Source organism: Micromonospora sp. WMMD736, from assembly GCF_049179015.1.
In the GTDB taxonomy this organism is placed as follows: domain Bacteria; phylum Actinomycetota; class Actinomycetes; order Mycobacteriales; family Micromonosporaceae; genus Micromonospora.
This window is the reverse complement of sequence record NZ_JBMHMI010000001.1, coordinates 3,626,411-3,682,571: the sequence shown is the minus strand read 5'-3', so window position 1 is coordinate 3,682,571 and position 56,161 is coordinate 3,626,411. Positions and strand designations below refer to the sequence as shown.

Annotated in this window: 60 protein-coding genes and 1 riboswitch (2 of these 61 cut by a window edge); of the genes, 53 read left to right on the top strand and 7 right to left on the bottom strand. The window is 70.0% G+C overall.

Translation table 11 applies throughout. The features are described 5' to 3' along the window. From rplJ to truA, 43 genes are all read left to right on the top strand, one after another. Positions 1-23 carry the final stretch of a 50S ribosomal protein L10 gene (gene rplJ, locus ACN269_RS16270; protein WP_355050769.1) on the top strand. It extends 526 nt beyond the left edge of the window, so only the last 23 of its 549 coding nucleotides appear in the window; its start codon lies off the left edge, out of view; the stop codon is at positions 21-23. A gap of 54 nt (positions 24-77) precedes the next feature. After that, positions 78-467, top strand: coding sequence for a 50S ribosomal protein L7/L12 (rplL, locus tag ACN269_RS16265; protein ID WP_067359604.1), 390 nt, complete (start codon positions 78-80; stop codon positions 465-467). 570 nt (positions 468-1,037) lie between these two features. Next, complete coding sequence (locus ACN269_RS16260) at positions 1,038-4,469, top strand: DNA-directed RNA polymerase subunit beta (protein ID WP_421473223.1); 3,432 nt, start codon at positions 1,038-1,040, stop codon at positions 4,467-4,469. Positions 4,470-4,547: 78 nt separating this feature from the next. Further along, positions 4,548-8,435, top strand: a complete 3,888-nt coding sequence (locus tag ACN269_RS16255; protein ID WP_421473222.1) for a DNA-directed RNA polymerase subunit beta' — start codon at positions 4,548-4,550, stop codon at positions 8,433-8,435. A 93-nt stretch (positions 8,436-8,528) separates the two neighbouring features. Further along, a complete protein-coding gene (locus ACN269_RS16250; RefSeq protein ID WP_421473221.1) occupies positions 8,529-8,897 on the top strand; it encodes a hypothetical protein in 369 nt (122 codons plus the stop codon). Between the two features lie 804 nt (positions 8,898-9,701). Beyond that, on the top strand, positions 9,702-10,082 hold the full coding sequence (locus tag ACN269_RS16245) for a hypothetical protein (protein WP_421473220.1): 381 nt from the start codon (positions 9,702-9,704) through the stop codon (positions 10,080-10,082). 511 nt (positions 10,083-10,593) lie between these two features. Beyond that, entirely contained in the window at positions 10,594-10,968 is a 375-nt protein-coding gene (gene rpsL / locus ACN269_RS16240) for a 30S ribosomal protein S12 (protein WP_007465318.1), read from the top strand. A gap of 1 nt (position 10,969) precedes the next feature. Then, positions 10,970-11,440, top strand: a complete 471-nt coding sequence (gene rpsG / locus ACN269_RS16235) for a 30S ribosomal protein S7 (protein WP_007465317.1) — start codon at positions 10,970-10,972, stop codon at positions 11,438-11,440. A gap of 76 nt (positions 11,441-11,516) precedes the next feature. Beyond that, on the top strand, positions 11,517-13,613 hold the full coding sequence (fusA, locus tag ACN269_RS16230; protein ID WP_421473219.1) for an elongation factor G: 2,097 nt from the start codon (positions 11,517-11,519) through the stop codon (positions 13,611-13,613). A gap of 213 nt (positions 13,614-13,826) precedes the next feature. After that, on the top strand, positions 13,827-15,020 hold the full coding sequence (tuf, locus tag ACN269_RS16225; protein WP_421473218.1) for an elongation factor Tu: 1,194 nt from the start codon (positions 13,827-13,829) through the stop codon (positions 15,018-15,020). A gap of 350 nt (positions 15,021-15,370) precedes the next feature. Further along, a complete protein-coding gene (gene rpsJ / locus ACN269_RS16220) occupies positions 15,371-15,679 on the top strand; it encodes a 30S ribosomal protein S10 (protein ID WP_007073037.1) in 309 nt (102 codons plus the stop codon). An 11-nt stretch (positions 15,680-15,690) separates the two neighbouring features. Further along, positions 15,691-16,356 (top strand): 50S ribosomal protein L3, encoded by a 666-nt coding sequence (gene rplC, locus ACN269_RS16215; protein ID WP_355050762.1) that lies wholly within the window; start codon positions 15,691-15,693, stop codon positions 16,354-16,356. After that, positions 16,353-17,003, top strand: coding sequence for a 50S ribosomal protein L4 (gene rplD, locus ACN269_RS16210; protein WP_357126515.1), 651 nt, complete (start codon positions 16,353-16,355; stop codon positions 17,001-17,003). The genes rplC and rplD overlap by 4 nt, the downstream gene beginning before the upstream one ends. Continuing rightward, on the top strand, positions 17,000-17,302 hold the full coding sequence (gene rplW / locus ACN269_RS16205) for a 50S ribosomal protein L23 (RefSeq protein ID WP_088998352.1): 303 nt from the start codon (positions 17,000-17,002) through the stop codon (positions 17,300-17,302). Before rplD ends, rplW begins: the two co-directional genes overlap by 4 nt. A gap of 12 nt (positions 17,303-17,314) precedes the next feature. Then, positions 17,315-18,154 carry a 50S ribosomal protein L2 gene (gene rplB, locus ACN269_RS16200; protein WP_421473217.1) on the top strand — a complete coding sequence of 280 codons (840 nt, stop codon included), beginning with the start codon at positions 17,315-17,317 and terminating at the stop codon, positions 18,152-18,154. A 12-nt stretch (positions 18,155-18,166) separates the two neighbouring features. Continuing rightward, a complete protein-coding gene (rpsS, locus tag ACN269_RS16195) occupies positions 18,167-18,448 on the top strand; it encodes a 30S ribosomal protein S19 (RefSeq protein ID WP_007465299.1) in 282 nt (93 codons plus the stop codon). Between the two features lie 42 nt (positions 18,449-18,490). After that, positions 18,491-18,949 carry a 50S ribosomal protein L22 gene (gene rplV / locus ACN269_RS16190; RefSeq protein ID WP_089018943.1) on the top strand — a complete coding sequence of 153 codons (459 nt, stop codon included), beginning with the start codon at positions 18,491-18,493 and terminating at the stop codon, positions 18,947-18,949. Continuing rightward, complete coding sequence (rpsC, locus tag ACN269_RS16185; protein ID WP_091402401.1) at positions 18,949-19,818, top strand: 30S ribosomal protein S3; 870 nt, start codon at positions 18,949-18,951, stop codon at positions 19,816-19,818. The genes rplV and rpsC overlap by 1 nt, the downstream gene beginning before the upstream one ends. Positions 19,819-19,821: 3 nt before the next feature. Next, complete coding sequence (gene rplP / locus ACN269_RS16180) at positions 19,822-20,247, top strand: 50S ribosomal protein L16 (RefSeq protein ID WP_073834927.1); 426 nt, start codon at positions 19,822-19,824, stop codon at positions 20,245-20,247. Continuing rightward, on the top strand, positions 20,247-20,483 hold the full coding sequence (gene rpmC, locus ACN269_RS16175; protein WP_007465283.1) for a 50S ribosomal protein L29: 237 nt from the start codon (positions 20,247-20,249) through the stop codon (positions 20,481-20,483). The genes rplP and rpmC overlap by 1 nt, the downstream gene beginning before the upstream one ends. Further along, on the top strand, positions 20,480-20,758 hold the full coding sequence (gene rpsQ, locus ACN269_RS16170; protein WP_421473216.1) for a 30S ribosomal protein S17: 279 nt from the start codon (positions 20,480-20,482) through the stop codon (positions 20,756-20,758). The genes rpmC and rpsQ overlap by 4 nt, the downstream gene beginning before the upstream one ends. A 97-nt stretch (positions 20,759-20,855) precedes the next feature. Continuing rightward, the gene (gene rplN / locus ACN269_RS16165) at positions 20,856-21,224 is read left to right on the top strand and encodes a 50S ribosomal protein L14 (protein WP_007073026.1); all 369 of its coding nucleotides are present in this window, start codon (positions 20,856-20,858) and stop codon (positions 21,222-21,224) included. Continuing rightward, a complete protein-coding gene (gene rplX, locus ACN269_RS16160) occupies positions 21,221-21,541 on the top strand; it encodes a 50S ribosomal protein L24 (RefSeq protein WP_007465276.1) in 321 nt (106 codons plus the stop codon). Before rplN ends, rplX begins: the two co-directional genes overlap by 4 nt. Further along, the gene (rplE, locus tag ACN269_RS16155; RefSeq protein WP_088987580.1) at positions 21,541-22,107 is read left to right on the top strand and encodes a 50S ribosomal protein L5; all 567 of its coding nucleotides are present in this window, start codon (positions 21,541-21,543) and stop codon (positions 22,105-22,107) included. Before rplX ends, rplE begins: the two co-directional genes overlap by 1 nt. A 1-nt stretch (position 22,108) precedes the next feature. Then, the gene (locus ACN269_RS16150; RefSeq protein ID WP_007073023.1) at positions 22,109-22,294 is read left to right on the top strand and encodes a type Z 30S ribosomal protein S14; all 186 of its coding nucleotides are present in this window, start codon (positions 22,109-22,111) and stop codon (positions 22,292-22,294) included. A gap of 115 nt (positions 22,295-22,409) precedes the next feature. Continuing rightward, positions 22,410-22,817 carry a 30S ribosomal protein S8 gene (rpsH, locus tag ACN269_RS16145; protein WP_007465270.1) on the top strand — a complete coding sequence of 136 codons (408 nt, stop codon included), beginning with the start codon at positions 22,410-22,412 and terminating at the stop codon, positions 22,815-22,817. 16 nt (positions 22,818-22,833) lie between these two features. Continuing rightward, positions 22,834-23,376, top strand: a complete 543-nt coding sequence (gene rplF / locus ACN269_RS16140) for a 50S ribosomal protein L6 (RefSeq protein WP_421473215.1) — start codon at positions 22,834-22,836, stop codon at positions 23,374-23,376. Positions 23,377-23,384: 8 nt separating this feature from the next. Further along, a complete protein-coding gene (rplR, locus tag ACN269_RS16135; RefSeq protein WP_172896629.1) occupies positions 23,385-23,762 on the top strand; it encodes a 50S ribosomal protein L18 in 378 nt (125 codons plus the stop codon). Between the two features lie 33 nt (positions 23,763-23,795). Then, positions 23,796-24,410, top strand: a complete 615-nt coding sequence (rpsE, locus tag ACN269_RS16130) for a 30S ribosomal protein S5 (protein ID WP_013288621.1) — start codon at positions 23,796-23,798, stop codon at positions 24,408-24,410. Then, positions 24,410-24,592 (top strand): 50S ribosomal protein L30, encoded by a 183-nt coding sequence (rpmD, locus tag ACN269_RS16125; protein ID WP_030329904.1) that lies wholly within the window; start codon positions 24,410-24,412, stop codon positions 24,590-24,592. Before rpsE ends, rpmD begins: the two co-directional genes overlap by 1 nt. Next, positions 24,592-25,035 (top strand): 50S ribosomal protein L15, encoded by a 444-nt coding sequence (gene rplO / locus ACN269_RS16120; protein WP_421473214.1) that lies wholly within the window; start codon positions 24,592-24,594, stop codon positions 25,033-25,035. The genes rpmD and rplO overlap by 1 nt, the downstream gene beginning before the upstream one ends. A 232-nt stretch (positions 25,036-25,267) precedes the next feature. Then, positions 25,268-26,596, top strand: coding sequence for a preprotein translocase subunit SecY (gene secY, locus ACN269_RS16115; protein WP_421473213.1), 1,329 nt, complete (start codon positions 25,268-25,270; stop codon positions 26,594-26,596). Then, on the top strand, positions 26,597-27,250 hold the full coding sequence (locus ACN269_RS16110) for an adenylate kinase (RefSeq protein WP_088950228.1): 654 nt from the start codon (positions 26,597-26,599) through the stop codon (positions 27,248-27,250). Positions 27,251-27,338: 88 nt separating this feature from the next. Beyond that, complete coding sequence (gene map, locus ACN269_RS16105) at positions 27,339-28,190, top strand: type I methionyl aminopeptidase (protein WP_421473212.1); 852 nt, start codon at positions 27,339-27,341, stop codon at positions 28,188-28,190. Between the two features lie 174 nt (positions 28,191-28,364). After that, positions 28,365-28,949, top strand: a complete 585-nt coding sequence (locus ACN269_RS16100; protein WP_421473211.1) for a DUF1707 SHOCT-like domain-containing protein — start codon at positions 28,365-28,367, stop codon at positions 28,947-28,949. A 378-nt stretch (positions 28,950-29,327) separates the two neighbouring features. After that, a complete protein-coding gene (infA, locus tag ACN269_RS16095; RefSeq protein WP_007073013.1) occupies positions 29,328-29,549 on the top strand; it encodes a translation initiation factor IF-1 in 222 nt (73 codons plus the stop codon). A 92-nt stretch (positions 29,550-29,641) separates the two neighbouring features. Beyond that, positions 29,642-29,755 (top strand): 50S ribosomal protein L36, encoded by a 114-nt coding sequence (gene rpmJ, locus ACN269_RS16090; RefSeq protein WP_012184307.1) that lies wholly within the window; start codon positions 29,642-29,644, stop codon positions 29,753-29,755. Positions 29,756-30,022: 267 nt separating this feature from the next. Then, on the top strand, positions 30,023-30,403 hold the full coding sequence (gene rpsM / locus ACN269_RS16085; protein WP_007465236.1) for a 30S ribosomal protein S13: 381 nt from the start codon (positions 30,023-30,025) through the stop codon (positions 30,401-30,403). 17 nt (positions 30,404-30,420) lie between these two features. Continuing rightward, on the top strand, positions 30,421-30,828 hold the full coding sequence (rpsK, locus tag ACN269_RS16080; protein WP_007073011.1) for a 30S ribosomal protein S11: 408 nt from the start codon (positions 30,421-30,423) through the stop codon (positions 30,826-30,828). Positions 30,829-30,841: 13 nt separating this feature from the next. Then, entirely contained in the window at positions 30,842-31,468 is a 627-nt protein-coding gene (rpsD, locus tag ACN269_RS16075) for a 30S ribosomal protein S4 (protein ID WP_030329921.1), read from the top strand. Positions 31,469-31,567: 99 nt separating this feature from the next. Beyond that, on the top strand, positions 31,568-32,590 hold the full coding sequence (locus ACN269_RS16070) for a DNA-directed RNA polymerase subunit alpha (protein ID WP_007465227.1): 1,023 nt from the start codon (positions 31,568-31,570) through the stop codon (positions 32,588-32,590). 34 nt (positions 32,591-32,624) lie between these two features. Then, a complete protein-coding gene (rplQ, locus tag ACN269_RS16065) occupies positions 32,625-33,185 on the top strand; it encodes a 50S ribosomal protein L17 (RefSeq protein ID WP_421473210.1) in 561 nt (186 codons plus the stop codon). A gap of 71 nt (positions 33,186-33,256) precedes the next feature. Further along, entirely contained in the window at positions 33,257-34,087 is an 831-nt protein-coding gene (truA, locus tag ACN269_RS16060; protein WP_421473209.1) for a tRNA pseudouridine(38-40) synthase TruA, read from the top strand. Between the two features lie 70 nt (positions 34,088-34,157). Here the strand turns inward: truA and ACN269_RS16055 are convergent, their stop codons facing one another. Further along, a complete protein-coding gene (locus ACN269_RS16055; RefSeq protein ID WP_421473208.1) occupies positions 34,158-35,198 on the bottom strand; it encodes a hypothetical protein in 1,041 nt (346 codons plus the stop codon). 103 nt (positions 35,199-35,301) lie between these two features. On the opposite strand from ACN269_RS16055, the gene ACN269_RS16050 reads away from it, so the two are divergent. The 3 genes from ACN269_RS16050 to ACN269_RS16040 are packed head-to-tail and all read left to right on the top strand — an operon-like array spanning position 35,302 to position 38,628. After that, positions 35,302-35,907: a class I SAM-dependent methyltransferase gene (locus ACN269_RS16050; RefSeq protein WP_421473207.1), complete on the top strand. Its 606-nt coding sequence runs from the start codon at positions 35,302-35,304 to the stop codon at positions 35,905-35,907. A 41-nt stretch (positions 35,908-35,948) separates the two neighbouring features. Further along, the gene (locus ACN269_RS16045; RefSeq protein ID WP_421473206.1) at positions 35,949-37,628 is read left to right on the top strand and encodes an ABC-F family ATP-binding cassette domain-containing protein; all 1,680 of its coding nucleotides are present in this window, start codon (positions 35,949-35,951) and stop codon (positions 37,626-37,628) included. A gap of 55 nt (positions 37,629-37,683) precedes the next feature. Continuing rightward, the gene (locus ACN269_RS16040; protein ID WP_421476372.1) at positions 37,684-38,628 is read left to right on the top strand and encodes an aldo/keto reductase; all 945 of its coding nucleotides are present in this window, start codon (positions 37,684-37,686) and stop codon (positions 38,626-38,628) included. Positions 38,629-38,689: 61 nt separating this feature from the next. Here ACN269_RS16040 and ACN269_RS16035 read toward each other — a convergent pair whose 3' ends face one another. Beyond that, positions 38,690-39,211: a hypothetical protein gene (locus tag ACN269_RS16035; RefSeq protein ID WP_421473205.1), complete on the bottom strand. Its 522-nt coding sequence runs from the start codon at positions 39,209-39,211 to the stop codon at positions 38,690-38,692. 235 nt (positions 39,212-39,446) lie between these two features. Continuing rightward, positions 39,447-45,290: a ThuA domain-containing protein gene (locus tag ACN269_RS16030; protein ID WP_421473204.1), complete on the bottom strand. Its 5,844-nt coding sequence runs from the start codon at positions 45,288-45,290 to the stop codon at positions 39,447-39,449. Between the two features lie 290 nt (positions 45,291-45,580). Next, a riboswitch (TPP riboswitch) is annotated at positions 45,581-45,690 on the top strand. On the opposite strand from ACN269_RS16030, the gene thiE reads away from it, so the two are divergent. From thiE to thiC, 7 genes are all read left to right on the top strand, one after another. Next, positions 45,685-46,308: a thiamine phosphate synthase gene (thiE, locus tag ACN269_RS16025; RefSeq protein WP_421473203.1), complete on the top strand. Its 624-nt coding sequence runs from the start codon at positions 45,685-45,687 to the stop codon at positions 46,306-46,308. It overlaps the preceding riboswitch by 6 nt. Then, positions 46,305-47,399: a glycine oxidase ThiO gene (gene thiO, locus ACN269_RS16020; RefSeq protein ID WP_421473202.1), complete on the top strand. Its 1,095-nt coding sequence runs from the start codon at positions 46,305-46,307 to the stop codon at positions 47,397-47,399. The genes thiE and thiO overlap by 4 nt, the downstream gene beginning before the upstream one ends. Next, positions 47,399-47,599: a sulfur carrier protein ThiS gene (thiS, locus tag ACN269_RS16015; RefSeq protein ID WP_421473201.1), complete on the top strand. Its 201-nt coding sequence runs from the start codon at positions 47,399-47,401 to the stop codon at positions 47,597-47,599. Before thiO ends, thiS begins: the two co-directional genes overlap by 1 nt. Further along, positions 47,596-48,375: a thiazole synthase gene (locus ACN269_RS16010; RefSeq protein WP_421473200.1), complete on the top strand. Its 780-nt coding sequence runs from the start codon at positions 47,596-47,598 to the stop codon at positions 48,373-48,375. The genes thiS and ACN269_RS16010 overlap by 4 nt, the downstream gene beginning before the upstream one ends. Next, positions 48,372-49,118, top strand: a complete 747-nt coding sequence (locus ACN269_RS16005) for a thiamine phosphate synthase (RefSeq protein ID WP_421473199.1) — start codon at positions 48,372-48,374, stop codon at positions 49,116-49,118. The genes ACN269_RS16010 and ACN269_RS16005 overlap by 4 nt, the downstream gene beginning before the upstream one ends. Continuing rightward, on the top strand, positions 49,115-49,900 hold the full coding sequence (gene thiD / locus ACN269_RS16000) for a bifunctional hydroxymethylpyrimidine kinase/phosphomethylpyrimidine kinase (protein ID WP_421473198.1): 786 nt from the start codon (positions 49,115-49,117) through the stop codon (positions 49,898-49,900). Before ACN269_RS16005 ends, thiD begins: the two co-directional genes overlap by 4 nt. 17 nt (positions 49,901-49,917) lie before the next feature. Then, positions 49,918-51,510, top strand: coding sequence for a phosphomethylpyrimidine synthase ThiC (gene thiC, locus ACN269_RS15995; protein WP_421473197.1), 1,593 nt, complete (start codon positions 49,918-49,920; stop codon positions 51,508-51,510). Between the two features lie 35 nt (positions 51,511-51,545). On the opposite strand, the gene ACN269_RS15990 is transcribed toward thiC, so the two are convergent. The 4 genes from ACN269_RS15990 to ACN269_RS15975 form a co-directional block, all read right to left on the bottom strand. Then, entirely contained in the window at positions 51,546-54,704 is a 3,159-nt protein-coding gene (locus ACN269_RS15990) for a hypothetical protein (RefSeq protein ID WP_421473196.1), read from the bottom strand. Between the two features lie 76 nt (positions 54,705-54,780). Next, positions 54,781-55,089 (bottom strand): cupin, encoded by a 309-nt coding sequence (locus ACN269_RS15985; RefSeq protein ID WP_266246239.1) that lies wholly within the window; start codon positions 55,087-55,089, stop codon positions 54,781-54,783. Next, on the bottom strand, positions 55,086-56,036 hold the full coding sequence (locus tag ACN269_RS15980; RefSeq protein WP_421476371.1) for an LLM class F420-dependent oxidoreductase: 951 nt from the start codon (positions 56,034-56,036) through the stop codon (positions 55,086-55,088). The genes ACN269_RS15985 and ACN269_RS15980 overlap by 4 nt, the downstream gene beginning before the upstream one ends. Positions 56,037-56,038: 2 nt before the next feature. Continuing rightward, positions 56,039-56,161 carry the final stretch of an ABC transporter ATP-binding protein gene (locus ACN269_RS15975; RefSeq protein WP_421473195.1) on the bottom strand. It continues 663 nt past the right edge of the window, so 123 of the gene's 786 nt are visible here — the last part of the coding sequence; its start codon lies beyond the right edge, outside the window; the stop codon is at positions 56,039-56,041.

The following is a 56,161-nucleotide window of genomic DNA, read 5'->3' as shown; positions in this document are numbered from 1 at the left end:
AGGAGGGCGCCGAGGCGGCCTGAGGCCCTCCCGGCGCACCAGTTCTTACTTAACAGATTCAGGAAAGGACGCCAGACATGGCGAAGCTCAGCACCGACGAGCTGCTCGACGCGTTCAAGGAGATGACGCTGATCGAGCTCTCCGAGTTCGTGAAGCAGTTCGAGGAGACCTTCGAGGTCACCGCCGCCGCTCCGGTCGCGGTTGCCGCCGCCGGTGGTGCCGGTGGTGCCGCCGCCGCTCCGGCCGAGGAGGAGAAGGACGAGTTCGACGTCGTCCTCGAGGCTGACGGTGGCAAGAAGATCCAGGTCATCAAGGTCGTGCGTGAGCTGACCGGCCTGGGCCTCAAGGAGGCCAAGGACGCGGTCGAGTCCGCGCCGAAGGCCATCCTGGAGAAGGTCAACAAGGAGACCGCCGAGAAGGCGAAGGCCAAGCTCGAGGGTGAGGGCGCCAAGGTCACCCTCAAGTGACCTGAGCTCCACCTGCGCGTACCCGGCTCGGTGAGCTGGGACACGGTCGCGTCGCGGCGGGCGGTGATCCGACACGGATCACTGCCCGCCGTGTTTCGTGGACCGGACGACAACCGTTCTGAGCTGGGCGCCGATGGTTGTTGCCGGGTCATCCGCACGAACGACCGGATCCTCCTCGGGTGGGAAAGAACCGACGACCCGGATACCGGCCCTTGACGCGGCCCCGGCCTGCCAGGCACGCTGACACCAGCAAGACACCGCGCTTGCGACGGCCACGATGTGGGTAATGACAGCGACGGCACCATCGGTCGCGGTCACCCGAGCGGCCCAGTGGGGAGTTGCGTTCTGAGCGGCCCGGCAGACCCCGGTGAACGGGGGCCGAGGCGCGTTCCGCAAACGACCTGCGGGGTGGGCTGGACAGCGGTTAGCCTCTCGGCTACACTGCTAGTTTGCGCTGCCTTCCGACTTGACCCCTGCTCGGAAATGTCCGTTTACGGATAATTCTGGCGGGGTCATTGGAGTGCACGCGTACCAGCCGTTCTGCAGCACCGGTCCTCGGAAGGACGCATCTTGGCAGCTTCCCGCCCTGCGAAGACCAGTCGTACGTCGAGCGCATTCGCTCCCCGCCGAGTTTCATTCGGCAGGATCACCGAACACCTCGAGGTCCCCAACCTCCTTGCCATCCAGAACGAGTCCTTCGACTGGCTCGTCGGCAACGAGGCTTGGCAGGGCCGGTCGGCGGACGACCCGCACGCACGCTCGGGTCTCGCGGAGATCCTTGAAGAGATCAGTCCCATTGAGGACTTCTCCGGCACCATGTCGCTCTCCTTCTCGGCGCCGCGCTTCGACGAGGTCAAGGCCTCGATCGAGGAGTGCAAGGAGAAGGACCTGACCTACTGCGCTCCGCTCTTCGTGACCGCGGAGTTCACCAACAACACCACTGGCGAGATCAAGAGCCAGACGGTGTTCATGGGTGACTTCCCGATGATGACGCCCAAGGGCACCTTCGTCATCAACGGCACCGAGCGCGTCGTGGTCAGCCAGCTCGTCCGGTCCCCGGGCGTCTACTTCGACAAGCAGCCGGACAAGACCTCCGACCGCGACCTCTCCAGCGTCAAGGTCATCCCGAGCCGGGGTGCCTGGCTGGAGTTCGACATCGACAAGCGCGACACGGTCGGCGTACGCATCGACCGCAAGCGCCGGCAGGCCGTCACGGTCCTGCTCAAGGCCATCGGATGGTCGGCCGAGCGGATCCGTGAGCGGTTCGGCTGGTCCGAGCTGATGATGACCACGCTCGAGAAGGACCACATCGCCGGCCAGGATGAGGCCCTGCTAGACATCTACCGCAAGCTGCGCCCTGGCGAGCCGCCGACGCGCGAGAACGCCCAGACCCTGCTCGACAACCTCTTCTTCAACCCGAAGAGGTACGACGTCGCCAAGGTCGGGCGCTACAAGTTCAACAAGAAGCTCGAAGTGGACGTGCCGATCACCACCGGCACGCTGACCGAGGACGACATCGTCGCCACCGTGGAATACCTGTGCCGGCTGCACGCCGGTGAGGAGGGCTACGAGGCCGACGACATCGACCACTTCGGCAACCGGCGCCTGCGTACCGTGGGTGAGCTGATCCAGAACCAGGTTCGGGTCGGCCTCTCCCGCATGGAGCGGGTCGTCCGCGAGCGGATGACCACGCAGGACGTCGAGGCGATCACGCCGCAGACCCTGATCAACATCCGCCCGGTGGTGGCGGCGATCAAGGAGTTCTTCGGTACGTCGCAGCTGTCCCAGTTCATGGACCAGACCAACCCGCTGGCGGGCCTGACCCACCGGCGTCGGCTGAGCGCGCTCGGCCCGGGTGGTCTGTCCCGGGAGCGGGCCGGCTTCGAGGTCCGCGACGTGCACCCGTCCCACTACGGCCGGATGTGCCCGATCGAGACGCCGGAAGGCCCGAACATCGGCCTGATCGGCGCCCTGTCCACCTTCGCCCGGGTCAACCCGTTCGGCTTCATCGAGACGCCGTACCGGAAGGTCGTCGAGGGTCGGGTCACCGACCAGATCGACTACCTGACCGCGGACGAGGAGGACCGGTTCGTCAAGGCGCAGGCCAACGCGCCGCTGCGGGCCGACGGGACGTTCGCCGAGGACCGGGTCCTCGTCCGTCGTAAGGGCGGCGAGACCGAGGACGTGGCGCCAGGCGCCGTCGACTACATGGACGTCTCGCCGCGGCAGATGACCTCGGTCGCGACCGCCATGATCCCGTTCCTCGAGCACGACGACGCCAACCGGGCACTGATGGGCGCGAACATGCAGCGCCAGGCGGTGCCGCTGGTCAAGGCCGAGGCGCCGCTCGTGGGTACCGGCATGGAGTACCGGGCCGCGGTCGACGCGGGCGACGTGGTGGTCGCCGAGGTCGGCGGTGTGATCGAGGATCTCTGCGCCGACTACGTCACCATCCACCAGGACGACGGTCACCGCCGGACGTACCTGCTGCACAAGTTCCGCCGCTCGAACGCCGGCTCCTGCGTCAACCAGAAGCCGGTGGTCTTCGAGGGCGACCGCGTCGAGGCCGGTCAGGTCATCGCCGACGGTCCGTGCACCGACGAGGGCGAGATGGCACTCGGGCGCAACCTGCTCGTGGCCTTCATGACCTGGGAGGGGCACAACTACGAGGACGCGATCATCCTGTCGCAGCGCCTCGTGCAGCAGGACGTGCTCACCTCGATCCACATCGAGGAGCACGAGGTCGACGCCCGGGACACCAAGCTCGGCCCGGAGGAGATCACCCGCGACATCCCGAACGTCAGCGAGGAAATGCTCGCCGACCTCGACGAGCGCGGCATCATTCGGATCGGCGCCGAGGTCGTCCCCGGCGACATCCTGGTCGGCAAGGTCACGCCCAAGGGTGAGACCGAGCTGACCCCGGAGGAGCGGCTGCTCCGCGCGATCTTCGGTGAGAAGGCGCGTGAGGTTCGGGACACCTCGCTGAAGGTGCCGCACGGCGAGACCGGCACGGTCATCGGTGTGCGCACGTTCTCCCGCGAGGACGGCGACGAGCTGCCGCCGGGCGTCAACGAGCTGGTCCGGGTCTACGTCGCCCAGAAGCGCAAGATCCAGGACGGTGACAAGCTCGCCGGCCGGCACGGCAACAAGGGCGTCATCTCGAAGATCCTGCCGATCGAGGACATGCCGTTCCTGGAGGACGGCACCCCGGTCGACATCGTGCTCAACCCGCTGGGTGTGCCGTCCCGGATGAACATCGGCCAGGTCCTGGAGACCCACCTCGGGTGGGTGGCCAAGACCGGCTGGAGTGTGGACGGCGACGACGCCGAGTGGAAGCGCCAGCTCCGCTCGATCGACGCGCACGAGTCCGAGCCGGACACCAACGTGGCCACTCCGGTCTTCGACGGTGCCCGCGAGGAGGAGATCTCCGGTCTGCTCGAGTCGACCCTGCCCAACCGGGACGGCAAGCAGCTGATCGGCCGCACGGGTAAGGCGCAGCTGTTCGACGGTCGCTCCGGCGAGCCTCTGCCGGACCCGATCGCGGTCGGCTACGTCTACATCCTGAAGCTCAACCACCTGGTCGACGACAAGATCCACGCTCGGTCGACCGGTCCGTACTCGATGATCACGCAGCAGCCGCTGGGTGGTAAGGCGCAGTTCGGTGGTCAGCGCTTCGGTGAGATGGAGTGCTGGGCGATGCAGGCGTACGGCGCCGCGTACGCCCTGCAGGAGCTGCTCACGATCAAGTCCGACGACGTGCTCGGCCGGGTGAAGGTCTACGAGGCCATCGTCAAGGGCGAGAACATCCCGGAGCCGGGCATTCCGGAGTCGTTCAAGGTGCTGCTCAAGGAGCTGCAGTCGCTGTGCCTCAACGTCGAGGTGCTGTCCAGCGACGGTGTGGCCCTGGAGATGCGCGAGACCGACGACGAGGTGTTCCGGGCCGCGGAGGAGCTGGGCATCGACCTGTCCCGGCGCGAGCCGAGCTCGGTCGAAGAGGTGTAAGTGGCGCGGGTCGGGGGCCTCCGGGCCCCCGACCCCCGCCCGTGATCTAGCTGTAAAGACGACGACATAGGGGACATAGTGCTCGACGTCAACTTCTTCGACGAGCTGCGCATTGGTCTCGCCACGGCCGACGACATCCGTCAGTGGTCGCACGGCGAGGTCAAGAAGCCTGAGACCATCAACTACCGCACCCTGAAGCCGGAGAAGGACGGGCTCTTCTGCGAGAAGATCTTCGGTCCGCAGCGGGACTGGGAGTGCTACTGCGGTAAGTACAAGCGCGTCCGGTTCAAGGGCATCATCTGCGAGCGCTGCGGCGTCGAGGTGACCCGCTCCAAGGTCCGTCGTGAGCGGATGGGGCACATCGAGCTCGCCGCTCCGGTGACCCACATCTGGTACTTCAAGGGCGTTCCGAGCCGGCTGGGCTACCTGCTGGACCTCGCCCCCAAGGACCTCGAGAAGATCATCTACTTCGCCTCGTACGTCGTGACGAGCGTGGACGCGGAGTCGCGTCACCGTGACCTCTCGACGATCGAGAACGAGATCCTGGCCGAGAAGCGGCAGTCCGAGAACAGCCGCGACTCGGAGATCGAGAAGCGGGCCGCCAAGCTCGAGGCCGACCTGGCCGAGCTGGAGGCCGAGGGTGCCAAGGCGGACGTCCGGCGCAAGGTCAAGGAGGGCGGAGAGCGCGAGATGCGCCAGATCCGCGACCGGGCCCAGCGCGAGATCGACCGCCTGGACGAGGTGCTGGACACCTTCCGTAAGCTGGAGCCGAAGCAGCTGGTCACCGACGAGCTGCTCTACCGCGAGCTGCGCGACCGGTTCGGTGAGTACTTCACCGGCTCGATGGGCGCGGAGGCCATCAAGGCGCTGGTCCAGAACATGGACCTCGACGCCGAGGCCGAGAGCCTGCGCGAGACCATCCGGTCCGGCAAGGGCCAGCGGAAGATCCGGGCGCTCAAGCGGCTCAAGGTCGTCGCGGCGTTCCTGAACACCCGTAACTCGCCGCTCGGCATGGTGCTGGACTGCGTCCCGGTCATCCCGCCGGACCTGCGTCCGATGGTGCAGCTCGACGGTGGCCGGTTCGCGACCTCGGACCTCAACGACCTGTACCGCCGCGTGATCAACCGGAACAACCGCCTCAAGCGGCTGATCGACCTCGGCGCCCCCGAGATCATCGTCAACAACGAGAAGCGGATGCTCCAGGAGGCCGTCGACGCGCTGTTCGACAACGGCCGTCGTGGCCGGCCGGTGACCGGGCCGGGTAACCGCCCGCTCAAGTCGCTGTCCGACATGCTCAAGGGCAAGCAGGGCCGGTTCCGCCAGAACCTGCTGGGCAAGCGCGTCGACTACTCCGGCCGTTCGGTCATCGTCGTCGGCCCGAAGCTCAAGCTGCACCAGTGCGGTCTGCCCAAGCAGATGGCCCTGGAGCTGTTCAAGCCGTTCGTCATGAAGCGGCTGGTCGACCTCAACCACGCGCAGAACATCAAGTCCGCCAAGCGGATGGTCGAGCGTCAGCGCCCGGTCGTGTGGGACGTGCTGGAAGAGGTCATCGGCGAGCACCCGGTGCTGCTCAACCGGGCGCCGACCCTGCACCGTCTGGGCATCCAGGCGTTCGAGCCGCAGCTGGTCGAGGGCAAGGCCATCCAGATCCACCCGCTGGTCTGCACCGCGTTCAACGCCGACTTCGACGGTGACCAGATGGCGGTGCACGTGCCGCTGTCCGCCGAGGCCCAGGCCGAGGCGCGGATCCTGATGCTGTCGTCGAACAACATCCTCAAGCCGGCCGACGGCAAGCCGGTCACCATGCCCACCCAGGACATGGTCATCGGCCTGTACCACCTCACCCACCTCACCGCCGGTGAGAAGGGCGAGGGCCGGGCGTTCAGCTCGGACGCCGAGGCGCGGATGGCGTTCGACAACGGCGAGCTGCACCTGCAGGCTCCGGTGAAGATCCGCCTGCGGGACGTGATCGGTGTCGACAACGGCGCCGGCGCCGAGGCGTGGACCGCTCCGGAGGGCTGGGTCGAGGGCGAGCCGCTGACCGTGGAGACCACCCTCGGCCGGGTGCTGTTCAACGAGACGCTGCCGCAGGGCTACCGCTTCGTGAACTACGAGATCCGCAAGGGTCAGCTCTCCGCGATCGTCAACGACCTCGCCGAGCGCTTCCCCAAGGTGGCTCTCGCGGCCACCCTGGACGGGCTCAAGGAGGCCGGCTTCCACTGGGCCACCTGGTCCGGCGTGACGATCGGCATGGAGGACGTCATCGCCCCGCCGCGCAAGGCGGAGATCCTGGCGAAGTACGAGAAGGAAGCCGACCGGATCGACAAGCAGTACCAGCGTGGTCTGATGACCGCCGAGGAGCGTCGCGGCGAACTCATCGAGATCTGGACCAAGGCGACCAACGAGGTCGCCAAGGAGATGGACACCGCGCTGCCGCAGGAAAACCCACTGTGGAAGATGATCAACTCGGGTGCCCGCGGTAACCTGCTCCAGCTCCGGCAGATCGCGGCGATCCGTGGTCTGGTGGCCAACCCGAAGGGCGAGATCATCCCGCGGCCGATCAAGGCCAGCTACCGGGAGGGTCTGTCCGTGCTGGAGTACTTCATCTCCACGCACGGTGCCCGTAAGGGTCTCGCCGACACCGCGCTGCGGACCGCCGACTCGGGTTACCTGACCCGTCGTCTGGTGGACGTCTCCCAGGACGTCATCATCCGCGAGGAGGACTGCGGCACCGACCGGGCGATCCCGATGCAGATCGGCGAGCGTCTGGACGGCAAGCTCGTCGTCCACACCCACGCCGAGACCAGCGTGCACGCCCGGACCCTGGCCGACGACATCAAGGGGCCGGACGGCACCGTGGTGGCCGAGCGCGGCCAGGACATCAACTCCATCGGGGTCGACAAGATCGTCGCCGCTGGCGTGGAGACCGTCCGGGTGCGCAGCGTGCTCACCTGCGAGTCGAAGCTGGGCGTCTGCGCGGCCTGCTACGGCCGTTCGCTGCCGACCGGCAAGTCGGTCGACATCGGTGAGGCCGTCGGCATCATCGCCGCCCAGTCCATCGGTGAGCCGGGTACGCAGCTGACGATGCGTACCTTCCACACCGGTGGTGTCGCGGGTGAGGACATCACCCAGGGTCTGCCGCGTGTGCAGGAAATCTTCGAGGCCCGGGTCCCGAAGGGTAAGGCGCCCATCGCCGACACCCCCGGCCGGATCCGTATCGAGGACGGCGAGCGCTCGCGGAAGATCATCGTGGTGCCGGACGACGGCAGCGACGAGATCGTGTACGACAAGATCTCGAAGCGCGTCAAGCTCCGGACCCACGACGGCGGCCACGTCGCGGTCGGCGAGAAGCTGACCGAGGGCACCATCGACCCGCACGAGCTTCTGCGGATCATGGGTCCGCGGGCGGTCCAGGTCCACCTGACCAGTGAGGTCCAGGAGGTCTACCGCTCGCAGGGTGTGCTCATCCACGACAAGCACATCGAGATCATCATCCGCCAGATGCTCAAGCGGGTGACGGTCATCGACTCCGGCTCGACCGAGTTCCTGCCGGGCGTGCTGGTCGACCGGGCGCTGTTCGAGTCGGAGAACCGCCGACTCGTGTCGGAGGGTGGCGAGCCCGCCGCCGGCCGTCCGGTGCTGATGGGTATCACCAAGGCCTCGCTGGCCACCGACTCCTGGCTCTCCGCGGCCTCCTTCCAGGAGACCACGCGGGTGCTGACCGACGCTGCGATCAACTCGCGTAGCGACTCGCTGGTCGGCCTCAAGGAGAACGTGATCATCGGTAAGCTCATCCCGGCCGGTACGGGCATCAGCAAGTACCGCAACGTCCGGGTCGAGCCGACCGAGGAGGCCAAGGCCAAGGTCTACTCGATGACCGGTTACCCGGAGACCGACTACGGGTTCGGGCCGGCCAGTGGGCAGGCTGTGCCGCTGGACGACTTCGACTTCGGGTCGTACCGCTAAGCACCAGACAACGACGAGGCCCCCGGCATCCGCCGGGGGCCTCGTCGTTCCCGGACCGCCCTGTGAGCGGACCGGGTTGGGCATGATGGAGGCATGACGACCGCATCCGGGCCGGTGTCCATCGCCTCTTCGGGCCTGCGCCACCCGCTCGACCCGGATCCGGCCCGTGCCACCAAGGCGCGGGCGGTCTTCGCGCTGGGATTGCTCGGCATGCTGACCGGGCTGTTCATCGGCGGGGTGGTGCCGGCGACGGTGGCGCTCCAGTTGGCCCGGCAGGCCCGCCGGGAGGCGTACGCCTCGGGGGGTTTCCTGACCGGAAGCGTCTGGCTGCGGCGAGGGGAGCGGATGGCCTGGGCCGGCCTGACGCTGGTCGCAGTCAGTGTGGTCGTCGTCGTGGTGATCGGCGTGGTCCGGCTGGCGGGCACGCCGTTCGGCCACGACTACCCCTCGAACATGGACTGAAGCAAGCATCCGGCGACCGCGCCCGGCGCGGACGGCGCCGCCTCCGGCGGTAGCCTGACCGGTGTCCGCCGCGCGCGCTGGCGGCCCTGTCGACAGGAGGACTTCGTGACGGAACCGGCGCGGCCCCCGGCGGACGAACCAGCCGGGCATCCTGACGCGCCGGCTCCGGGCGCGACTCCACCCACGCCGCCTCCGGACGCGGCTCCCGGGTCGCCGGCTCCCGGGGTGGCCGCCGCAGCGCCCGCGGCTCCCGCGGAGCCAGCCACGGATGTTTCCTCCGGCCCGATGCCGGGTTTCGGGTCACCCGCCTCGACCCCGGACACCGATGCCACCGCGTCGAGCGCGCCGGTCTCGCACCTCGGGCCGACACCCGCGGCGCGGAGTGAGTGGGCGCAACCCCAGGCGGGGCAGCCGGCGCCAACGGCCGGCGCGTCCGATGCGGGTGCGCCGTCACCGGCGGGCTGGGGCCCGGCGCCCTCGCCCGCGTGGGGTCCGCCCACGGCCGAGTGGGGCGGGGTCTTTCCGCCCGGTTACCAGCAACCCCATCCGGCCTCCGGCACTCCGGTGCCGTACGGCTGGGCCCAGCCGCCGTCGGGGCCCGCCGCTCCTCCCGGGTGGGGGCAACCGCCGTCCGCGCCGCCCGGTTGGGGCCACCCGGCGTCGGGACCGCCCGGCTGGGGGCAGCCCTCGTCCGGACCGGGCGCGTGGGGACCGCCGTCGCCGGGGCACTTTCCCGCCTGGGGTACGGCCGTCGCCCGGCCGGTGCCGCCACCCACCGATGACCAACGGAGGCCGCCGAAGCGGGTGGAAGCCGTGCCCGGGACCCCGTTCGGGGTGGTGCACCTGGACGTGCCGCCGGTGACCGCTGGGCTCGCGACCGGGTCGCTGGTGGCCGGCATCGCGTCGATCCTGGTCTCGCTGCTGGTGATCTGCGTCGGCGTGGCCTTCGGGACCCGTGGGGGAGTGTGGGTCTCGGGCGCCTTCACGGTGCTGGGGGTGCTGGCGGGGTCCGCGGCGGTCGTCACCGGCCTACTGGGCCAGCGACAGATCCGTCGGCCGGCCGCGCCGTCGGCGGTGCGGTTCACCGGTCGAGGGCTCGCGGTGGCCGGCGTCAGCTGCGGCGCGGCGGGTGCCCTGTTGAGCCTGTTGGGTCTGGGGCTGGGTTTGCTGATCAGTCTGACGTGACACGGTTGCCGGAACGGGCCCGGTGGCACACGGGTGGTACCCGGGGTTTCCGGGGCCTGCCCGGGGCCGACGGGTGCTTCGGCGGGGAAGCCGGTACACTTGTGTTCGTAGGTGCCCATCGCGGGTGCCGAGGCGGGACGCGATCCGGCCGGCGAGGGTGAGACGCCCGCCGACCCATTCCGTTTTGACCTGGGCGGCTGTGGTAGGTACTCTTTCCCCTTGTGCCCGGGCATGCCCGGGCAACTCGTGCGTGCGCTGGTTCCGGAGTCCCGGACGGCGAGCACGACAAGCCAAGATCCGGAGCGGGGCGATCCGCGTGCCGGGGACAGAAACCCGGTACGCCCGCGACAGCGTCCGCACCGGGACCGTGAGCTGGGCGACACGCCCGACCGCGGGTGCCGGGGCCTCCGCAAGGTGACCCTGGTCGGAATGTAGGAGAGCCGGTCACCAGGCTGGCTAACGAGCAGACGGCGCGGCCGCGAACAGCGGCCGAAGGGAGCGGAGAAACCCGGTGCCCACCATTCAGCAGCTGGTCCGAAAGGGCCGTCAGGCCAAGACGACCAAGACCAAGACCCCTGCGCTCAAGGGGTCTCCCCAGCGGCGCGGCGTGTGCACCCGCGTGTACACCACCACCCCGAAGAAGCCGAACTCGGCGCTGCGCAAGGTCGCTCGTGTCAAGCTCAGCAGCCAGATCGAGGTAACCGCGTACATCCCGGGTGTCGGCCACAACCTGCAGGAGCACTCGATCGTGCTCGTGCGTGGCGGTCGTGTGAAGGACCTCCCCGGCGTGCGTTACAAGATCGTCCGCGGCTCGCTGGACACCCAGGGTGTCCGCAACCGCAAGCAGGCGCGCAGCCGTTACGGCGCGAAGAAGGAGAAGAGCTGACATGCCGCGTAAGGGACCCGCTCCGCGGCGGCCGCTGGTCGCTGACCCGGTGTACAACTCGCCGCTGGTCACCCAGCTGGTGAACAAGATCCTGCTGCGCGGCAAGCGCCAGCTCGCCGAGTCGATCGTGTACGCGGCCCTCGAGGGCTGCCGCGAGAAGTCCGGCACCGACCCGGTCGTCACCCTCAAGCGGGCGATGGACAACGTCAAGCCGACCCTCGAGGTGCGCAGCCGCCGTGTCGGTGGCGCCACCTACCAGGTGCCGGTCGAGGTCCGCCCCACCCGGGCGACCACGCTGGGCCTGCGCTGGCTGGTCACGTACTCCCGCGCCCGGCGCGAGAAGACCATGGTCGAGCGGCTGATGAACGAGCTGCTGGACGCGAGCAACGGCCTCGGTGCCGCCGTCAAGCGGCGCGAGGACACGCACAAGATGGCCGAGTCCAACAAGGCCTTCGCGCACTACCGCTGGTAACACCTGAGGTTCCGGCGCCCACCGGGCGCCGGAACCGCCACCAGTTGAGTCGAGACGACGATAAGTAGGGATTGAAGTGGCCGCCGCAGACGCGCTCGCCAACGTACGCAACATCGGCATCATGGCGCACATCGATGCCGGTAAGACCACGACCACCGAGCGAATCCTGTTCTACACCGGCATCACGTACAAGATCGGTGAGGTCCACGAGGGCGCCGCCGTCATGGACTGGATGGAGCAGGAGCAGGAGCGTGGTATCACCATCACCTCCGCTGCCACCAAGTGTGAGTGGAAGGGCCACACGATCCAGATCATCGACACGCCTGGCCACGTCGACTTCACGGTCGAGGTCGAGCGGTCGCTGCGTGTGCTGGATGGTGCGGTCGCGGTTTACGACGGTGTCGCCGGCGTGGAGCCGCAGACGGAGAACGTCTGGCGGCAGGCCGACAAGTACAACGTCCCGCGCATGTGCTTCGTCAACAAGCTCGACCGGACCGGCGCCGACTTCTTCCGCTGCGTGCAGATGATGATCGACCGGCTGAACGCCACCCCGCTGGTGCTCCAGATCCCGATCGGCCTCGAGGGCGACCACATCGGTGTCGTCGACCTGATCGGCATGCGCGCCCTCACCTGGCGCGGGGAGACCCAGAAGGGTGAGGACTACGCGATCGAGGAGATCCCGGCCGAGCTGGCCGACTCCGCGGCCGAGTGGCGCGAGAAGCTGATGGAGACCCTCGCCGACGTCGACGACTCGGTGATGGAGAAGTACCTGGAGGGCGAGGAGGTCTCCGTCGAGGAGATCAAGGCCGCCATCCGGCGTGCCACCATCGCCGGCAAGGCCAACCCGGTGCTGTGCGGCTCGGCGTTCAAGAACAAGGGCGTCCAGCCCATGCTCGACGCCGTGGTCGACTTCCTGCCGTCGCCGCTGGACGTTCCGGCGATCGAGGGCACGGCCACCGACGGCGAGACGCCGATGCTGCGTAAGCCGTCGAAGTCCGAGCCCTTCTCCGGCCTGGCGTTCAAGATCCAGACCGACAAGCACCTTGGCAAGCTGACCTACGTCCGGGTCTACTCCGGCGTGGTCGAGACCGGTACCCAGGTGGTCAACTCCACCAAGGACCGCAAGGAGCGGATCGGCAAGATCTACCAGATGCACGCCAACAAGCGGGAAGAGCGCAGCTCGGCCCAGGCTGGCGACATCATCGCGGTGCAGGGTCTCAAGCAGACCACCACCGGTGACACGCTGTGCGACCCGGCGAACCCGGTCATCCTGGAGTCGATGACCTTCCCGGAGCCGGTCATCGAGGTCGCCATCGAGCCGAAGACCAAGGCCGACCAGGAGAAGCTCAGCACCGCCATCCAGCGGCTGGCCGAGGAGGACCCGACCTTCCGCGTCAAGCTGGACGAGGAGACCGGTCAGACGGTCATCGCCGGCATGGGCGAGCTGCACCTGGACATCCTGGTCGACCGGATGCGCCGCGAGTTCAACGTCGAGGCGAACATCGGTAAGCCGCAGGTGGCGTACCGCGAGACGATCCGCCGCAAGGTGGAGAAGATCGAGTACACCCACAAGAAGCAGACCGGTGGTTCCGGCCAGTACGCCCGCGTCATCGTGAGCGTCGAGCCGCTGCCGCTGGACAACGACTCGCCGACCTACGAGTTCGCCAACGCCGTCACCGGTGGTCGTATCCCGCGGGAGTTCATCCCGTCGGTCGACGCCGGTGCCCAGGACGCCATGCAGTACGGCATCCTGGCGGGCTTCCCGCTCGTCGGTGTGAAGCTGACGCTGCTGGACGGCCAGTACCACGAGGTCGACTCCTCGGAAATGGCATTCAAGATCGCCGGCTCGATGGTGATGAAGGAGGCGGCCCGCAAGGCCGACCCCGCGCTGCTCGAGCCGATGATGGCCGTTGAGGTCACCACTCCTGAGGAGAACATGGGTGACGTCATCGGCGACCTCAACTCCCGCCGCGGCATCATCCAGGCGATGGAGGAGCGCAGCGGCGCCCGCATCGTGAGGGCTCTGGTGCCGTTGTCGGAGATGTTCGGCTACGTCGGCGACCTGCGGTCGAAGACCCAGGGCCGGGCTAGCTACAGCATGCAGTTCGACTCCTACGCCGAGGTTCCGCAGAGCGTCGCGAAGGAGATCATCGCGAAGGCGACGGGCGAGTAACTGCCCCGAGCAGGTGATTCGTGGTCGGTCGCGGGTGGGTTCACCCGCCCGCGGCCACCACGATCGGATCGCGTGAGACCGGGCCTGTAGGCTTCATCGCCGCAGAACCCACAAAAGCTCTCCGGCCGCCAGGCCGGAAAGGCTGTCGACAGAGTCCTAAGCGCCGACCGGCGCGCCGGGCGTACGAACCAAGAAGTCCACAGGAGGACACCAGTGGCGAAGGCGAAGTTCGAGCGGACTAAGCCGCACGTCAACATCGGCACCATTGGTCACATCGACCACGGTAAGACGACGCTGACGGCGGCCATCACCAAGGTCCTGCACGACCAGTACCCGGACCTGAACCCGTACACGCCGTTCGACGAGATCGACAAGGCGCCGGAGGAGAAGGCCCGCGGCATCACGATCTCGATCGCGCACGTCGAGTACCAGACCGAGGCGCGGCACTACGCGCACGTGGACTGCCCCGGCCACGCGGACTACATCAAGAACATGATCACCGGTGCCGCGCAGATGGACGGCGCGATCCTGGTGGTCGCGGCGACCGACGGCCCGATGCCGCAGACCCGTGAGCACGTGCTGCTCGCGCGTCAGGTTGGCGTGCCGTACATCGTCGTGGCGCTCAACAAGAGCGACATGGTCGACGACGAGGAGCTCCTGGAGCTCGTCGAGCTCGAGGTCCGTGAGCTGCTCTCCTCGCAGGAGTACCCGGGTGACGACCTGCCGGTCGTCCGGGTCTCGGCGCTGAAGGCCCTCGAGGGTGACCCCGAGTGGACCGGCAAGCTGCTGGACCTGATGACCGCGGTCGACACCGCGATCCCGCAGCCGGAGCGCGAGACCGAGAAGCCGTTCCTCATGCCGATCGAGGACGTCTTCACGATCACCGGTCGTGGCACCGTCGTCACCGGTCGCGCCGAGCGCGGCATCCTCAAGCCGAACGAGGAGGTGGAGATCGTCGGTATCCGCGAGAAGTCGCAGAAGACGGTCTGCACCGGTATCGAGATGTTCCGCAAGCTGCTCGACGAGGCCCGCGCGGGCGAGAACGTCGGTCTGCTGCTGCGCGGCATCAAGCGCGAGGACGTCGAGCGCGGCATGGTGGTCGTCAAGCCGGGCACCACGACCCCGCACACGGAGTTCGAGGCGACGGTCTACATCCTCTCCAAGGAGGAGGGCGGCCGGCACACCCCGTTCTTCCAGAACTACCGTCCGCAGTTCTACTTCCGGACCACGGACGTCACCGGTGTCGTCACCCTCCCCGAGGGCACCGAGATGGTCATGCCGGGTGACAACACCACCATGTCGGTGAAGCTGATCCAGCCCATCGCCATGGAGGAGAACCTCAAGTTCGCGATCCGCGAGGGTGGCCGCACCGTCGGCGCCGGGTTCGTCACCAAGATCATCAAGTGAGCTAGGTAACCCCGATTAGACCCGCCGCCGGTCGTGCGGCATACTAGTCAGGTTGCGTAACGACAGTTCGTCGCCTGTGTTCGGCTTTCGCTGAACCTCCGGGTGGCGAGACAGTCGAGCGTAGGGTGGTTGGCGGCCCAGTCGCCAACCACCCTCGCACGGCGTCCAGGTCGCGGTAGTGCGATCGGCGCCTTGACCCACCGCGCGGTCAGCACCACTCCGGAACCACGGGGCGGAGCCTGGCCCGAGGGCGCGACACGCCCGACCGCGGGGGTCGGCGAAGTGGGCCTGTACCAGCCGGTACAGGCGCCCGCAACACAGCGGCATCGAGAGAAGGAACAGAAGCCACCATGGCGGGACAGAAGATCCGCATCCGGCTCAAGGCCTATGACCACGAGGTCGTCGACTCCTCGGCTCGGAAGATCGTCGAGACGGTGACGCGTACCGGGGCGCAGGTCGCGGGCCCGGTGCCGCTGCCCACGGAGATCAACCGTTTCTGCGTTATCCGCTCGCCGCACAAGTACAAGGACTCGCGCGAGCACTTCGAGATGCGCACGCACAAGCGGCTGATCGACATCATCGACCCGACCCCGAAGACGGTCGACTCGCTCATGCGCCTCGACCTGCCGGCTGGCGTCGACATCGAGATCAAGCTGTAGGGACCGGACAAATGGACAGGCAAGTCAAGGGGATCCTGGGCGCCAAGCTCGGCATGACCCAGGTCTGGGACAACAACAAGGTTGTTCCCGTGACCGTGGTCGAGGCCGGCCCGTGCGTCATCAGCCAGGTTCGTAGCGCCGAGAAGGACGGTTACTCCGCGGTCCAGCTGGCGTACGGCACGATCGACCCGCGCAAGGTGAAGAAGCCGGTCAGCGGGCACTACGCGAAGGCGGACGTGGCGCCGCGCCGGCACATCGTCGAGCTGCGCACCACGGACGCGTCGGAGTACTCGCTCGGCCAGGAGGTCACGGTCGAGGAGTTCCCGGCGGGCGTCACGATCGACGTCACCGGCAAGACCAAGGGCAAGGGCTACGCCGGCCCGATGAAGCGGCACGGCTTCCACGGTCTGCGCGCCAGCCACGGTGTCGAGCGCAAGCACCGCTCGCCCGGCTCCATCGGCGCCTGCGCCACCCCGGGTCGTGTCTTCAAGGGCACCCGGATGGCCGGCCGCATGGGTGGCGTGCGCTACACCGTGCAGAACCTCACCGTCCAGGCGGTCGACACCGAGAACAACCTGCTGCTCGTCCGGGGTGCCATTCCTGGTCCCAAGGGCGCGCTCGTTCTGGTCCGTACCGCGGCCAAGAGCAAGGTTAAGAAGGGCGGTGCGGCCAAGTGACCACCGTTGACGTGCGCACCGTCGAAGGCACCACCAGCGGCTCGGTAGAGCTGCCGGCGGACATCTTCGACGTGCAGGCCAACGTCGCGCTGATGCACCAGGTCGTGGTGGCCCAGCTCGCGGCGGCCCGACAGGGCACGCACAAGGCCAAGACCCGCGGCGAGGTCGCCGGTGGCGGCAAGAAGCCGTACAAGCAGAAGGGCACCGGTCGCGCCCGGCAGGGCTCGATCCGCGCGCCGCAGTTCGCCGGCGGTGGCGTGGTGCACGGTCCCGTGCCGCGCGACTACAGCCAGCGGACCCCGAAGAAGATGAAGGCCGCCGCGCTGCGGGGTGCCCTCTCCGACCGGGCCCGCGCCGGGCAGGTGCACGTCGTCGAGGCGTTCGTCTCGGGCGAGAAGCCGTCGACCAAGGCTGCTCTGGCCACGCTGGCCAAGCTCACCGAGGCCCGTCGGGTCCTCGTCGTGCTGAGCAGCACCGACGAGCTGAACTGGGTGTCGCTGCGCAACGAGCCGCGGGTGCACCTGATCGAGTCCGGCCAGCTGAACACGTACGACGTGCTGGTGGCCGACGACGTGGTCTTCACCAAGGACGCCCTGGACGAGTTCCTGGGCGTGCCCGCCGAGACCACCGAGGAGGGTGGCAAGTGAGCACGATCGCCGACCCGCGCGACATCATCGTGGCGCCGGTCGTCTCGGAGAAGAGCTACAGCGAGCTGAACCGGAACTGGTACACCTTCCTGGTGCACCCGGACGCGAACAAGACCGAGATCAAGATCGCTATCCAGCAGATCTTCGACGTCCGCGTCCTGACGGTCAACACGCTCAACCGCCAGGGCAAGCGCAAGCGCACCAAGACCGGCTTCGGTCAGCGCAAGGCGACCAAGCGGGCGATCGTGAAGCTGGCTGACGGTGACCGTATCGAGGCCTTCGGCGGCCCGGTCAGCTGAGGGGTGTAGACAATGGCTATCCGTAAGTACAAGCCGACGACGCCGGGCCGTCGTGGCTCCAGCGTCGCCGACTTCGCCGAGATCACCCGGTCCACGCCGGAGAAGTCCCTGCTGGCTCCGCTGCCGAAGAAGGGCGGGCGTAACGCCCACGGCCGGATCACCACGCGGCACCACGGCGGCGGTCACAAGCGCCAGTACCGTCTGATCGACTTCAAGCGGGTCGACAAGGACGGCGTGCCGGCGAAGGTCGCTCACATCGAGTACGACCCGAACCGCACCGCGCGCATCGCGCTGCTGCACTACGCCGACGGCGAGAAGCGGTACATCATCGCGCCGAAGGACCTGAAGCAGGGCGACCGCGTCGAGTCCGGTCCGGGCGCCGACATCAAGCCGGGTAACAACCTGCCGCTGCGCAACATCCCGGTCGGTACCACGATCCACAACGTGGAGCTGCGTCCGGGTGGCGGGGCCAAGCTCGCCCGCTCCGCCGGCGTCGGCATCCAGCTGCTCGGCCGCGAGGGCGTGTACGCGACCCTGCGTATGCCGTCCGGCGAAATCCGGCGGGTGGACGTGCGCTGCCGCGCCAGCATCGGCGAGATCGGCAACGCCGACCAGTCGAACATCAACTGGGGTAAGGCCGGCCGTATGCGGTGGAAGGGCAAGCGCCCGACCGTCCGTGGTGTCGCCATGAACCCGGTCGACCACCCGCATGGTGGTGGTGAGGGTAAGACCTCCGGTGGTCGCCACCCGGTCAACCCGCAGGGTAAGCCCGAGGGCCGCACCCGCCGTAAGGGCCAGGCGAGCGACAAGCTGATTGTCCGCCGCCGCTACGCCACGCGTAAGCGCGGCTGAGGGAGATAAGACATGCCTCGCAGCCTGAAGAAGGGCCCGTTCGTCGACGACCACCTGCTCAAGAAGGTGGAAGTTCAGAACGACAAGGGCTCCAAGAACGTGATCAAGACCTGGTCGCGGCGCTCGACGATCATCCCCGAGATGCTGGGGCACACGATCGCCGTGCACGACGGACGCAAGCACGTCCCGGTGTTCGTGACCGAGGCGATGGTCGGGCACAAGCTCGGCGAGTTCGCGCTGACCCGCACCTTCAAGGGTCACGAGAAGGACGACCGGAAGAGCCGTCGGCGCTGACGCCGCCAGGCATACGGATAGAGGGAACAAGGGGTTACAGCGATGCCAGGAAAGGGCGACGCTCCGGTGCTTCCGGGCGCGCGGGCGGTTGCGCGGCACGTGCGCATCTCGCCGATGAAGGCGCGCCGGGTGGTCAACCTCGTCCGCGGCCTGCCCGCGAAGGAGGCGCTCACGGTGCTGCAGTTCGCGCCGCAGGCTGCGAGCGAGCAGGTGTACAAGGTGCTCGCTAGCGCGATCGCCAACGCGGAGAACAACGAGCGGCTGGACCCCGACGCGCTGCTCGTCAGCGAGGCGTTCGTGGACGAGGGCCCGACGATGAAGCGGTTCCAGCCGCGGGCGCAGGGTCGGGCGTACCGGATCCGCAAGCGGACCTGCCACATCACCGTGGCGGTCGAGGCGGTCGCGCCGGCAGCGCCGAGGAAGGCCGCGGCGAAGAAGGCCGCCCCGGCCACGCAGGCCGCACCGGCCGAAGCGCAGAGCAAGACGGAGGACGCCGAGTAATGGGTCAGAAGGTTCACCCCACTGGGTTCCGGCTCGGCATCTCGACCGACTGGAAGTCCCGTTGGTTCGCGGACAAGCTCTACAAGGACTACATCGGCGAGGACGTCAAGATCCGCCGCATGATGTCCAAGGGCCTCGAGCGTGCCGGGATCTCCAAGGTCGACATCGAGCGCACCCGCGACCGCGTCCGCGTCGACATCCACACCGCCCGGCCGGGCATCGTCATCGGCCGTAAGGGTGCGGAGGCCGACCGGATCCGCGGCGAGCTGGAGAAGCTCACCGGCAAGCAGGTCCAGCTGAACATCATCGAGGTGAAGAACCCCGAGTCGGACGCTCAGCTCGTCGCGCAGGGCGTGGCCGAGCAGCTGTCCAGCCGGGTCAGCTTCCGTCGGGCGATGCGCAAGGCCATGCAGTCGGCCATGAAGAACCCGGTCTGCAAGGGCATCCGGGTTCAGGTTTCGGGCCGCCTCGGCGGCGCCGAGATGAGCCGGACCGAGTTCTACCGTGAGGGCCGGGTTCCGCTGCACACGCTGCGGGCCAACATCGAGTACGGCTTCTTCGAGGCCCGTACCACGTTCGGTCGGATCGGCGTGAAGGTCTGGATCTACAAGGGCGACGCCGTCCCGGGCCGGGAGGCTCCGGCCGAGGCCGGTCCGTCCCGCCCGCGTCGTGGTGAGCGTGGCGACCGTCCCGAGCGTCCGCGCCGTGGCCGGTCGGGTTCGTCCGGCACCACGGCTGGTGGCACCGAGGCCGGTCGGGCTGCTGCGACCACCATCGCGCAGCAGGCCGAGACGCCGAGCGGCGAGCCGGTCGACAGCGCTGCTGTCGCCGCCACTGCTGCTCCGGCAGAAACGCAGCAGGAGGGCTGACAGATGCTGATGCCGCGCAAGCCCCCGAAGGGCTTCCGCAAGCCGCACCACCCGGACCGCCACGGCGCGTCCAAGGGTGGTAACCGGGTGGTGTTCGGCGAGTTCGGGATCCAGGCTCTCGAGCCGGCGTACGTGACCAACCGCCAGATCGAGTCGGCGCGTATCGCGATGACCCGTCACATCAAGCGTGGCGGCAAGGTCTGGATCACGATCTTCCCGGACCAGGCCCTCACCAAGAAGCCTGCCGAGACCCGGATGGGTTCCGGTAAGGGTTCGCCGGAGTGGTGGGTCGCCAACGTCAAGCCGGGACGGGTTCTCTTCGAGATGTCCTTCCCCAACGAGCAGATCGCGCGTGAGGCCATGCGTCGCGCGATCCACAAGCTCCCGATGAAGTGCCGCATTGTTACGCGCGAAGTGGGTGAATCCTGATGGCAGCGGGCGTTAAGGCGACCGAGCTGCGTGAGCTCTCCGAGGAGGAGCTGGTCACGAAGCTGCGGGAGGCCAAGGCGGAGCTGTTCAACCTCCGCGTGCAGGCCGCAACCGGGCAGCTGGACAACAACCGGCGGCTGCAGGTCATCCGTCGGGAGATCGCCCGGATCTACACGATCATGCGCGAGCGCGAGCTGGGGCTCTCGGCCGCGCCGACTGAGGTGACTGCATCATGACCGAGAACACCACCGCTGACGCCACCCGCGCGCGCCGCAAGGTCCGCGAGGGCCTGGTGGTCAGTGACAAGATGGACAAGACCGTCGTGGTCGAGGTCGAGGACCGGGTTCGGCACGCGCTGTACGGCAAGATCATGCGTCGTACCAGCAAGCTGAAGGTGCACGACGAGCAGAACAGCGCCGGCACCGGCGACCGGGTCCTGATCATGGAGACCCGGCCGCTGAGCGCCACCAAGCGCTGGCGGCTCGTGGAGATCCTGGAAAAGGCCAAGTAGCGAAGGCTCGAGCTCGCCCGGCGTTGCGTCGGGCGTAGGTTCCGCCAGGCTCCGGCCGCTTCGGCGGCCGGAGAACCGGCAGACATAGGAGATAGACGTGATTCAGCAGGAGTCGCGACTGCGCGTCGCCGACAACACGGGTGCTCGGGAGATCCTGTGCATCCGGGTTCTCGGTGGCTCCGGTCGGCGCTACGCGAGCATCGGCGACGTCATCGTGGCCACGGTCAAGGACGCGATCCCGGGTGCCGGTGTGAAGAAGGGCGACGTCGTCAAGGCGGTCGTCGTTCGCACGGCCAAGGAGAAGCGGCGGCCGGACGGCTCGTACATCCGCTTCGACGAGAACGCCGCCGTCATCATCAAGGACGGTGGGGACCCGCGTGGTACCCGTATCTTCGGCCCGGTGGGCCGGGAGCTGCGGGACAAGCGGTTCATGAAGATCATTTCCCTCGCGCCGGAGGTGTTGTGACCGTGAAGGTCAAGAAGGGCGACACGGTCGTCGTCATCGCCGGCAAGGACAAGGGCGCCAAGGGCAAGGTCATCGCGGCCTACCCGCGGCAGGACAAGGTCCTGGTCGAGGGCGTGAACCGGGTCAAGAAGCACACCCGCATCAGCACCACCCAGCGTGGCGCCAAGACCGGCGGCATCGTCACCCAGGAGGCCCCGATCCACGTCTCGAACGTGCAGGTCCTGGACTCCGACGGCAAGCCGACCCGCGTCGGTTACCGGATCGACGACAACGGCCAGAAGGTCCGCATCGCGCGTAGCACCGGTAAGGACCTGTGATGACCACGGCTACCGAAAAGACCATGCCGCGCCTCAAGGAGCGGTACCGCAACGAGATCGTGGCCCAGTTGCGTGAGCAGCACAGCTACGGCAACCCCATGCAGGTGCCGCGGCTGGTCAAGATCGTCGTCAACATGGGTGTCGGCGAGGCCGCTCGCGACGCCAAGCTGATCGACGGCGCGGTCCGCGACCTCGCCACGATCACCGGCCAGAAGCCGCAGGTGCGACGGGCGACCAAGTCCATCGCGCAGTTCAAGCTCCGCGAGGGCATGCCGATCGGCGCGAAGGTGACCCTCCGCGGCGACCGCATGTGGGAGTTCCTGGACCGGCTGCTCTCCATCGCGCTGCCGCGTATCCGCGACTTCCGCGGTCTGGACGGGCGCAAGCTGGACGGGCACGGCAACTACACGTTCGGTCTGACCGAGCAGTCGGTGTTCCACGAGATCGACCAGGACAAGATCGATCGTCAGCGGGGCATGGACATCACGGTGGTCACCACCGCTACGACCGACGACGAGGGCCGGGCGCTGCTCAAGCTCCTGGGCTTCCCGTTCAAGGAGAACTGAGATGGCCAAGAAGGCGCTGATCCTCAAGGCGGCCGCGAAGCCGAAGTTCTCGGTTCGCGCGTACACCCGCTGCCAGCGGTGCGGGCGTCCGAAGGCGGTCTACCGCAAGTTCGGGCTCTGCCGGGTCTGCATCCGGGAGATGGCCCACCGCGGTGAGCTGCCGGGTGTGTCCAAGGCTTCCTGGTAAGGGCGACCGCGTCCCGGCTCCGGCCGGGAACTCCTGCACCGATTAGGTATTGCTCTTCGCCGTAGGCCCGGGGCTGGTGCCCCGGGAACCCCGGCGAGAAAGGCTGACGAAATCCATGACGATGACCGACCCGATCGCAGACATGCTCACGCGTCTGCGTAACGCCAACCAGGCGTACCACGATCAGGTGAAGATGCCCTACTCCAAGATCAAGGCGAACATCGCCGAGGTCCTGAAGGCCGAGGGTTACATCGCCACCTGGTCGGTCGAGGAGCCCGAGGAGGGCGCCGTCGGCAAGCGACTGGTCGTCGAGCTCAAGTACGGCCAGAACCGCGAGCGGAGCCTGGCCGGCATCAAGCGCGTGTCCAAGCCCGGTCTCCGGGTGTACGCCAAGTCGGACGGGCTCCCGCGGGTGCTCGGTGGGCTGGGCGTGGCGATCATTTCGACGTCCCAGGGGCTGCTGACCGACCGGCAGGCCCGCAAGCGGAGTGTTGGCGGGGAAGTCCTCGCCTTCGTCTGGTAACGGGAGACTGGTAGAAATGTCGCGAATTGGACGTAAGTCGATCCCGGTACCAGCCGGCGTCGACATCACGATCGACGGGCAGACCGTCAAGGTCAAGGGCCCGAAGGGCGAGCTCCAGCACACGATCGCCGAGCCGATCAAGATCGAGCGCGCGGAGGACGGGCAGCTGAACGTCAGCCGTCCGAACGACGAGCGCAAGGCCAAGGAGCTGCACGGCCTGAGCCGTACCCTGGTCGCCAACATGATCGTCGGTGTGACCGAGGGCTACCGTAAGAGCCTGGAGATCGCCGGCACGGGTTACCGGGTCACCGCCAAGGGTTCGGACCTTGAGTTCGCGCTCGGGTTCTCGCACCCGGTGGTCGTTCCCGCCCCGGCGGGCATCACCTTCACGGTGGAGCGGCCGACCCTGTTCCACGTGGCCGGCATCGACAAGCAGCAGGTCGGTGAGGTCGCCGCCAACATCCGGAAGATCCGTCCGCCGGAGCCCTACAAGGGCAAGGGCGTGAAGTACCAGGGCGAGGTCATCCGCCGCAAGGCCGGAAAGGCAGGTAAGAAGTGAGCGCCACGCTGCTCAAGCGCCGCCGCGGCGTCGCCGCCAAGCGCGCCGTTGGGCGTGCGCGTCGGCACTTCCGCGTCCGCAAGAACGTCAGCGGTACGGCCGAGCGTCCGCGCCTGGTCGTCACCCGTTCGCTGCGGCACATCGTCGCCCAGATCGTCGACGACACCAAGGGCCACACCCTGGCGTCGGCGTCGACCCTGGACGCCTCGCTGCGCGGTACGGAGGGCGACAAGAGCGCCCTCGCCGGCAAGGTGGGCGCGCTGCTCGCCGAGCGGGCCAAGGCCGCTGGCGTTTCCAAGGTCGTCTTCGACCGCGGTGGCAACCGGTACGCGGGGCGGGTCGCCGCGCTTGCCGACGCCGCCCGCGAAGCCGGGCTCGAGTTCTAACAACCCCGTCACGAGAGATAAGGAAGGCTGCTGATGCCAGGTCAACAGCGCCGTGGCGGCGGGTCCGGTGGCAACGAGGGTGGTCGCCGCGACAACCGCCGTGAGGGCGGCCGCGGAAACGCGCCCGTCGAGAAGACCCCGCACCTTGAGCGGGTCGTCGCGATCAACCGCGTCGCCAAGGTCGTGAAGGGTGGTCGTCGCTTCAGCTTCACCGCCCTGGTGATCGTGGGCGACGGCGACGGCACGGTCGGCGTGGGCTACGGAAAGGCCAAGGAGGTGCCCGCGGCTATCGCCAAGGGTGTCGAGGAGGCCAAGAAGCACTTCTTCAAGGTCCCGCGGATCGGTCAGTCGATTCCGCACCCGGTGACGGGTGAGGACGCGGCCGGAGTCGTGCTGCTCAAGCCGGCCTCGGCCGGTACGGGTGTCATCGCCGGTGGTCCGGTGCGTGCCGTGCTGGAGTGCGCCGGTATCCACGACGTGCTCTCCAAGAGCCTCGGCTCGTCGAACCCGATCAACATCGTGCACGCCACCGTGGCGGCCCTGAAGGGGCTCGAGTCCCCCGAGCAGGTCGCGGCGCGTCGTGGTCTGCCGGTGGAGGACGTCGCGCCGGCCGCCATGCTGGCGTCGCGGGCGGGGGTGGCGTCCTGATGGCACGCCTGAAGGTCACCCAGCTCCGGTCCGGTATCGGGACCAAGCAGAACCAGCGTGACTCGCTGCGTTCGCTCGGTCTCAAGCGGATCAACGACGTGGTGGTCAAGGAGGACCGGCCCGAGATCCGCGGCATGATCTTCACGGTCAACCACCTCGTGAAGGTCGAGGAGGTCGAGTAATGACGATCAAGGTGCACCACCTGCGCCCGGCGCCCGGTTCCAAGACCGCGAAGACCCGTGTGGGTCGCGGTGAGGGTTCCAAGGGCAAGACCGCCGGTCGCGGTACCAAGGGCTCCAAGGCCCGCAAGAACATCTCGGCGGCGTTCGAGGGTGGGCAGATGCCCATCCACATGCGCCTGCCGAAGATGAAGGGCTTCAAGAACAGGTTCAAGGTGGTCTTCCAGGTGGTCAACCTGGACCGGCTCGCCGAGCTGTTCCCGAACGGCGGCCAGATCGGCCCGCTCGAGCTGGTCGAGGCCGGCGCGGTCCGCAAGGGTCAGCCGGTCAAGATCCTCGGCACCGGGGATCTCGGCGGGGTGGCGCTCCAGGTGTCGGCGCACGCGTTCAGCGCGTCGGCCAAGGAGAAGATCGCCGCCGCCGGTGGCTCCGTCACCGAGCTGTAAGGCGTACGACCTCGGCGCCCGTCCAGTTGCGAGCAACTGGCGGGCGCCTAGGTCTGCCTGGGGCCTGAGCGCCCGGTAATATCGGAATCGGTTTATGTAGCCGGGCACACCTGCCCGGCACGGGACAGGGCTGTTAGAGTCCCATCCCAGCCATGGATTCCGGGCACTCGCCCGGGATGCACCCCGACCCGCCAGGGATCACCGGCGGCCCGCCTCGCGCAGGAGGAAGAAGTTGCTGTCCGCCTTTCTCAGTGCGTTCCGTACGCCTGACCTGCGCAAGAAGCTGCTGTTCACAGTAGGCATCATCGCGGTCTACCGGCTGGGTGCCACGCTGCCCAGCCCCGGCGTCTCGTACGGCAACGTGCAGAAGTGCCTCGACTCCATCTCGGGCGACACGACGGGCCCGCTGAATCTGCTCAACCTCTTCTCCGGCGGAGCGCTGCTCCAGCTCTCGGTCTTCGCGCTGGGCATCATGCCCTACATCACGGCGTCGATCATCCTGCAGCTGCTGACCGTCGTGATCCCGCGCCTTGAGCAGCTCCGCAAGGAGGGCCAGGCCGGCCAGGCGAAGATCACGCAGTACACCCGCTACCTGACCCTGGGTCTGGGTGTCCTGCAGGCATCGGCGTTCGTGGCCCTGGCCCGCTCCGGCCAGCTGTTCCAGAACCGCTGCGACCAGTTCCCGATCATCCCCGAGGGCACCGGCATCCCGGACTGGCTGACGCTGTCCATCCTGGTGATCACGATGACCGCCGGTACCGGCATGGTCATGTGGCTCGGCGAGCTGATCACTGACCGCGGCGTCGGCAACGGCATGTCCGTCCTGATCTTCACCTCGATCGCGGCCCGCCTGCCCAGCGAGGGCTGGCAGATCAAGACCAGCCAGGGCTGGGACAAGTTCGCCCTGGTCATCGCGCTGGTCCTGGTGGTCATCACCGCGGTCACCTTCATCGAGCAGGCGCAGCGCCGGATTCCGGTGCAGTACGCCAAGCGGATGATCGGCCGGCGGATGTACGGCGGCACCTCGACCTACATTCCGCTGAAGGTCAACCAGGCGGGTGTGATCCCGGTGATCTTCGGTTCGTCGCTGCTCTACCTGCCGCAGCTGGCTCTCCAGTTCTTCGACCAGAACGACCCGGGCAAGGTTCAGGCCTGGATCCAGAACAACCTGGTCAACCCGAGCAGCCCGATCTACATCACGGTCTACTTCCTGTTGATCATCTTCTTCACGTACTTCTACGTGTCGATCACGTTCAACCCGACCGAGGTCGCGGACAACATGAAGAAGTACGGCGGTTTCGTGCCGGGCATCCGCCCGGGCAAGCCGACCGCCGACTACCTGGACTTCATCCTCAGCCGGATCACCCTGCCGGGCGCGCTCTACCTGGGCATCATCTCGATCCTGCCGAACTTCTTCTTCATCTGGCTGGACGACCAGCAGTACCAGAACTTCCCGTTCGGTGGCACCGCTGTGCTCATCATGGTCGGCGTCGGTCTGGAGACCGTGAAGCAGATCGAGAGCCAACTCATGCAGCGGAACTACGAAGGGTTCCTGCGGTAGATGAGACTCGTTCTGGTTGGCCCGCCGGGCGCGGGCAAAGGCACGCAGGCCGAGTTCATCGCCGCCCACCTCTCGGTGCCCAAGATCTCGACCGGGGACATCTTCCGGTCGAACGTCACCCAGGGCACGCCTCTCGGTGTCGAGGCGAAGCGCTACATGGACGCGGGCGAGCTGGTTCCGGACGAGGTCACCATCAACATGGTCCGGGATCGGCTCGCCGAGCCCGACGCCAGCGAGGGCTTCCTCCTCGACGGCTTCCCGCGCACCACTCCGCAGGCAGCCGCCCTGGACAAGCTCCTCGCCGACCTGGGTACCGCTCTGGACCTGGTCCTGGAGCTGGTGGTCGACGACGACGAGGTGATCCGGCGGCTCTCCGGCCGGCGTACCTGCCGGGGCTGCGGCAAGATCTGGCACGTCGAGTTCGACGCCACCACCCGTCCGGGCATCTGTGACCGGTGCGGCGCCGAGCTGTTCCAGCGCGACGACGACAAGCCGGAGACCATCGCCACCCGCCTGCGGGAGTACAGCGAGAAGACCGCCCCCCTGGTCGACTACTACGGCGCCCAGGGCAAGCTCGTGGGGATCGACGCCACCGGGCCGGTGGAGGACGTCACGACCCGGGCCATCGACGCGCTGCGGTCGTACGGCGGCTGAGGCCTCGCCGCGCCGCGGCGGATAGAGTGCGAACAGCGGGGTACGCGAGACGTGCCCCGCTGTTTCGGCAACGAAAGGTAACCGCTCCATGCGTCGTCCCCAGCTGGACATCCAGCTGAAGACCCCTGACCAGATCGAGAAGATGCGCGCGGCCGGGCTCGTGGTCGCCGAGGCGCTCCGCCGGATGCGCGAGGCCGTGGCGCCCGGCGTCAGCACCGCCGATCTGGACGCCATCGCGGAGTCGACGATCCGTGAGGCGGGGGCGGTCCCGTCGTTCAAGGGGTACCACGGCTTCCCGGCGTCGATCTGCTCCTCGGTGAACGAGCAGATCGTGCACGCCATCCCGTCGCCGAACCAGGTGCTCGCCGAGGGCGATCTCATCTCGATCGACTGCGGTGCGGTGTTGAACGGCTGGCACGGCGACTCGGCGATCACCGTCGGGGTCGGCGAGGTCGATCCGGCGCTGCTGAAGATGGCCGAGGTGGCCGAGGACGCCATGTGGGCCGGTATCGCCGCCGCTGCCCGTGGTGCGGCCAGCGGCAAGGGCCGGCTCACCGACATCTCGCACGCCGTGGAGACCGCGGTCCGCAAAGGCGGCCGGTACGGCATCGTCGACGGGTACGGCGGGCACGGTATCGGTACCGAGATGCACCAGGACCCGCACGTGCTCAACCACGGCCGGCCGGGCAAGGGCCCGCGTCTGGTGCCGGGCATGGCGCTGGCGATCGAGCCGATGATCACCATGGCCTCACCGCGTACGGTCGAGCTGGCCGACGGCTGGACGGTCGTCACCCGGGACGGGTCGATCGCGGCGCACGTCGAGCACTCGATGGCGCTCCTGCCGGACGGCGTCTGGGTGCTCACCGCCTTCGACGGGGGCCGGGCCCGACTCGGTGACCTCGTGACGGCCCGCCAGCCGGCCGCCTCCACCACCCCCTGACGGTCCCGCCGAGCCGGTCGGTTGGGCGGGCCGGGTCGTGGCGGTTGATCGACTCGGGTTCCGGAAGGTCGCTTTGTCCCACGGTCTTGGACACCCGACTGCCCTGACGTCGAGTCGATCAAGGGCGGGGCGTCCGGGCGGACGGATTGGCGGGGCGGTGGCATGCTTGCCGGCATGGACGGGCGCGACGGGATGCGAGCGGCGGACGCGGACCGGGAAGCGGTGGCCGAACGGTTGCGGGTGGCGCTCAACGAGGGCCGTCTGGATCTGCACGAGTACGACGAGCGGTTGCAGCGGGCGTATGCCGCGCGCACGTACGGCGAGTTGGACCAGCTGCTGACCGATCTGCCTCCGGTGACGCCCGCGCAGCGCTCGGCCTTGGTGCCGGAGCCGGCCGCCGAGATGCCGGTCGCCTCCGCGGGCGGGCCGAGTGCCGTTGGGATGGACGGGTCGACCGCCCGGTGGATGGCTGGGGTCTGGCTGCCGTACCTGCGGGTGGTCGCCATCGTGGTGACCATCTGGGCGGTGACGTCCCTGCTCAGCGCGGAACTGCTCTACTTCTGGCCGATCTGGGTGGCCGGGCCGTGGGGTGCGGTGTTGGTGGTGCGTACCGTCGCGGGCCTCAGCGGGGGAGAGCCCCGACGCCAGGCACTCGAGCGGGAACGCCGCCGGCAACGCAAGCGGGCCAAGCGCGAACGCCGCCGCGAACTAGGCCCCACCGAACCGGACAACTCCCAACACCCCACCCCACCCACCTAGCCCACCCACCCCACCCACCCACCCCACCCCACCCCACCCACCCCACCCCCGACCACCACGTCGATCATGAAGTTGTTGTCGCGACACGCCGTGATCGAGGGCGATAACTTCATGATCAACGGGTTCGGAGGGGGTCCGGAGGGGGGGCGGAGGGGGGTTGGAGTTGGTGCGGCGGGTCGGGGTGGGTGGGTGGTTTGGCGGCGGGCGGCAGGCGGGCGTACACTTTCAGATCGGCGCACAGCGTCCACTCCGGCATGCCCACCCTGCGCTTCGGTGGGAGCTGGAGCCGCGGCTGGCGCGGTCTTCTGATTCTGGTCAGATTTCCGTGTAAGACGTTGTGGGTCGCCCGGAGCAATCGACGTCAGGACAGCGGAGGACATGCCGAAAAAAGACGGAGCCATTGAGATCGAGGGTCGGGTCATCGAGCCCCTGCCGAACGCCATGTTCCGGGTGGAGCTCGCGAACGGCCACAAGGTGTTGGCTCACATCAGCGGCAAGATGCGGCAGCACTACATCCGTATCCTGCCGGAGGACCGGGTCGTCGTCGAACTTTCGCCGTACGACCTGACCCGCGGGCGCATCGTCTACCGCTACAAGTAGTCCTGACGGCGGCCGGGAAGTCCCGTGTCCGTCTTCGACGTCCGGTCTCGCGCGATGGCGCGTTGCCGGGCCAGATGGGAAGTAAGGCAACCGTGAAGGTCAAGCCGAGCGTCAAGAGGATCTGCAACAAGTGCCGGGTTATCCGCCGGCACGGCCGGGTCATGGTGATCTGCACCGACCCGCGCCACAAGCAGCGCCAGGGCTGACTCAGCCCGTCCGGCCGAACACGGCCGGGTGGTGTTGGTCCAGGGCAGTTCCTCAGCGACACACACATCACACATGCTCGTCCCAGCCGCGAGCGGTACGCGAGGCGTACTCCTTTCGTGGCTGACCCCCGGTCGGAGGCCGGGGCCCGCTTGGGCAGCGACCGATCCCGGTCGCCGGCGCTGATGGCGTCGGAAGGACGGGACGGCCGGTAGCGGGGTGGGACGGGTCCACACCTCCGCCACACATCACGAGGAGTACGCCCGCACATGGCACGTCTAGTCGGCGTGGATCTCCCCCGCGAGAAGCGGATGGAGATCGCGCTCACCTACATCTTCGGGGTCGGCCGTACCCGCGCCCTGGAGACGCTCGCCGCTACCGGCATCTCGCCGGACAAGCGCGCTCGGGACCTCACGGACGAGGAGCTCGTGCAGCTCCGCGACCACATCGAGGGCAACTACAAGGTTGAAGGTGACCTGCGCCGCGAGGTCGCCGCTGACATCCGCCGCAAGGTTGAGATCGGCTGCTACGCCGGCATCCGGCACCGCCGGGGCCTGCCCGTGCGTGGCCAGCGGACCAAGACCAACGCGCGGACCCGCAAGGGCCCGAAGCGGACCGTCGCCGGCAAGAAGAAGCCCGGCAAGAAGTAATAGGAGCGCACAGACTTATGCCACCGAAGGCTCGTGCCGGAGCCGCTGTCAAGAAGGTCCGGCGCAAGGAACGGAAGAACGTCGCCCACGGGCAGGCGCACATCAAGAGCACGTTCAACAACACCATCGTGTCCATCACGGACCCGACCGGTGCGGTCATCTCCTGGGCCTCCGCCGGCCAGGTGGGCTTCAAGGGCTCCCGCAAGTCGACTCCGTTCGCCGCGCAGCTGGCCGCCGAGGCTGCCGCGCGTCGCGCCATGGAGCACGGCATGCGCAAGGTCGACGTGTTCGTCAAGGGCCCCGGCTCCGGCCGGGAGACCGCCATCCGTTCGCTGCAGGCCGTGGGCCTCGAGGTCGGGCAGATCTCCGACGTCACCCCGCAGCCGCACAACGGATGCCGTCCGCCGAAGCGTCGCCGGGTCTGAGAGGTAGAGAGAGATGGCTCGTTACACCGGTGCTGACTGCCGCCGTTGCCGGCGGGAGAAGATGAAGCTGTTCCTCAAGGGCAGCAAGTGCGATGGTCCGAAGTGCCCGTTCGAGTCCCGGCCGTTCCCGCCCGGGCAGCACGGCCGCGGCCGCACCAAGGAGACGGAGTACCTGCTCCAGCTCCGCGAGAAGCAGAAGGCCCGCCGCGTGTACGGCGTGCTGGAGAAGCAGTTCCGTGGCTACTACGAGGAAGCCGTCGGCAAGCAGGCCAAGACCGGTGAGGTCCTCCTGCAGATCCTCGAGTCGCGGCTCGACAACGTCGTCTACCGGGCCGGCTTCGCCCACTCGCGGGACATGGCCCGCCAGCTGGTCAAGCACGGTCACTTCACGGTGAACGGCAAGAAGGTCGACATCCCGTCGTACCGCGTCAAGGAGCACGACATCATCGAGGTTCGGGGCAAGAGCAAGGAGCTCACCCCGTTCATCGTCGCGCAGGCCCAGGCCGGCTCGAAGACGGTTCCGGCGTGGCTCGAGGCCATCCCGAGCCAGATGAAGGTGCTCGTGCACTCCCTCCCGGCCCGGCAGGTCATCGACACGCAGGTCCAGGAGCAGCTGATCGTCGAGCTCTACTCCAAGTAGTCGGGCTCGTTGCGGTGGCCCGCCCGGCACGGGCGGGCCACCGGAACAGTTTGTGTCGTGGACGTCAAATAGCGGGCGTCCCGGAAGAGAAGAGACAAGATGCTCATCAGCCAGCGACCCTCCCTCTCCGAGGAGTCGATCAACGAGACCCGGTCGCGGTTCGCCATCGAGCCGCTCGAGCCGGGCTTCGGCTACACCCTGGGTAACTCGCTGCGGCGCACGCTGCTGTCGTCGATCCCGGGTGCGGCGGTCACCTCGATCAAGATCGACGGCGTGCTGCACGAGTTCACCACGATCCCCGGTGTCAAGGAGGACGTGGTCGAGCTCGTCATGAACATCAAGGAGCTGTGCGTCAGCTCCGAGCACGACGAGCCGGTCAGCATGTACCTGCGCAAGCAGGGCCCGGGCGACGTGACGGCGGGCGACATCCAGCCCCCGGCCGGCGTCTCGGTGCACAACCCGGACCTGAAGCTCGCCACCCTGAACGGCAAGGGCCGGCTCGACATGGAGCTGACCGTCGAGCGGGGCCGGGGCTACGTGACGGCGGCGCAGAACAAGCAGTCCGGCGCCGAGATCGGCCGCATCCCGGTCGACTCGATCTACTCGCCGGTGCTGAAGGTGACCTACCGCGTCGAGGCGACCCGTGTCGAGCAGCGCACCGACTTCGACCGGCTGATCATCGACGTCGAGACCAAGCCGTCGATGGGCCCGCGTACCGCGCTGGCCTCCGCCGGCTCGACGCTGGTGGAGCTGTTCGGTCTGGCCCGTGAGCTGGACGAGACGGCTGAGGGCATCGACATCGGGCCGTCCCCGCAGGACGCCCAGCTGGCGGCGGACCTCGCTCTGCCGATCGAGGAGCTGGACCTCACCGTCCGCTCCTACAACTGCCTCAAGCGCGAGGGCATCAACTCCGTTGGTGAGCTCATCGGGCGTACCGAGGCCGACCTCCTCGACATCCGCAACTTCGGTCAGAAGTCGATCGACGAGGTCAAGATGAAGCTCGCCGGGATGGGTCTCGGGCTGAAGGACTCGGCTCCGAACTTCGACCCGGCGCACGTCGTGGACACCTTCGGCGAGGCCGACTACGACACCGACGACTACCGCGAGACCGAGCAGCTCTAGTCCGCGCTGCCGCCACAACTGAGGAGCACCAAAAATGCCCACGCCCACCAAGGGCCCCCGCCTCGGCGGCAGCCCCTCGCACGAGCGGCTGATGCTGGCCAACCTGGCCACCGCGCTGTTCCAGCACGGCAAGATCCAGACCACCGAGACGAAGGCCCGGCGGCTGCGTCCGCTGGCCGAGCAGCTCATCACCAAGGCCAAGCGCGGCGACCTCGCCTCGCGGCGTCGGGTGCTGGGCGTCGTCAAGGACAAGGACGTGGTCTACGCCCTGTTCGACCAGATCGCGCCCCGGTACGCGAACCGCCCCGGCGGTTACACCCGGATCGTGAAGACCGGTCCGCGCAAGGGTGACGCCGCTCCGATGGCGATCATCGAGCTGGTGGAGGAGCTTCAGGTCGCCGAGCCGAAGGCGAACAAGAAGACCGCCGCCCGCAAGGCCGCGCAGCAGGACAAGGTCGAGGCGCTCGCCCCGGCCGAGGACGCTCCGAAGTCGACCGACGCCGACCAGGACTCCGAGGCGCCGGTGTCGGCCTCCGGCGACACCGCCGAGGCGCGCGAGGACAGCGACCTCGCCACCGAGGAGAACAAGGCCTGACCTTCGGGCATCAGTGCGGGCCCGGCACCCCTTTCGGGGTGTCGGGCCCGACCCGTAACAGGAGGTACGAGGTGGACGAGCGGATCCGGCTGCGGCTGGACGTCTCGTACGACGGCGCGGGTTTCTCCGGGTGGGCGCCGCAGCCGACGCGGCGGACCGTCGCCGGGGTGCTCGTCGAGACCCTGGACCTGGTCCTGGGCGCGGGTACGGCGACCGGCCTGACCGTCGCGGGCCGGACCGACGCGGGGGTGCACGCCTCCGGGCAGGTCTGTCACCTGGACCTACCCGTCGAGGTGTGGCGGGAGCACGAGGGGCGGCTGCTGCGCCGGCTGGCCCGGCTGCTCCCCACCGACGTGCGGGTACGGGCGATGACCGAGGTACCCGCCGACTTCGACGCCCGTTTCTCGGCCACCTTCCGGCGCTACGAGTACCGGGTGACCGACGCCCCGTACGGCGCGGAGCCGCTGCGCCGGCACGAGGTGCTGGCCTGGCCGCGGGCGCTGGACCTGGCGGCCCTGAACGCCGCGGCCGAGGGCCTGGTGGGGGAGCACGACTTCGCCGCGTACTGCCGACGCAAGGAGAACGCGACGACGCTGCGCGAGGTGACCCGGCTGGACTGGCGGCGGGACCCGGACGGCATCCTGGTGGCGACCGTGCAGGCGGACGCGTTCTGTCAGGCGATGGTGCGCAGCCTGGTGGGGGCGATGCTCGCCGCCGGGGACGGCCGTCGGCCGGTGCGGTGGCCGGGCAGCCTGCTGACCCACAAGGACCGGTCCAGCGAGGTGACGGTGGCGCCGGCGCACGGGCTGACCCTCGTCGCGGTCGGCTACCCGGACGATCCGGCGGACTACGCGCGCCGTGCCGATCTGACGCGCCGGTTGCGCGTGCCGGTCGAGGGCTGACGGACCCCGGCACGGACGACGACGGGTGTGCCACCTGTTCGGCGGCACACCCGTCGGACGCGGGCGCGGGTCAGTTGCCGTCCTCGCTGCCGCTCTGGCTGCCGCTGCCCTCGGTGGACGCCCCCGTGGGCTGCCCGGCCGTGCCGAGGTCGGCCCGCCGTTGCAGGACGCCCCGGCTGAGGTGCGCCTCGATCATGTCGAACAGGACGTCCCGGACCTTGGTGTCGCCGGACTTGACCGCGGCGCCGTCGGAGCGGACCACCAGGGCGTACGCCAGGTAGTGGCCGCGGACCTGCCAACCCACCCGGGCCGGGGCGCTGGTCAGCGCATCGGTGTCGTCGCCGGCGGTGAGCCCCCGGAACCGGCCCTGCCGTTCGTCGAGGATCTGCCGGATCCGGTCCCGGGCCCGCTCGGCGTTGGCCCGGTCGGTCAGGTTGAACAGGCCGGTGGTGACCAGGTGCTCGCCGCCAGGGCTCCGCAGGGTCGCCCGGACGACCTGGTTGCAGCCGAGCCGGACCAGCAGGTCCGCGACCTCGTCCGTGGCGGCGACGGCGCAACTGCCGCTGGACTGGGTCTTGAGCACCTGGTAGGCGGGCTGGCCGTCGGCGAGCTTCAGCTCCTTGTTGGGGAAGAGTTCCTTCGCGGTCAGTGGCGCCTGGTCGGTGTCCCGCGAGTCGAGATCCTGCTGTTGGGCGGTGGCGGACGGCGCGGCGTTCGGCTGGTACGTCGGGGTGGGCTGTGGCGTCGCGTCGCGATCCAGCAGCAGTGCGGCGGCGCCGAGGCCGCAGAGCGCGAGCAGGACGAGGACGGCCGCGCCGCCGATCACCACCTGCCAGAGCCGCCCACCGCCGCGTCGTGCGGACGGCTCCACCGGCTGAGCCGAGGTGTAGACCCGGCTGCGGGGAGCCGCCATCGGCGGGGTCACGCGGGGTGCCGACGGCGGCTGGTTCGACGGCAGCACCAGCTGGTTGGGTCGGGGCAGCGACGGCGCGGGGAAGCGCGACGGCGAGGGGCCGGCCGGTGGAGGGGGACCGGCGCCGAGCACGTCCAGGTCGGACCCGGGCTCGGGGTCCTCGAATGCGTCCTCTTCGGACTCGTACCGATACACCATGTCGCCCAGAGTAGGAGTTATTGTCCCTTTAGGGGGTAATATCGGGGAAATGTGGGTGTGGGCAGTGTCGTGAGTCGGCCGGGCCGGTGCGAGAATTGCCGACGTGACCGGCGACCACTACTTCACCGCGCAGCCCGCCAGCGACGCACCGGCGCGCGAGGTCGAGTTCTCCGTCGCCGACCGCGACTACCGACTCGCCTCGGCCGGCGGGGTCTTCTCCGCCAGCCGCCTCGATCCCGGCACCGCCGTGCTCCTGCGCAAGGCCGACCTGCCCGCCGCCGACACCACAGGTGACCTGCTCGACCTCGGCTGCGGGTTCGGGCCCATCGCGTGCGTCCTGGCCGACCTCGCGCCGACGAGCACCGTCTGGGCCGTCGACGTCAACGCCCGCGCCCGCGACCTCACCGCCGCCAACGCGGCGCGCATCGGCGCCGGTGACCGGGTCCGGGTGAGCGCGCCGGACGACGTACCGGCGGAGGTGACGTTCGCCCAGCTCTGGTCCAACCCGCCCATCCGGATCGGCAAGGACGAGCTGCACGAGCTGCTGCGGCGCTGGCTGCCCCGGCTCGCCCCGGACGGCGTCGGCTGGCTGGTCGTCGCCCGGCACCTGGGCGGCGACTCGCTGCAACGCTGGCTCGTCGAACAGGGCTGGCAGGTGCAGCGGCACGCCAGCCAGAAGGGCTTCCGGGTGCTGCGGGTCACCCGGTAATTGGATGTCCCTACCGGCCCCGGTTGGGGCAGGATCCCGGCGTGGGATACGTGGACGTGGCAGCGGTCGGGCACACCCTGCCCGACGGTCGGGAACTCTTCGCCGACGTGTCGTTCCGGGTCGGTGAGGGTGCCAAGGTCGCCCTGGTCGGGCCGAACGGCGCGGGCAAGACGACGCTGCTGAGGATGGTCGCCGGTGACCTTCCGGTACGCGCGGGCGGCATCGCGCGGGCCGGTGGGCTGGGCGTGATGCGGCAGTTCATCGGCATGATCGGCGACGAGACGACGCTCGGCGACCTGGCCCTGTCGCTGGCCCCTCCGGCGCTGCGCGACGCCGGCCGCCGGCTCGGCGAGACCGAAGCGGCCATGCGGGCGGCCGAGGCCCACGGCAAGTTCAGCACCGCCGCGGGCAAGGCGCAGCTGGCGTACGCGGACGCGCTCGGCGCCTGGGGCGAAGCCGGCGGGTACGACGCCGAGGTGCTCTTCGACACTGTCGCCACCATCGTGCTCGACCAGCCGTGGGACGCCGTACGGGACCGACCGGTGCGTACGCTCTCCGGCGGGCAGCAGAAGCGGTTCGCCCTGGAGCTGCTGCTGCGCGGCCCGGACGAGGTGCTGCTGCTCGACGAGCCGGACAACTTCCTCGACGTGCCCGGCAAGCGCTGGCTGGAGGCGCGACTGCGCGAGTCGACGAAGTCGGTGCTCTACGTCTCGCACGACCGTGAGCTGCTGGCGCAGAGCGCCGACCGGGTGGTCGCCGTCGAGGGCGGCAGCGCCTGGGTGCACCCGGGTGGGTTCGCGAGCTGGCACGAGGCCCGGGTGGCCCGGCACGCGCGCCTCGACGAACTGCGCCGACGCTGGGACGAGGAGCACCAGAAGCTGCGCGAGCTGATGCTGATGTACAAGCAGAAGGCCGCGTACAACGACGGGTTGGCCTCGCGGTACCAGGCCGCGCAGACCCGGCTGCGCAAGTTCGAGGAGGCCGGGCCTCCGCCCGTACCCCCCAAGGACCAGGACATCCGGATGCGGCTGACCGGCGGGCGGACCGGCAAGCGCGCGGTCGTCTGCGACCAGCTCGAGCTGGACGGCCTGACCTTCCCCTTCGACCTGGAGATCTGGTACGGCGACCGGGTGGCGGTCCTCGGCGCCAACGGCACCGGCAAGTCGCACTTCCTGCGGCTGCTGGCGCGCGGTGGCACCGACCCCGACCCGGCCAACGGGCCGGTCGACGGCGCGGGCGCGCTCGCACCGGTTTCGCACGACGGCGTGGCCCGGCTCGGCGCGCGGGTCCGCCCCGGGCACTTCTCCCAGACGCACGACCGGCCGGAGCTGATGGGTAAGACGCTCGTCGAGATCCTGTGGCGGGGCGACGAGCACCGCCAGGGGATGGACCGGCACGCGGCGATGGGGGTGCTCAGTCGGTACGAGCTGGCCGGGCAGGGTGACCAGCGCTTCGGCACCCTCTCCGGCGGGCAGCAGGCCCGGTTCCTGGTGCTGCTGCTGGAGCTGTCCGGGGCGACCCTGCTGCTGCTCGACGAGCCCACCGACAACCTCGACCTGGCCAGCGCCGAGGCCCTGGAAGCGGGTCTGAACGCGTTCGAGGGGACGGTGGTGGCCGTCACGCACGACCGGTGGTTCACCCGCTCCTTCGACCGGTTCGTGCTGTTCCAGGGCGACAACGAGGTGGTGGAGACCCCGGAGCCGGTCTGGGACGTGGGCTGATCGGTCACCGGGCGGGCGTGCGTCCGGCCGGCATAGGGTGGATCTCGTGACTGAGATGACCTATCGCCGGCTGGGCGACTCCGGGCTCGTGGTGTCCGTCGTCGGAATCGGCTGCAACAACTTCGGCCGCAAGCTGGACCTCGACGGCACCCGGGCGGTCGTCGACGCCGCCCTGGACGCCGGGATCAACCTGTTCGACACCGCCGACATCTACGGCGAGCCGCAGGGTGGCTCGGAGGAGCTGCTCGGGCAGGCGCTCAAGGGCCGCCGCGACGACGTGGTGGTGGCCACCAAGTTCGGCATGGACATGCACGGCCTCAACGGGCCGGACTTCGGGGCCCGTGGCGCGCGCCGCTACATCGCCCGCGCGGTCGAGGCGTCGCTGCGCCGGCTCGGCACCGACCACATCGACCTCTACCAGATGCACGAGCCCGACCCGGGTACGCCGATCGACGAGACCCTCGCCGCCCTGGACGACCTGGTCCGCGACGGCAAGGTGCGCTACCTGGGCAACTCCAACTTTGCCGGCTGGCAGATCGCCGACGCGGACTGGGTCGCCTCGTCCAACGGCCGGGCCCGCTTCATCAGCGCGCAGAACCACTACAGCCTGCTGGAGCGCTCCGTCGAGACCGAGGTGATCCCGGCGTGTGAGCGCTTCGGCCTCGGCATGCTGCCGTTCTTCCCGCTCGCCAACGGCTTGCTCACCGGCAAGTACAAGCGCAGCGAGCAGCCCCCGGCCGGCAGCCGGCTCTCCGGCGGCGGCCGGTACGCCGACCGGCTCGCGGCGGCCGACTGGGACACCATCGAGGCCATCGAGGCGTACGCGAACGAGCGGGGTCTGAGCATGCTCCAGGTGGCGATCGGTGGCCTGGCCGCCCAGCCCGCAGTGACCTCGGTGATCGCCGGCGCCACCAGCGCCGAGCAGGTACACGCAAACGCCGCCGCCGGCACCTGGGAGCCCACCGACGAGGACCTGACCGCCCTGCGCGAACTCCTCTGAGCCGGAACACGAAGGGCCGGGTCGCAACGCTTGCGACCCGGCCCTTCGTCGTCGGTGCCGGTCAGTCGGAGCGGCGGCGGCCGAAGAGCATGGCCACCCCCATCGCGGCGGCGACGAGCACCAGCCCGGCCGCCGCGAACGGCCACCACCGGGCCGCACCCGATCCACCTGTCGGCTTGTTGAGCGCGACCGGGGTGGGCGGCGGCTGGCTCTGGGCCACCTGCGCCTGCACGGTCGCGGTGGTCTTGGTGCCGTACGGCGCCGGGGCGTTCACCGTCACCTGCCAGGTGCCGGGGGAGAGCACCGGACCACTGCTGTAGAAGCCCTGCCCCTCCGGTGCCGGCTCCAGTTGCACCGGACCCACCTGCTGCTTGTCCGGGCCGATGGCGGTGAGGGTCAACCGCACCACCTGGTCGAGCCGGCGGCCGTCGGCGTAGGTGGCCTGGATCGTCACCCCGACGGCACCGTCACCGGCCACCACCAGCTTCAACTTGTCGGCCCGTGCGGCGGCCGGGGCGGCGGCGACAAGCGTCAGGGCCAGCCCGACGAGGACGGCGGCGACCGCCGTGCGGATACGCGTCACGGACGTCTCCTTCCTAGGCCGTGTGTCAAAGTCCTCGGTCGAGCCGAGGCGGAGTCCAGGCGGCGGTCCGGCAAGGCGGAGATTCGTCCGGATACCGGTGTTGTATCCGGACGAAGCTCCAACGCGGCCGGCCGTCGTCTGGGCCCGCCGCAGGCCGGCCAGGGGCTTTGACACACGGCCTGATGAGGGAGGCCCCTCCCCGACGCCGGAGCGTCGGGAAGGGGCCTCGGTCGGATCAGAGCTGGCGACCGGGTGCCAGCCGGGTGGCGTCGCCACCGAGCCGTCCCGTGCCCTTGATGGGCTCGCCGTCATTGGCCTTGACGCCGGCCTTGCTGGCCGTCCCGCCGAGCCGCACGATCATCGCGTCGGCGTCCCGGGTGAGGGTGTCCCGGATCTCGGCCTCGGCCACCAGGGTGGCGTCGGTGGCGAGGTCCCGGAACTGGGTCAGCTGCTTGACCGCCTTGTTGTCGTTGCCGGCCGCCTCGGCCTGGCGGGCCGCGTCGAGCTTGGCGGTCAACTGCTTGTGCGCCTTGGCCGACAACCGCCCCGTCGCCTTGAACCGGTCCAGCAGGAACTGCATGTCGCGGAACGAGGTGGTGACGAAGAACCGGACGTTCGAGGTCGTCTTGTTGCCGGCCTTGTCGGTCGCGGTGACGGTCAGCTCGTGCAGGCCGAGCGACAGCTCGTACATGGCCTGCAGGGTGCCGCTGGCGTACGTCTTGCCGTCGAGCTGGCCGACCACGGACGCGATGCCCGAGGTCGGGTCCACAGCCTGCCAGGACACCCGGACGTCCTGGCTGTCGCCGTAGAGCTGGCCGTCGGCGATACCGGAGACCAGCAGCGTCGGCTTGCTGCCGTCGATCTTCAGGATCGCCGACTTGAGCGTCTCGACGTTGCCCGCCTTGTCGGTGGCCCGGTACAGCAACTCGTGCTGCCCGTCACCGGTCACCTCGACCGGCTCCGTGTACGGCGTCCACGCGCCACCGTCCAGCGACCACTCGACCGTCTTGACCCCGGAACCCGCGTCGGTCGAGGCGAGCACCACCGGGATGGTCCCGTTGTGCCAGCCCTCGTCGTTCGCCGGAGCGAACGTCGCCGTGGTCACCGGTGCGGTGGCGTCGATCTTGACTGCGACGGTCTTCGTCGACTCCACGTTGCCGGCCTTGTCGGTCGAGCGGAACCGCAGCTCGTGCTCGCCGTCACCGCTGATCGCCACCGGCGCGGTGTACGCCGTCCAGGCGGTGGCCCCGTCCAGCTGGTACTCGGTGCTGGCGAGCCCGCTGCCACCGGCCTCGTCGGCGGCGGCCAGGGTGACCGTCACCGGCCCGGTGTACCACCCGTCGGTGGGGGTGCCGGACACCGTCGCCGTGGTGACCGGCGCCTTCTCGTCGGCCACCTTCGTGCTCAACCGGAAGTAGTCGAACGCGGCCGTCTTCGACGCCGTCTGGTTGGCGCCGAGGGTGAACAGACCCACCTTCGGGGTCGCGCCCACCGCGCTGTTGGTCAGCGCCTCCAACGCGGTCCACGTCGTCCCGTCGGCCGAGTACGACGCGGTGAAGGTGTCGCCCACCCGGGCCAGACGCAGGTGCCACACCGCCGAGGTGAGGCTGGTCGCCTCCGGCTGCGGGTTCTGCACCGTTCCGCCGACCTCGCTGCGGAACTCGATCCGCCGGGTGACCGCCTGGCCGGCCTGGTTGTCCGCGATGAAGTCGAACTTCAGGTAGTTGTCGTCGTCGGCCATGACGATCAGGCCGGCCTGCTGGTACTGCTCGTTCAGCAGGCTGCCGTCGACCTTCGTCTCCAGGGTCCAGTCGCCCGAGGGCGCGGTCTGGAGGATGAAGTTCTTCGGCCCGGTGTTGTCGGTGCCGTAGATGTCACCGTTCGGCACGTCGATCCGCAGCGCGCCGTCGGTCACCCGGTAGCCGTTCGGGTCCTCCCGCAGGATGGCGTCCCACCGGCACTTGTCCAGCGTGGTGCCGGTGAACTCGTCCGACGGCTCGACCGGGCCGGCCGGAGCGTCCGGCGTGACCACGAACGAGTCGAACGCGGCGTCCACCACGGGCGCCTCGGTGCCTCCGTTGAGCGCGAAGACCCCGATCCGCGGGTTGGTGATGCCGGCGAGCGCGGCCGAACGACCGACCGGGGTGAACGTCTGCCCGTCGCCCGAGAAGGAGGCGGTCAGGTTCGTCCCGTCGCTGGTGACCCGCAGGTACACGGTGTCACCCGCCGGTGCGTTGGCGGCGTCCGCGGACTCGTTGCGCGGAGTCCCGGCCGTCTCCCGGATGAACTCCACGCGACGGCTGCCGTTGTAGAGCAGGTCCACCTTGGCGTAGTTGTCGTCGTCGCCGTACACCAGCAGACCAGCCTGCTGGTAGTTGGCCGTCACTCCAAGCGTGACCTTGGTGGTCATCGCCCAGGCGCCGGTCGGCGCCGGCTGGAGCACCAGGTTGGTGGCGTCGTTGCGGGCGCCGTAGAGGTCACCCACCGCGGTGGGCAGCTTCAGCGCGCCACCGCTGAGCGAGTAGAGCTGGTTCTCCCGGACCACCGTGGTCCACCGGCTCTTGTCCAGCGTGTTGCCGTTGAAGTCGTCCGAACGCGCCCCGAGGCAGGACGTGTCCGGAGCGTTGACGCGCACCGGCACCGTGGCGTACGACTTGGCGCCCTTGCTGTCGGTCACCGTGAGGGTGGCCGTGAAGGAGCCGACGCTGGTGTACGTGTGGCTGGCGTCCAGGGTGGACGCCGTGCCGCCGTCACCGAAGTCCCAGGCGTACGTCAGCGGGGTGTCGCCCTCGGCGTCGGTGGCCGTGCCGTCGAACGCGACGGTGAGCGGCGCGGTGCCGCTGCCCGGGGTCGCGGTGGCGGTGACCACCGGCGGCCCGTTCTCGGTGACGCCCCGACCGACGAAGTCCATCCAGTTGACGTTGAACAGCGAACCGGTTCCGCCGTTCGGGTCGCGGGCCACGAAGTACAGCCCGCCGCTCGCGGCACCGGTCACCGGCGCGCTCACGTCGGTGTACGTCTGCCACCCGCCGGTCGCCGGAACGGTGGCCGTGGCCACGACCGGTCCGTCGACCGCACCGGCGTGGACCTCGATCCGACCGCCAGCGGCGGCCGAGGCGGCCCGGAACCGGATTTCGGTGATGTTGGTCAGGTTCGCCGGGACGACCGACCACCAGTCGCCGTCCTCGATGAACGCGATGCTCTGGCCGCCACCCGCGGTGTCGGTCGCGGCCTCGCGCTGCACGCCGGCGTCTCCGCCGCCGGTGCTGCCCGCAACCCGCCCGGTGGCCGTAAAGTACTCGGCCTGCTTCTGCTTGGGCTGCAGGATCTCGATCTGCCGGCCGGTGAGCGCGCCGGAACCGCCCGCGCCGCCCTTGTCGGTGTAGGTGGCCTCGAAGACCGCGAACACGTTCGCCTCGGCGCCGTGCCCGGAGGCGAGCGACGTCTGGACCGTGCCGGTGCAGCCGGTGTGCTGCTCCAGCGGGTGGGCGTGCTCGTCGTGACCGAGCAGCACCTGGAGGTTGACCTTGGAGCAGTCGATCTGCCCGTCCTCGGGGTCGGTCACCTTGACCGTGTAGCGGACCTGGTCACCCCAGTTGAAGAAGCCACCGTCCGGCGGGAACTCGATGGTCACCGTCGGCGCCGTGTTGCCCACGGTGACCGGCACGTTGGCCACCGCCGTGCGGCCCTTCGGGTTGGTCACGGTGAGCTGGGCGGTGTAGTTGCCCGCCGTCGCGTACGTGTGCGTCGGGTTGGCCTCGGTGGAGGTCTGCCCGTCGCCGAACGCCCAGGCGTAGGTGAGCGTGCCACCGTCCGGGTCCCGGGAGCCGGCGCTGGAGAACTCCACCGTCAACGGTGCCGGACCCGAGGTCGGGTTGGCGGCCGCCGCCGCGATCGGCGCACGGTCACCGGCGGTGTAGTCGATCCGGTAGACCCCGGAGTTGTCGTTGTTGCCGCCGAAGCCGCTGCCCCACTCGATCAGGTACAGCGCGCCGTCCGGACCGAACTCGAAGTCCATCGGCCGGATCATCGACATGCCCGGGAGCAACTGGTTGATGTCCACCAACGACTTGCCGTCGGGGGTCATCTGCATCGTGTACATCTTGTTCTGGTTCCACTCGCCCAGCAGCGCCTTGCCGTCGTAGTAGGCCGGCCACTTGCGGGTCGAGTTGAGGTTGGCGTCGTACCGGTAGGCCGGGCCGCCCATCGGAGCCCCACCGCCACCGATCTCCGGGTACCGCGCGTCACCGGCGTAGCCGTAGTCGACGGTGGCCGGGACGACCGGCGGGAGGCTGGTCAGACCGGTGTTGTTCGGCGAGTTGTTCACCGGCGCGGCGCAGTCGAACTTCGGACCGCTCGGGCCGGACGGGAACGTGTAGTCGTTGTACGCCTCGTTCGTGCCCGTGCAGTACGGCCAGCCGTAGTTGCCGGGGGTCACGACGTTCCACTCGACGAGACCGCGCGGGCCCCGGTCCGGGTTGTTCGAGTTGGCGTCCGGCCCGTAGTCACCGACGTACAGCGTGTCGGTCTTCGGGTCGGTGCCGATCCGGAACGGGTTGCGGAAGCCCATCGCGTAGATCTCGGGACGGGTCTTCGCGGTGCCTGCCGGGAAGAGGTTGCCCGACGGGACGGTGTACGTGCCGTCGTCCTCCGGGTGGATCCGGAGCACCTTGCCGCGCAGGTCGTTCGTGTTGGCCGACGTGCGCTGCGAGTCGTAGTCCTGGCGACCCGGCCGCTCGTCGAGCGGCGCGTACGCGTTCGACTCGAACGGGTTGGTGTTGTCACCGGTGGCCAGGTAGAGGTTGCCGGCGCTGTCGAAGGTCATGCTGCCGCCCGCGTGGCAGCAGGTGTTGCGCTGGGTGTCGACCCGTAGCACCTGCTTCTCGCTCGCCAGGTCGATGGTGTCGCCGGTCACGGTGAACCGGGACAGCAGGTTGCGCGACACGTTGTCGTTCGGGGCGTAGTACAGGTACACCCACTTGTTGGTGGCGAAGTCCGGGTCGAGCCGGATGCCGATCAGGCCGTCCTCGTTGCCGGTGAAGACGTCCAGGTCGACGGCGGTGACGGTGTTGCCGGTGTCCGGCTTGATGATCTGCACCCGACCGTCGCGCTCGATGTAGAAGACCCGCCCGTCGGGGGCGATGTCCAGCTCCATCGGGTTGCTGGTGTTGCTGTCCAGCGTGACCTTCTCGAAGTTGGAGGTCTTCGACGCGCCGCAGTCGGCGTCGACCACGCCGGCCGCCGTCTGGATGCCGCCGAGCAGGTGCTTGAGGAACTCGGGCTCGGCGTACGACTCACGGGTGTGCCCGCCGCCGGTGTACCAGGAGCGGCCACCGTCGAAGTCCTGGCACCACGCCGTCGGGTGGTCGGCGCCCATCGCGCCGGCGCCCGGGGTGTAGCTCTTCTCGTCCAGGCTGGCCAGCACGTGCACGTCCGGCCGCGGGTTGGTCTGGAAGTTGTACCACTCGTCGAACCGGGACCAGCGGTCCGGCAGTTCGGCGGTGGACGGGTGGGCGTGGTCCTCCACCTTGACCGTGGCCTGCTGGTTCTGCGGGTGGTTGGCGAAGTACGCGCCGACCAGGTCGCCGTACCAGGCCCAGCTGTACTCGGTGTCCGAGGCGGCGTGGATGCCGACGTAACCGCCGCCGGCCTTCACGTACCGCTCGAAGGCCGCCTGCTGGTCGGCGTTGAGCACGTCGCCGGTGGTGGAGAGCCAGATCACGGCCTTGTACTTGGCGAGGTTGGTGTCGCTGAACGCGGCACCGTCCTCTGTGGTGTCCACCGTGAAGCCGTTCGCCGCGCCGAGTTGCTGGATGGCGGCGATGCCGGTGGGGATGGAGTCGTGGCGGAAGCCGGCGGTCTTCGAGAAGACCAGGACGGAGTAGGGGTCGGCCGCTGCGGCCTTCGGTGCCTTCGGCACCGACTGGGTGAGCGGAGCCGCGACAGGCACGTCTCGCGCGGGGATCTGCGCTCCGGTCGGAGCTGCCTGCGCCGGGGACCCGAGAAGGGCCGTCGACGTCAGTGCTAGGGACAACAGGGTAGCGGTGAGTGGTACACGGGCACGACGAGAACGGGACACGCCGCCTCCAATGTCGCGGTGGACAGGGCTCGCGGGGCCGGCTCGCCGAAGACCGTCCCAGATGGAGCCGGTGGGGACGCCGTGCCAGGGCGTCCACGCCGGCATTTTGTCGACTCGCTGAACAAATTAGTTCTGCTGCATCGATGTCCGGCAAGATGCCGGCGGGTAACGGTTCTGCAACGGCGGGCGACATTCCGAACAGGACCGGAGAAAGTACCCCGATCGATGCGTGCCGTAGGGCCGATGGCCCGCCCTTGGCAGCGAGGGTCGAACTGTCGTACGGTGACAGGCAAGTAACCCACGGGAGCCCGGTGTACCGGGCTGAGAGGGGGGCTGACAGCCCCCGACCGTCGAACCTGATCCGGGTAATGCCGGCGCAGGGAGGAGCGTTGCCGTGCCGTCCCTTGGACGACTGCATCTGATCACCGACACCCGACCCGGGCGCGACCCCCTCACCGTGGTCCGGGCCGCCCTCGCGGCGGCCCGCGCCGACCTCGTCGTGCAGGTCCGGGTCGAGGACTCCGCCACCGACCGCGAGGCGTACGACCTGGCTGAGCGGGTGCTGGCGCTGTGCGCGCCGTACGGGGCGACGTGCCTGGTCAACGACCGGCTGCACGTGGCGCTGGCGGTCGGCGCCGCCGGTGGACACGTCGGCGCCGACGACCTGCCGGTCGCCGCGGCCCGGCACGTGCTCGGCCCCACCGGCGTGCTGGGCGCCACCGCCCGCGAGCCGCGATCCGCGGTCGCGGCCGTCGTCGCCGGGGCCACCTACCTCGGCGTCGGCCCGTGCCACGCCACCAGCACCAAGGCCGGTCTGCCCGACCCCATCGGGTCCGTCGGGGTACGCGACGTCGTCGACGCCGTCGACGTGCCGGTCATCGCGATCGGGGGAGTGACCGCCGACCGGGTGCCGGCGCTGCGCGCCGCCGGGGCGTACGGGGTGGCCGTGGTCGGGGCGGTCTCCTCGGCCGCCGACCCCGGGCGGGCGACCACCGAGCTGCTGCGGGCGCTGGTGTGACCCGCGCCGACGTGGCGGTGGTGGGCGCGGGCCCGGTCGGGCTGGCGGTCGCGTGGCGCTGTGCCACCCGTGGGCTGCGCGTCGAGGTGCACGACCCGACGCCCGGCTCCGGGGCGTCGGCCGTCGCCGCCGGGATGCTCTCCCCGGTCGCCGAGGCGTACTTCGGGGAACGGCGACTGACCGAGCTGCTGGTCGCCTCCGCCGCGCGGTGGCCCGGGTTCGCCGCCGAGCTGACCGAGGCCAGCGGCACGCCGATCGGCTACCGGACCGAGGGCACCCTGATGGTCGGACTGACCGGCGACGACCTGGCCGAGGCACGCCGGCTGTGGGCGTACCAACAGGGTCTGGACCTGCCGGTGACGCCGCTGCGCCCCAGCGAGCTGCGCGACCGCGAACCGGCGCTCGCCCCCCGGGTGCGCGGCGGCGCGCTCGCGCCCACCGACCATCAGGTCGACCCCCGGCTGTTGGTGCCGGCGCTGGCCACGGCCGCGCAGCGGGCCGGCGCGACGCTCGTGCCGCGGCCGGTCCGTCGGCTGTCCGACGTGGACGCCGGGGTCACCGTGGTCGCGGCCGGTTGCGGCGCCGCCGCCCTCACCGGCCTGCCCGTGCGGCCGGTGAAGGGCCAGATCCTCCGGCTGCGCGCGCCCGGCGGCGTCGCGCCGGGCTTCCGGCACGTGATCCGGGGGTACGCCGACGGCGAGCACGTCTACCTGGTGCCCCGCGCCGACGGCGAGGTGGTGCTCGGCGCGACCGTCGAGGAGCGGTCGGACACCACCGTCACCGCCGGCGCGGTGCAACGACTGCTGCGCGCCGGGATCGACCTGCTGCCCGAACTGACCGAGTACGACCTGGTGGAGGCCGTCGCCGGCCTGCGGCCCGGTACCCCGGACAACGCCCCGATCCTCGGGCCGCTGCCCGGCCGGCCGGACGTGCTGGCCGCCACCGGGCACCACCGGCACGGCATCGTCCTCACCCCGGTCACCGCCGAGGCGATCGCCGACCTGGTGCTCACCGGGACGCCCGACCCGCTGCTCACCGGCTTCGACGCCGCCCGGTTCGCCGGCCCGAGCAGCAGTTTCGAGGAGGAGTGATGGAGCTGACGGTGAACGGAGCCGGGCGTACCGTGCCCGGCGGCGCGTCGGTGGCCGACCTGGTCCGCGACGTCGTGCCGCACCAGCGGGGCGTCGCGGTCGCGGTCAACGGCGAGGTGGTGCCCCGGACCGGCTGGCCGGCCACGGAGCTGCGCGACGGCGACCGCGTCGAGGTGCTCACCGCCGCGCAGGGCGGGTGAGCGGCGTGGCGTTCGAACTGGGCGGGGAGACGTTCGGCTCGCGGTTGATCCTCGGCACCGGCGGGGCCGCGAACCTGCACGTGCTGGAGCAGGCGATCCGGGCGTCCGGCACGGAACTGGTCACGCTCGCGCTGCGCCGGGTGGACACCGCGCCGGGCACCGGCGGCGGGCTGCTGGACCTGCTGGACCGGTGCGGCGTACGGCTGCTGCCGAACACGGCCGGCTGCCACACCGCGACCGAGGCGGCGAAGGTGGCCCGGCTGGCGCGCGACGCGTTCGACACCGACTGGGTGAAGCTGGAGGTCATCGGCGACGAGCGGACGCTGCTGCCCGACGGGGTGGAGCTGCTCCGCGCCGCCGAGGAACTCGTCGCCGACGGTTTCACGGTACTGCCGTACACCAGTGACGACCCGGTGCTCGCCCGCCGCCTCGCCGACGTGGGCTGCGCCGCGGTGATGCCTGCCGGGGCGCCGATCGGCTCGGGACTCGGCATCGGCAACCCGCACCACATCCGGTTGATCCGGCAGAGCGTGGACGTGCCGGTGATCCTCGACGCCGGCATCGGCACCGCCTCCGACGCGGCGCTCGCCATGGAGCTGGGCTGCGACGCCGTCCTGCTGGCCAGCGCGGTCACCCGGGCCGCCGACCCGGTGGCGATGGCCACGGCGATGCGGTACGCCGTCGAGGCCGGCCGTCTCGCGGCGGGTGCGGGCCGGATCGCCCGGCGCTTCCACGCCCTCGCGTCCACCCCCGACGAGGGAAGACCGGACCTGTGACGGGGCCGGCACCGTCGGGGGTCGTCCTGCTCACGGATCGTTCGGTGGCATCCGGTGGGCTCGCGGGGATCGTGGCGGCGGCGGTCGCCGGGGGAGTTCGCTGGGTGGTGCTGCGGGAGAAGGACCTGCCCCGCGCCGAACGCGCCGCCCTCGCCGCCGACCTGCGGGCGATCCTCGCCGACGTCGGCGGGACGCTCATCGTGGCCGGTCCCGACCCGCTGGGCGGCGACGCCGTGCACCTGCCCGCCGCCGGCCCGTACCCGCCGCCACCGCACCGCCTGGTCGGCCGCTCCTGCCACAACGGAACCGAACTGAACCGCCTGACCACCGAGCACTACGCCACCCTCTCCCCAATCTGGCCCACCAGCACCAAACCCGGCTACGGCCCTTCCCTGGAAGCAACGGGCCTACGCAAGCTGATCGACGTCAGCCCGGTACCCGCCCTCGCCCTAGGGGGAGTGGAGACACCCGAACAGGTATCCGCCTGCGTGCAAGCAGGAGCCGCAGGAGTAGCCGTGCTCGGCGCACTGATGCGAGCAAAGGACCCCACAGAAACAGCCCACCAGCTAATGAGCGCCTTCGCCGAGGCGGTCACCCAGAAGCTTGTAAAAAGCCGGCACCAGCGCACGGAGGTCCCCCGGTCAGGGCTGCGGCCGACCGTGCCCACGCAGGGATCAAGCCTGACCGCCCGGAGTGGGCATGGTCGGCCGCAGCCCTCAACCGCAACCACAGAGGAAAGATGACCCCCAGAACCACCCTGACAATCGCCGGCTCAGACTCCGGCGGCGGCGCGGGCATCCAGGCGGACCTCAAGGTCTTCGCGGCGCTCGGCGCGTACGGCACGAGTGTCCTCACAGCGGTCACCGCGCAGAACACCCGGGGTGTCGACGCCGTCCTGCCGTTGCCGCCGCGCACGGTCGCGGAGCAGTTGGACAGCGTGCTCGCCGACTTCACCGTGGGCGCGGTCAAGACGGGGATGCTCGGCACCCCGGCCGTCGCCGACGTGGTGGCCCAGGCCGCCCGGGACGGCCGGCTGCCCCAGCTCGTCGTCGATCCGGTGCTGGTCGCCACGAGTGGCCACCGGCTGGGCGTGGTGGGCGCGGTGGAGCGGCTGCTCCCGTACGCCCGGGTGGCGACGCCGAACTGCGCGGAGGCCGCGGCCATCACCGGACGCGGCGTGGACGACGTGGCGGGGATGGTCGTGGCCGCCGAGGCCCTCGCGGCCGGCGGCCCGGAGTACGTGGTGGTCACCGGCGGCGACGTCGGTGGGGACGAGGCGGTCGACGTGCTGCACGGCGACGGCGTCACCACCCTGCTGCGTGGTCCCCGGGTGGACACCCGGCACACCCACGGCACCGGCTGTTCGTTCTCGGCGGCCATCGCGGTGCGGCTGGCGCTGGGTGATCCGGTGCCGGCGGCGGTGCAGGCCGCCAAGGAGTACGTGTTCCGCGCGCTGACCGGCGCTCGGAGCTGGGAGCTGGGCGCGGGACGTGGACCGCTGAACCACTTCGGCTGGTCCGCTTGATCATCAGGGAGGCTGTCATGCACGCACGAGGCAAGGTGTACGTCGAGGGGTCGCGGCCGGATGTGCGGGTGCCGTTCGCGGAGGTGACGCTGACCGGTGACCATCCGCCGGTACGGCTCTACGACACGTCCGGCCCGGGGTCGGACCCGGCGGTGGGGTTGCCGGCGCTGCGTGGTCCGTGGATCGCCGAGCGCGGTGACGTGGCCCCGGTGCGGGGCGCGGGCACACCGCTGGCCGGCGCGGACGGTCGCCGGCCCACGCAGCTCGCGTACGCGCGGGCCGGTGTGGTGACGCCGGAGATGGAGTTCGTGGCCATCCGGGAGAACGTCGACCCGGAGCTGGTCCGGGCCGAGATCGCCGCCGGTCGGGCGGTGCTGCCGCTGAACGTGAACCACCCGGAGTGCGAGCCGGCGATCATCGGCAAGGCGTTCCTGGTCAAGGTGAACGCCAACATCGGCACCTCGGCGGTCAGCTCGTCGGTGGCCGAGGAGGTGGAGAAGCTCACCTGGGCGACCCGCTGGGGTGCGGACACCGTGATGGACCTGTCCACCGGCAAGCGGATCCACGAGACCCGCGAGGCGATCGTCCGGAACTCGCCGGTGCCGATCGGGACGGTGCCGATCTACCAGGCGCTGGAGAAGGTCGGCGGCGACCCGGTGAAGTTGAGCTGGGAGGTGTTCCGGGAGACCGTCGTCGAGCAGGCCGAGCAGGGCGTCGACTACATGACGGTGCACGCCGGGGTGCTGCTGCCGTACGTGCCGCTGGCCGTGGACCGGGTCACCGGGATCGTGTCGCGCGGCGGCTCGATCATGGCGGCCTGGTGCCTGGCCCACCACGAGGAGAACTTCCTCTACACCAACTTCGCGGAGCTGTGCGCGATCCTCGCGCGTTACGACGTGACGTTCTCGCTCGGTGACGGGCTGCGGCCCGGTTCGATCGCGGACGCCAACGACGAGGCGCAGTTCGCCGAGCTGCGTACCCTCGGCGAGCTGACGAAGATCGCCTGGGAGCACGACGTGCAGGTGATGATCGAGGGCCCGGGTCACGTGCCCATGCACAAGATCAAGGAGAACGTGGACCTCCAGCAGGAGTGGTGCCACGAAGCCCCGTTCTACACGCTCGGGCCGCTGACCACCGACATCGCGCCCGCGTACGACCACATCACCTCGGCGATCGGCGCGGCGATGATCGGCATGTTCGGGACCGCGATGCTCTGCTACGTCACCCCGAAGGAACACCTCGGCCTGCCGGACCGCGACGACGTGAAGGCCGGCGTGATCGCGTACAAGATCGCCGCTCATGCTGCCGACCTGGCCAAGGGGCACCCCGGAGCGCAGGCGTGGGACGACGCGCTGTCGAAGGCGCGGTTCGAGTTCCGCTGGGAGGACCAGTTCAACCTCTCGCTGGACCCGGAGACCGCGCGCTCGTACCACGACGCGACGCTGCCGGCCGAGCCCGCGAAGACCGCCCACTTCTGTTCGATGTGCGGCCCGAAGTTCTGCTCCATGAAGATCACCCAGGAGCTGAAGGAGTACGCCGCCCGCGGTATGAAGGACAAGTCGGAGGAGTTCGTGTCCGGCGGCGGGAGGGTCTACCTACCGCTCGCCTGACCGAGCGGCTCCTTCGACCGCCCCGGCGTGGGCGGTCATTCGCGGTGGTGGCGGCCGGTGGAGCGCAGCGAGCGACGGCCGCTCTCCTGCTCGGGCTCGTTGTCGGTGACCGGCTTGCTCAGGCCGGCGACCCAGTCGACGAACTCCTCGTCCTGCGCGGGCAGCGGCTCCGCCGCATCGGGCGCGGGCCGGCTCTCCTCGTCGGCCCGCACCCGGTTACGCCGGAACAGGCCGCCGAGCCGCCCCCGCCGGGAGGACTGTCGCCCGTCGTCCGTGGACGTCCGCGCGGAGTCCTTTCCCGGCTCGGCACCGTCGGCGGTCGACGCGTCACCCTGCTCCGGTACGACCGGAGTGATCGACGGCGGCACGATGGACCTCGCCAGGGCGGCCATCGCGCTCGCCTGGTCGGCCTGGCCGGTCGTGCCGTGGGCCTGGCCCGGCGTGCTGACGGCCCGCCCGGTCGTGTCCGGGGCAGGAGTGGGCGACCCGCCCTGCCCAGGCGTACCGGTGCTCTGATCCGATGGCCTGGCGCGGCGGTTGGTGTTGAAGGCGTCCCAGGTGGGCACGCGGCTCAGGTCGGGCAGGGGTGCCCGGTGGCGGAAGCGGGGCGTCCAGTCGGTCGACTGCTCGGTGTTCGCGGGCGCATCCGCCGCGGACGGCTCCGGGTCGGTCGATGCCGTGGTCCAGGACGGGGTGGCCGACCAGGCCGGTGCTGCCGGCGTCCACCGGTCGGCCCCCGCGTCGCCGGCAGTGGTCTCGCCGAACAGCGAAGCGCCGACGCCACCCTCGGTCGTCGCCTGTCCGGTGCGGCGGCCCGCCCCGGACTCCTCGACCGGCCCGGAGCCTTCGGCCGGCTCGGCGGGTAGGCCCCGGGGTTCCGCTTGAGTGGTCCGCGCCGCTTCGCCCGGCTCGGCGCTGTCACCCAGGTGGGAGGGGCGCGGCGCGTCCTGGCCGAGCGGCTGGTCGGCGCGTGTCACGTCGGCGTCCTTGCCGGCGCGGGTCGTCCGCTTGGCGCGTCCGCCGGTCGTCCCCTCGGTGCTCGCCCCGGTGGGCGGCGTTTCGGCGGTGGCCGGCGCACCGGTGTTCGTCCCGGCGGCTGCTGCCGTGCCGTCGTCGCTCACGGTCGCCGAGGTGGTGGCCGGCACGGACTTCGGCTTGCGCGGGCGACGCGGCTTGGGCGCGGTCACGTCGGCGGCGCGGTCGCCCGCGCTCTCGGTGCTCGGCGTGCCGGCCACGTCGACGACCTGCGGACCCGTGCTCGGCGTGCCGGTCACGTCCGCGACCTGCCGATCAGCGCTCGGCGTGCCGGCGTTGGCTGCGGCCGGCTCGCCGCTGCCCGCGCTCTGCGTTCCGGCGCTGCCCGTGGCCCGCGTGCCGGTGGTGCCCGCGGCCGGAGTGCCGGCGCTGCGCGTGGCCGGCGTGTCCGCGCCGCCTGTGGCCGGCGTGTCGGCGCTGCCCGTGGCCCGCGTGCGTGCGCTGCCGGTGCCCGCGCTGCCGGTGCCCGCGCTGCCGGTGGCCGGAGTGCCGCTGGTGCCGGCGGCCGGAGTGCCGGTCTCGCCGGAGCCGTCCGTGGCGAGCGGGGCCTCCGTGACGAGCGGGGCCTCCGTGGTGGGCGGGGCCTCCGTGGTGGGCGGAGCATCGGTAGTGAGCGGGGCTCCGGCGGCGCTGATCATGGTGCGGTCGCTGCCCGGCTCGGTGCGGCCGGCCGTTTCGCTGCCCGGCTCGGTGCGGCTGGCCGTATTGCTGCCTGGCTTGTTGCGGGCGGTCGCCTTGCCGCCTGTCGCGCTGTCGCCGACCGTGTCGGGCGTCGGGCTGACGGCGGCGGTCGCGGGCGTGGTGGACTCCGCAGCGGGCCGGGCCGGGTCGACGGCACCGCTGGTCGCGTCCTCGTCGCGGCTCGACGGCTGCCGCCCGGCGGTGAACTCACCGGTCGGGTCGGTCAGCCAGGAGGCGCGGGCCGGTGTGCCGTCGTGCCGCGCGCCGGTGGCGAACGCGTCCGGGGCCGCGGCGTCCGCTGCCGGAACGGCGGCCTCGGCCCGCTGGCGGGGGCCGACGGGTCGAGGGACCTCGCCCGGGCGCGTCGCGTCGGCGGGGACCGGGCCCTGCTGGCCGGTCGTCGAGGCCGACGGCCAGTCCCAGTGGGCGGGGACGGTGCGTACACCGGCGGTGTCGTCACCGGCACGCGCACCCGCAGCCCTCCCGACCAGCTGACCACCGGCGGACCCGGGGTGGTCCTCGGCCGGATCCGTCGACGTCGACGGCTCGTCACCCGGCAGCGTCGGGCCGGCCGGCAACGGACGCAGGATGTCGGTGGGCGCGATCGCCTCGGGATCGGCGGCGCGGGCGCCGACGGGCCACCGCAGCAGGGCGGCGGCCGCGGCCCCGAGGGCGCCGGCGAGGACGGCGATCAGCGCGCCGTAGTACGGGGTCGTCTGGTAGCGGTCGACGGCGTCGCCGGGGCCGGCGGTCAGGTAGGCGAACGCCACCAGCACCGGACCCGCCACCCCGGTCGCCGCGCTGATCAGCGGGAGCTGGCCGCGCCACCGGGCCAGCCCGGCGGTCGCCGCACCCGCGAGCAGCGCCACCAGGGGCAGCACGAGCAGCGCCAGGCGCTGCGCGGCCGTGTCGTCGAGCCAGTTCGGTTCGAGGACGCCGAGCCGGACCGTGGGCAGCGGGCCGGCCGTACCGAGCGATGGCAGGACGGAGACCAGCGCCAGCAGCCAGACCGTCCCGGCCACGGCCGCCATGTTCCAGCCCAGCTCCGGCCGGAGCAGTACGGCGATTGCCGCGCCCGCGCCGATGACCGCGCCGAGGATGGCGCAGATGCCGACCGCCCAGACCGGGTCCACCGAGATCAACTCAGCGGCTCGGGCGGGCTGCATGCAGAGCGGGGCGACGGCGGTCGCGCCGAGCGCGGCGGCACCCCCGATGGCCAGGTGGCGGCCGGTGCTGGCCGGTGGGACGTCCCGGCGGGCCAGCCGTCCGGTCAGGACGGCGCCGGCCACGGCGGCGTTCGCGGCGAACCAGCCCACCCAGACGAGCTGGGCCGGCCACTGGTTTACCGTCGAGCCGGTGAAGGCGCCGGTGAGCCGGACGATGCCGAAGCCGTACGCGACGCCGAGCTGGCCGGCTCCGGCCAGCACGCTCACCCCGAGCGCCGTGAGCAGCAGTCTGCCCCAGGTCCGATAGGCCATGTGCGGCACGTTACGCACCTGGTACACCCCATCGCCACCGGCGCGCCGCGCGACGCGCCGGTGGCGATCGGCGGGTCTACTTGAGTTCGACCAGCCGGGCCAGGTATGTCGTGTCCCCGACATTGGTGAGCATGTGTACCGCGCCGGGGTCGCGGTACACGACACCGCCGGTGGGCTCGTCGGCGTCGATCCGGGTCCCGTCGATCGTCTGCACGACGTTCTTCGCGCCCTGGATCGCCACCACCAGGTAGGGGTGGTCGTGCCGGTGCAGGGGCTGGCGCTCACCCGGCTCGAGTCGGATGTGCCAGACCCGGACCCGGTCGTTCTCGTACACGATCTCCTGGCCCACGGGCCCGAGTTCGGTGCCGTCGATCACATCGGTCATCGTCCACCGTCCAGTTGGGGGAGCACCTCGGCGGCGATCAGCTCGAGGTGGTCGAGGTCGTCGAGGTCGGTGAGGCGCAGGTGCACCCGGCCCGCGCCGATCTCGGCGAACTCGCCGATCCGCTGCACCAGCTGTGCCGGCGAGCCGACCACCGGGTCCTCCGGCGGCAGTGCGCTCTTCTCGTGCAGGGGCGCGGCCCGTCGGGCGGCCTCCGCGTCGGTACGCCCGATGGCCACCACGATGCCGGCGGAGAGCACCAGCGGCGCTCGCCCGGTCTCGGCCCGACCCGTGCGGTCGCACGCCTCCCGTACGCGGTCGTACGCCTCGGCGGTCTCGGCCACGGACTTGAACGGCATGTTGAACTCGTCGGCGTACCGGGCGGCCAGCTCGGGGGTGCGCTTGGGGCCGCGTCCGCCCACGATGATCGGCGGGCCGGGGACCTGCGCCGGTTTGGGTAGCGCGGGCGCGTCCACCAGCCGGTAGTGGTCACCGGTGAAGCTGTACGTCTCACCCAGCGGGGTGGACCACAGCCCGGTGATCACCTCGAGCTGCTCGGCCAGCCGGTCGAAGCGCTCCCCGACGGCCGGGAACGGGATGCCGTACGAGGTGTGCTCGCGCTGGTACCAGCCGGCGCCGATGCCGAGGTCGACCCGGCCGCCGCTCATCTGGTCGACCTGCGCGACCAGCACGGCGAGGGGGCCGGGCAGCCGGAAGGTGGCCGACGTCACCAGCGTGCCGAGCCGGATCCGTTCGGTCTCCCGGGCCAGCGCGGCCAGGGTCAGCCAGGCGTCCGTCGGGCCGGGCAGGCCGGGGTCGTCGCCCATCGACTGGTAGTGGTCGGCCCGCAGAAATCCCTCGAAGCCACCGGCCTCGGCCAGTCGGGCGAACCGGAGCTGGGTGTCGTAGTCGGCACCCCGGTGCGGCTCGGTGAACACCGACACCCGCATGGTCATCGTCCCTCCGCGCCGGCCGTGGCCGGCTGGTCGCGTTCCATCAACAGTTCGTGCAGGTCGGCGCTGACCCGGGCGACGTCGGCGAGGTGGGCGTTGCGGCCCAGGGTGCGTGGACGGGG

Excerpts from the sequence above, each read along its gene's own strand:
- thiC (WP_421473197.1), top strand. The coding sequence starts at position 49,918 with ATGCACGCACGAGGCAAGGTGTACGTCGAGGGGTCGCGGCCGGATGTG.
- rplO (WP_421473214.1), top strand. The coding sequence starts at position 24,592 with ATGACGATCAAGGTGCACCACCTGCGCCCGGCGCCCGGTTCCAAGACC.
- rpsG (WP_007465317.1), top strand. The coding sequence starts at position 10,970 with ATGCCGCGTAAGGGACCCGCTCCGCGGCGGCCGCTGGTCGCTGACCCG.
- rpsH (WP_007465270.1), top strand. The coding sequence starts at position 22,410 with ATGACGATGACCGACCCGATCGCAGACATGCTCACGCGTCTGCGTAAC.
- rplE (WP_088987580.1), top strand. The coding sequence starts at position 21,541 with ATGACCACGGCTACCGAAAAGACCATGCCGCGCCTCAAGGAGCGGTAC.
- rpsJ (WP_007073037.1), top strand. The coding sequence starts at position 15,371 with ATGGCGGGACAGAAGATCCGCATCCGGCTCAAGGCCTATGACCACGAG.
- ACN269_RS16070 (WP_007465227.1), top strand. The coding sequence starts at position 31,568 with ATGCTCATCAGCCAGCGACCCTCCCTCTCCGAGGAGTCGATCAACGAG.
- rpsD (WP_030329921.1), top strand. The coding sequence starts at position 30,842 with ATGGCTCGTTACACCGGTGCTGACTGCCGCCGTTGCCGGCGGGAGAAG.
- rplB (WP_421473217.1), top strand. The coding sequence starts at position 17,315 with ATGGCTATCCGTAAGTACAAGCCGACGACGCCGGGCCGTCGTGGCTCC.
- rplQ (WP_421473210.1), top strand. The coding sequence starts at position 32,625 with ATGCCCACGCCCACCAAGGGCCCCCGCCTCGGCGGCAGCCCCTCGCAC.
- ACN269_RS16055 (WP_421473208.1), bottom strand. The coding sequence starts at position 35,198 with ATGGTGTATCGGTACGAGTCCGAAGAGGACGCATTCGAGGACCCCGAG.
- ACN269_RS15985 (WP_266246239.1), bottom strand. The coding sequence starts at position 55,089 with ATGACCGATGTGATCGACGGCACCGAACTCGGGCCCGTGGGCCAGGAG.
- rplV (WP_089018943.1), top strand. The coding sequence starts at position 18,491 with ATGCCAGGAAAGGGCGACGCTCCGGTGCTTCCGGGCGCGCGGGCGGTT.
- rpsK (WP_007073011.1), top strand. The coding sequence starts at position 30,421 with ATGCCACCGAAGGCTCGTGCCGGAGCCGCTGTCAAGAAGGTCCGGCGC.
- ACN269_RS15980 (WP_421476371.1), bottom strand. The coding sequence starts at position 56,036 with ATGCGGGTGTCGGTGTTCACCGAGCCGCACCGGGGTGCCGACTACGAC.
- ACN269_RS16040 (WP_421476372.1), top strand. The coding sequence starts at position 37,684 with ATGACCTATCGCCGGCTGGGCGACTCCGGGCTCGTGGTGTCCGTCGTC.
- rplC (WP_355050762.1), top strand. The coding sequence starts at position 15,691 with ATGGACAGGCAAGTCAAGGGGATCCTGGGCGCCAAGCTCGGCATGACC.
- rplL (WP_067359604.1), top strand. The coding sequence starts at position 78 with ATGGCGAAGCTCAGCACCGACGAGCTGCTCGACGCGTTCAAGGAGATG.
- ACN269_RS15990 (WP_421473196.1), bottom strand. The coding sequence starts at position 54,704 with ATGGCCTATCGGACCTGGGGCAGACTGCTGCTCACGGCGCTCGGGGTG.
- rpsM (WP_007465236.1), top strand. The coding sequence starts at position 30,023 with ATGGCACGTCTAGTCGGCGTGGATCTCCCCCGCGAGAAGCGGATGGAG.
- rplP (WP_073834927.1), top strand. The coding sequence starts at position 19,822 with ATGCTGATGCCGCGCAAGCCCCCGAAGGGCTTCCGCAAGCCGCACCAC.
- rpsC (WP_091402401.1), top strand. The coding sequence starts at position 18,949 with ATGGGTCAGAAGGTTCACCCCACTGGGTTCCGGCTCGGCATCTCGACC.
- thiD (WP_421473198.1), top strand. The coding sequence starts at position 49,115 with ATGACCCCCAGAACCACCCTGACAATCGCCGGCTCAGACTCCGGCGGC.
- thiS (WP_421473201.1), top strand. The coding sequence starts at position 47,399 with ATGGAGCTGACGGTGAACGGAGCCGGGCGTACCGTGCCCGGCGGCGCG.
- rpsS (WP_007465299.1), top strand. The coding sequence starts at position 18,167 with ATGCCTCGCAGCCTGAAGAAGGGCCCGTTCGTCGACGACCACCTGCTC.
- ACN269_RS16100 (WP_421473211.1), top strand. The coding sequence starts at position 28,365 with ATGGACGGGCGCGACGGGATGCGAGCGGCGGACGCGGACCGGGAAGCG.
- rpmC (WP_007465283.1), top strand. The coding sequence starts at position 20,247 with ATGGCAGCGGGCGTTAAGGCGACCGAGCTGCGTGAGCTCTCCGAGGAG.
- ACN269_RS16150 (WP_007073023.1), top strand. The coding sequence starts at position 22,109 with ATGGCCAAGAAGGCGCTGATCCTCAAGGCGGCCGCGAAGCCGAAGTTC.
- ACN269_RS16110 (WP_088950228.1), top strand. The coding sequence starts at position 26,597 with ATGAGACTCGTTCTGGTTGGCCCGCCGGGCGCGGGCAAAGGCACGCAG.
- infA (WP_007073013.1), top strand. The coding sequence starts at position 29,328 with ATGCCGAAAAAAGACGGAGCCATTGAGATCGAGGGTCGGGTCATCGAG.
- rpsE (WP_013288621.1), top strand. The coding sequence starts at position 23,796 with ATGCCAGGTCAACAGCGCCGTGGCGGCGGGTCCGGTGGCAACGAGGGT.
- map (WP_421473212.1), top strand. The coding sequence starts at position 27,339 with ATGCGTCGTCCCCAGCTGGACATCCAGCTGAAGACCCCTGACCAGATC.
- rpmD (WP_030329904.1), top strand. The coding sequence starts at position 24,410 with ATGGCACGCCTGAAGGTCACCCAGCTCCGGTCCGGTATCGGGACCAAG.
- ACN269_RS16250 (WP_421473221.1), top strand. The coding sequence starts at position 8,529 with ATGACGACCGCATCCGGGCCGGTGTCCATCGCCTCTTCGGGCCTGCGC.
- rplF (WP_421473215.1), top strand. The coding sequence starts at position 22,834 with ATGTCGCGAATTGGACGTAAGTCGATCCCGGTACCAGCCGGCGTCGAC.
- rpsQ (WP_421473216.1), top strand. The coding sequence starts at position 20,480 with ATGACCGAGAACACCACCGCTGACGCCACCCGCGCGCGCCGCAAGGTC.